At 37.4% G+C, this 55,225-nt stretch carries 33 protein-coding genes (1 of these 33 cut by a window edge); 19 read left to right on the plus strand and 14 right to left on the minus strand.

The window, feature by feature from the left end:
- Together FN817_RS15415 and FN817_RS15420 are read right to left on the minus strand one after the other, a co-directional pair.
- Positions 1 to 987, minus strand: partial view of a hypothetical protein gene (locus FN817_RS15415; RefSeq protein WP_142718724.1) — the beginning only. It extends 2,439 nt beyond the left edge of the window; the window shows 987 of its 3,426 coding nt (coding positions 1–987); the start codon lies at positions 985 to 987; its stop codon lies off the left edge, out of view.
- Between the two features lie 6 nt (positions 988 to 993).
- Positions 994 to 1,887, minus strand: a complete 894-nt coding sequence (locus tag FN817_RS15420) for a T9SS type A sorting domain-containing protein (RefSeq protein WP_228451576.1) — start codon at positions 1,885 to 1,887, stop codon at positions 994 to 996.
- A gap of 15 nt (positions 1,888 to 1,902) precedes the next feature.
- On the opposite strand from FN817_RS15420, the gene FN817_RS15425 reads away from it, so the two are divergent.
- Genes FN817_RS15425 through FN817_RS15440 form a run of 4 tightly spaced genes read left to right on the plus strand, consistent with a single transcriptional unit; the run spans position 1,903 to position 7,570 of the window.
- The gene (locus tag FN817_RS15425) at positions 1,903 to 3,558 is read left to right on the plus strand and encodes an HsdM family class I SAM-dependent methyltransferase (protein ID WP_228451577.1); all 1,656 of its coding nucleotides are present in this window, start codon (positions 1,903 to 1,905) and stop codon (positions 3,556 to 3,558) included.
- Positions 3,555 to 5,126 (plus strand): TIR domain-containing protein, encoded by a 1,572-nt coding sequence (locus tag FN817_RS15430; protein WP_142718726.1) that lies wholly within the window; start codon positions 3,555 to 3,557, stop codon positions 5,124 to 5,126. Before FN817_RS15425 ends, FN817_RS15430 begins: the two co-directional genes overlap by 4 nt.
- Positions 5,127 to 6,629 (plus strand): restriction endonuclease subunit S, encoded by a 1,503-nt coding sequence (locus FN817_RS15435; protein ID WP_142718727.1) that lies wholly within the window; start codon positions 5,127 to 5,129, stop codon positions 6,627 to 6,629. It begins immediately after the preceding gene.
- Between the two features lie 32 nt (positions 6,630 to 6,661).
- Positions 6,662 to 7,570 (plus strand): DUF5655 domain-containing protein, encoded by a 909-nt coding sequence (locus tag FN817_RS15440; RefSeq protein ID WP_142718728.1) that lies wholly within the window; start codon positions 6,662 to 6,664, stop codon positions 7,568 to 7,570.
- 72 nt (positions 7,571 to 7,642) lie between these two features.
- Here the strand turns inward: FN817_RS15440 and FN817_RS15445 are convergent, their stop codons facing one another.
- The 9 genes from FN817_RS15445 to glsA all read right to left on the minus strand — a co-directional run bounded on the left by FN817_RS15445 (position 7,643) and on the right by glsA (position 27,499).
- Positions 7,643 to 8,185 carry a hypothetical protein gene (locus tag FN817_RS15445; protein ID WP_142718729.1) on the minus strand — a complete coding sequence of 181 codons (543 nt, stop codon included), beginning with the start codon at positions 8,183 to 8,185 and terminating at the stop codon, positions 7,643 to 7,645.
- On the minus strand, positions 8,182 to 9,435 hold the full coding sequence (locus FN817_RS15450; RefSeq protein ID WP_142718730.1) for a phthiocerol/phthiodiolone dimycocerosyl transferase family protein: 1,254 nt from the start codon (positions 9,433 to 9,435) through the stop codon (positions 8,182 to 8,184). Before FN817_RS15450 ends, FN817_RS15445 begins: the two co-directional genes overlap by 4 nt.
- On the minus strand, positions 9,432 to 10,703 hold the full coding sequence (locus FN817_RS15455) for a condensation domain-containing protein (protein WP_142718731.1): 1,272 nt from the start codon (positions 10,701 to 10,703) through the stop codon (positions 9,432 to 9,434). The genes FN817_RS15450 and FN817_RS15455 overlap by 4 nt, the downstream gene beginning before the upstream one ends.
- Positions 10,704 to 10,788: 85 nt before the next feature.
- Entirely contained in the window at positions 10,789 to 13,191 is a 2,403-nt protein-coding gene (locus tag FN817_RS15460; protein ID WP_142718732.1) for a glycosyltransferase, read from the minus strand.
- A complete protein-coding gene (locus FN817_RS15465; protein ID WP_047421343.1) occupies positions 13,184 to 13,966 on the minus strand; it encodes an alpha/beta fold hydrolase in 783 nt (260 codons plus the stop codon). The genes FN817_RS15460 and FN817_RS15465 overlap by 8 nt, the downstream gene beginning before the upstream one ends.
- Positions 13,957 to 14,256 (minus strand): acyl carrier protein, encoded by a 300-nt coding sequence (locus FN817_RS15470; protein ID WP_002977699.1) that lies wholly within the window; start codon positions 14,254 to 14,256, stop codon positions 13,957 to 13,959. The genes FN817_RS15465 and FN817_RS15470 overlap by 10 nt, the downstream gene beginning before the upstream one ends.
- Entirely contained in the window at positions 14,244 to 18,509 is a 4,266-nt protein-coding gene (locus tag FN817_RS15475) for a type I polyketide synthase (RefSeq protein WP_142718733.1), read from the minus strand. Before FN817_RS15475 ends, FN817_RS15470 begins: the two co-directional genes overlap by 13 nt.
- Before the next feature lie 19 nt (positions 18,510 to 18,528).
- Positions 18,529 to 25,560 (minus strand): type I polyketide synthase, encoded by a 7,032-nt coding sequence (locus FN817_RS15480; RefSeq protein ID WP_142718734.1) that lies wholly within the window; start codon positions 25,558 to 25,560, stop codon positions 18,529 to 18,531.
- 925 nt (positions 25,561 to 26,485) lie between these two features.
- Complete coding sequence (gene glsA / locus FN817_RS15485; protein WP_142718735.1) at positions 26,486 to 27,499, minus strand: glutaminase A; 1,014 nt, start codon at positions 27,497 to 27,499, stop codon at positions 26,486 to 26,488.
- 476 nt (positions 27,500 to 27,975) lie between these two features.
- Between glsA and FN817_RS15490 the strand changes: the two genes are divergently transcribed.
- The 3 genes from FN817_RS15490 to FN817_RS15500 all read left to right on the plus strand — a co-directional run bounded on the left by FN817_RS15490 (position 27,976) and on the right by FN817_RS15500 (position 35,403).
- The gene (locus tag FN817_RS15490; protein ID WP_142718736.1) at positions 27,976 to 32,865 is read left to right on the plus strand and encodes a PKD domain-containing protein; all 4,890 of its coding nucleotides are present in this window, start codon (positions 27,976 to 27,978) and stop codon (positions 32,863 to 32,865) included.
- Between the two features lie 71 nt (positions 32,866 to 32,936).
- A complete protein-coding gene (locus FN817_RS15495) occupies positions 32,937 to 34,802 on the plus strand; it encodes a T9SS type A sorting domain-containing protein (protein WP_142718737.1) in 1,866 nt (621 codons plus the stop codon).
- Between the two features lie 157 nt (positions 34,803 to 34,959).
- The gene (locus tag FN817_RS15500; RefSeq protein WP_142718738.1) at positions 34,960 to 35,403 is read left to right on the plus strand and encodes a YybH family protein; all 444 of its coding nucleotides are present in this window, start codon (positions 34,960 to 34,962) and stop codon (positions 35,401 to 35,403) included.
- Between the two features lie 2 nt (positions 35,404 to 35,405).
- On the opposite strand, the gene FN817_RS15505 is transcribed toward FN817_RS15500, so the two are convergent.
- On the minus strand, positions 35,406 to 36,224 hold the full coding sequence (locus FN817_RS15505; RefSeq protein ID WP_142718739.1) for a helix-turn-helix transcriptional regulator: 819 nt from the start codon (positions 36,222 to 36,224) through the stop codon (positions 35,406 to 35,408).
- A 187-nt stretch (positions 36,225 to 36,411) separates the two neighbouring features.
- On the opposite strand from FN817_RS15505, the gene FN817_RS15510 reads away from it, so the two are divergent.
- The 3 genes from FN817_RS15510 to FN817_RS15520 all read left to right on the plus strand — a co-directional run bounded on the left by FN817_RS15510 (position 36,412) and on the right by FN817_RS15520 (position 38,439).
- On the plus strand, positions 36,412 to 37,110 hold the full coding sequence (locus tag FN817_RS15510; RefSeq protein WP_142718740.1) for a DUF1826 domain-containing protein: 699 nt from the start codon (positions 36,412 to 36,414) through the stop codon (positions 37,108 to 37,110).
- 212 nt (positions 37,111 to 37,322) lie between these two features.
- A complete protein-coding gene (locus FN817_RS15515) occupies positions 37,323 to 37,907 on the plus strand; it encodes a Crp/Fnr family transcriptional regulator (RefSeq protein WP_142718741.1) in 585 nt (194 codons plus the stop codon).
- Between the two features lie 139 nt (positions 37,908 to 38,046).
- The gene (locus FN817_RS15520; RefSeq protein ID WP_142718742.1) at positions 38,047 to 38,439 is read left to right on the plus strand and encodes a Rid family hydrolase; all 393 of its coding nucleotides are present in this window, start codon (positions 38,047 to 38,049) and stop codon (positions 38,437 to 38,439) included.
- Positions 38,440 to 38,710: 271 nt separating this feature from the next.
- On the opposite strand, the gene FN817_RS15525 is transcribed toward FN817_RS15520, so the two are convergent.
- On the minus strand, positions 38,711 to 39,580 hold the full coding sequence (locus FN817_RS15525; protein ID WP_142718743.1) for a T9SS type A sorting domain-containing protein: 870 nt from the start codon (positions 39,578 to 39,580) through the stop codon (positions 38,711 to 38,713).
- Between the two features lie 274 nt (positions 39,581 to 39,854).
- Here FN817_RS15525 and FN817_RS15530 point away from each other — a divergent pair, with 274 nt between their 5' ends.
- From FN817_RS15530 to FN817_RS15560, 7 genes are all read left to right on the plus strand, one after another.
- Positions 39,855 to 42,686: a sensor histidine kinase gene (locus tag FN817_RS15530; RefSeq protein WP_167498880.1), complete on the plus strand. Its 2,832-nt coding sequence runs from the start codon at positions 39,855 to 39,857 to the stop codon at positions 42,684 to 42,686.
- Entirely contained in the window at positions 42,683 to 43,438 is a 756-nt protein-coding gene (locus FN817_RS15535) for a LytR/AlgR family response regulator transcription factor (protein ID WP_142718745.1), read from the plus strand. The genes FN817_RS15530 and FN817_RS15535 overlap by 4 nt, the downstream gene beginning before the upstream one ends.
- 11 nt (positions 43,439 to 43,449) lie before the next feature.
- Complete coding sequence (locus FN817_RS15540) at positions 43,450 to 44,397, plus strand: terpene synthase family protein (protein ID WP_142718746.1); 948 nt, start codon at positions 43,450 to 43,452, stop codon at positions 44,395 to 44,397.
- Positions 44,398 to 44,667: 270 nt separating this feature from the next.
- Positions 44,668 to 46,245 carry a Na+/H+ antiporter gene (locus FN817_RS15545; protein ID WP_142718747.1) on the plus strand — a complete coding sequence of 526 codons (1,578 nt, stop codon included), beginning with the start codon at positions 44,668 to 44,670 and terminating at the stop codon, positions 46,243 to 46,245.
- Between the two features lie 236 nt (positions 46,246 to 46,481).
- Positions 46,482 to 47,156, plus strand: coding sequence for a hypothetical protein (locus FN817_RS15550; protein WP_142718748.1), 675 nt, complete (start codon positions 46,482 to 46,484; stop codon positions 47,154 to 47,156).
- Positions 47,157 to 47,284: 128 nt separating this feature from the next.
- Positions 47,285 to 48,049, plus strand: a complete 765-nt coding sequence (locus FN817_RS15555) for a hypothetical protein (RefSeq protein ID WP_142718749.1) — start codon at positions 47,285 to 47,287, stop codon at positions 48,047 to 48,049.
- A gap of 155 nt (positions 48,050 to 48,204) precedes the next feature.
- Entirely contained in the window at positions 48,205 to 48,696 is a 492-nt protein-coding gene (locus FN817_RS15560) for a hypothetical protein (protein ID WP_142718750.1), read from the plus strand.
- Positions 48,697 to 48,962: 266 nt separating this feature from the next.
- Here FN817_RS15560 and FN817_RS15565 read toward each other — a convergent pair whose 3' ends face one another.
- Complete coding sequence (locus FN817_RS15565; protein WP_228451578.1) at positions 48,963 to 51,065, minus strand: M13 family metallopeptidase; 2,103 nt, start codon at positions 51,063 to 51,065, stop codon at positions 48,963 to 48,965.
- Between the two features lie 1,103 nt (positions 51,066 to 52,168).
- Here FN817_RS15565 and FN817_RS15570 point away from each other — a divergent pair.
- Together FN817_RS15570 and FN817_RS15575 are read left to right on the plus strand one after the other, a co-directional pair.
- Positions 52,169 to 52,840: a porin family protein gene (locus tag FN817_RS15570; RefSeq protein WP_142718751.1), complete on the plus strand. Its 672-nt coding sequence runs from the start codon at positions 52,169 to 52,171 to the stop codon at positions 52,838 to 52,840.
- A gap of 922 nt (positions 52,841 to 53,762) precedes the next feature.
- A partial coding sequence (locus tag FN817_RS15575) for a condensation domain-containing protein (protein ID WP_142718752.1) occupies positions 53,763 to 55,225 on the plus strand: 1,463 nt, incomplete at its 3' end.

Raw genomic sequence — 55,225 nt, forward strand, 5'->3', positions numbered from 1 at the left:
ATCACCGCTACCTCCCGATTGTAGATAATCAAAAATAATTTCTCCATAAGATGGATTGTTACTGTATATTCTTTTAATCTGTTTTCCAGCTACAGTCTGGTTATGGCTGATCAGTTCACTTACCTGAGGGTACCTTATAAATGCGGAATTCCCACAGCTTGATGTCATTGGACCCGCATTAGGTGATGTATAGGATAATGTTTGTGACTGACTCATAGTCGCAGTATATCCGCCATCCACATTCTCAAAAAATACAACTTCTCCGCTGGATATGTCTTCAATTTTTGTCAGATACCACGCTGTGGTAGAAATTGATATCAGAGAATGTCCGGCTCCAGCAGTACGGTTGGAAGTCGTCTCTTTGTCTGTAAAGTAATATTTGATTCCATTATCTACCGTTATGATAAAAGAATTCCCTCCACTTGTCCCCTCAATAACAACATCCTTTTGGGAATAAATCACAGAAATTCCTTTTTTGTCAAAAACAAATTTAATCTGCATTCCCCCAAAGCTGGCCATATACAAATCCTGCTCTGTATCTATATCATCAAAGGAGGCATCCTGGAAAAATTGCATAGCAGCGGTTGTATTAGCACCCAAATCTCCAATATTGGTTGGAATGTTAATATTGGATTGATTGTCCTCATCAGGAAGATCTCTTATTACCCTTGTAATAACACCACCTGAAACAATATTCCAGCCCAATCCGGTAGAACCGTTCATATCATCTACTTTGACTCCATTAGAGAAGTAATTGAGTCTGATTGGAATATTAATATTTCCGGCTGCAAAAGATGTTACGGGAATATCAACATTAGCATTCCCTGTAAAAAGGCTTACCGGAAGATTTCCAAAAGCGCCTAGTTTGTAAGACTCCGCTGATGGTGGGATGATATTTGGAAGGGTGGATTGTTTGCTGCCAGTAGTTTGCGCGAGAGCTACACTCATAGACAAGCAAAAGAATAAGCTTGTAATATTTCTTTTCATTTGTATTTATTTCTTAATTAATTTAGCATTCGCCGTTTTATTAGTATCAGTTTTTACCGTCACCAGGTAAGCTCCCTGTACCAAAGCCTGCGTATTAATTTTAGTTACTCTGTTTTTAGTTTTCAAACTCTGAAGCTGTCTTCCGCTCATATCATACAATAGAATATCTGCTTCCTTAAAGCCCTGTCCTGAGCCTGTCGAAGAATCAAAACCGATTTCTACGTAAGCATAATCAGATACCGGGTTCGGATAGATTTTGATGTCATATTTTTCAATCAGCTGATCAACCTGTTTGTCTCCAAGCTTTACGATCTTCCAGTTTTCTTTACCCAATTCTTCTGCGCTGGTTCCGGCCAGAACAATAGAGCCATCCCTGTTCAGTTTTACATCAGAAAGTCTTTCTTCCTTCTTTCTGGATTCTCCTTTTACATGTTTTCTCCACTGTTCATTTCCATTCTGATCCAAATACAGCATCCAAAAGGTTTCATCATCGGTTTGTATTCTTCCTTCTGCCTGAGTGTAGCCTCCCAGCAGAATGCCTTTAGACTTCCCGCTTCCATCTTCCTGCTTCCCGCTTATTACACTCATACTCATCAGGATATCACGGTTTTTGAAATTATAGGATTTCTGCCACTGTTCATCACCTCTTTCATTTAAAGAAATCAGCCATAGGTCTGTTCCTTCTTCAATTCCAACAGTTTTGTTTCCTGATCTTTCCGATCTGGATTCTCCACCAATAACAAAGCCTGTTGAAGTTAGTGCCAGGGTTCTGATATGATCATCTCCCTTTCCTCCAAAATTCTTTTCCCATTCTACTTTTCCGTTTTTATCGAGTTTTACGATCCAGTAATCACCTTCTCCGAAGTTATCCGTGGATTTTGCGATACGGGATACGGCCAACAACGTTTTTTTAACTTGGAAGTAATACCAGAAGCAGATTTAACACGTAGGTTTAAACAAGCGCATGATGCTCTATGGGGAGGAGGGCAGTTAAATCCTTCAGAAGCATTTGATGAGTTAGACAAATTGATATTCTGTAAGATTTGGGATGAAAAAAAAGATAGAATAGCAGGAACTCCATATGACTTTCAAATTATTACTGTTGATGCTACAGAAATAAAAAATTATAAAAAATTAGGAGAAGAAGAGTTAAGTACTGCTATTAGAAACGAAGAAAATAAAAGACTTACAGAACGTATAAAAAAACTTTACGAACAAGGAAGAAAAAAAGACCCTGAAGTCTTTAAAGATAATATTAGACTTTCTTCTGAAAAAATAAGAACGGTAGTAGGATACTTACAAGATGTCAATATCGGTGAAACAGACCTAGATGCAAAAGGAAGAGCTTTCGAAACCTTTATGGGAGCTTTTTTCAGAGGAAATTTTGGACAATATTTTACACCTAGACCAATTGTAGAATTTGCAGTTAGTGTATTGCCTATTAAAAATGATTCTTATGTGCTAGATACTTCTTGCGGAAGTGGAGGATTTCTACTATATGCCTTGAATAAAGTTAGAAAACAAGCCGATGAATTATATGTTAATTATAAAACAGATGTAAAGCAAAATCAAAAGCATTATAAATATTGGCACGATTTCGCTGAAAAAAACCTTTATGGTATTGAGATTAATGAGCAAATTTCTCGTGCTGCCAAAATGAATATGATAATCCATGATGATGGCCATACAAATGTAATTACTTCAGATGGTTTATTAAGCCCACAGGATATCGAAAAAAATACTACTAATAAAGGATTTAAATACAATCACTTCGATTTTATTGTTACTAACCCTCCGTTTGGAAGTATTGTAAGACAGACAGAGAAAGCTTATTTAAAAACATATAATCTTGGAAAGAAAGAAGAAGATTGGTTAGCTGTTTCTGCGAGACCTGAAACAAGCAGAGAAAATCAAAGCACAGAAGTATTATTTATAGAACAATGCTATAATTTTCTTAAAGAGGGAGGATATTTAGCTATTGTAATACCTGATGGTATTTTGACTAATAGTAGTTTGCAATACGTAAGAGATCACATAGAAGAAATGTTTAGAATAATTGCAGTAGTTTCAATGCCACAAACTGCTTTTTCAGCTACAGGAGCAGGAGTTAAAAGTTCCGTTTTATTCTTAAAAAAGCATGATTTCAATACAACAAATCGTATTAAAGAATTAAAACAAACATCAAAGGCTGATTTGCTTTCGGAGAGCAATTATACAGAAAAAATAAAGCAATACGATAAAGAGAAGAAAGAAGCTATTAATGCCCTTGAAAAAAAATGTAAAGAAAGCAATCCAACATTAGATAAAAAGGCTTTAAATGAATTAATAGCAGATGATAAAAAGGAAATTCAGGACATTTTTAATGATAAAGTCAATGACCTGAAAGAAGAGTTACAGGAAGCTTTTTTACAACAAAAGCAAAAAAAGATTCCTGACTATCCAATTTTTATGGCAATTGCTGATGATATAGGGTACGATGCAACAGGAAAGAAAACGACCGTGAATGAATTGGAGTTTATTAGCGAAGAACTCACAAAATTTATTAATGACATCGAAAGCCATTTATTATGATAATCAGAGGGATATTAGATAAATCATTAAGTAAACAAACTTGTATAAGAGGTTTTGCAAGAATTAAAGAGCTGGCAAGGATTTCTAAAGCTAATCCTGAATATCAGAGAGAGCTTATTGATAAACAAAAAAAAGTAATTTCTAATTTTCTTACCGAAGAAACGTATTTGTTTTTTCCTGAAGTGATTTTGAGCTTGAAGTTGAAATATGACTTTACTAGTACTGGAGCTAAAAAAGATGCTCCATTAACGCTTATTGAAGCAAATAAGAGTTTTAAATCAAATGTAAATAGTCTCAATATTAGAGTTGTAGAAAGAAAGAATTCTAAAGTTTTTGATGTAGGAGGAAGAGATGAAGTAAAGATCGTTGAACTAGAGATTGAAGATGGTGAATTACTAAAACTGATTAAAGAAAATAAACACCCTTTTCATCGTATAGATGGGAATCACCGATTAAGTGCTGCGGAGCAAATTGACGATGATAGAATTCAAACAATGGATGTACCGTTTTGCATTGTATTGTTTGAAGAAACTACTACTAATGAATTTAATCCCATTACTGAATTACTCGAGAAGAAAACCAGTAATACTTATGAGAAATTTGAGCGTGTTGTTTTCTATAATATCAATTCTAAAACAATTCCTTTGACACTTGAGCAGAATTTAAAGGGAATTATTGGAGAAACTGAATATTTTGGAGATGATGAAATAGCAAAAATATTTCAATATGATGGTAAAGATGTTGGGGTTAATGCTAGGAAATTGGGGCTAAAAATAAGAAGTGAAGATTTCCAATCTATTAAAACTAATCTTGAAAGTTACAAATGGTCCCTATCCCTAAACATTTTTAGGCTTTATAATAAGTTTAAAAAGGTGAGAAAATCCAAAGATATTATAGATATTGTATATGAAGCCTTGCAGGCTGTAAATACGCTATATCGTGATGATGAATTACTTAAAGCAAATAAAAATATTGATATACTTTTAGCCTTTCTATTTTATAAAGCTTTTGAGGATAAAACAACATTTAACATTTTCTATCATTGGATAATTAATAATCACTTATTTGAGGCAGAGGAAACAAAAGCTGAGAGTATCATAAGAATTTTCAATCAAATAAAGGAAAAAGAAATAAAAGTATTTGTTGCAATGCCATATTTTTCTTCTGCGATTGTAAAATCTCACAATGAAATTTATAAAAGTGTTATTGACGAAATTAAAGACAAATATGGTATAAATATAACTTTACATCCAATTATGACTTATAAGGGAGAGTCTGTTAATATTGTAAATGATATTTTTGAGAAAATCAAAGGATGCCATATTTTTATTGCCAACATAACAGGTAACAATGCCAATGTTACCTATGAGATGGGATGGGCAAGGGCTTTAAATATACCGGTGATTATTACTAAAGAAGAAAAAGCAGAGGAGCCCAAATCGGATTATAAACTAGATTTTTATTTCACCTATCAAAAAGATGCTCATACAACTTTAAAAGAAGAAATAGGTAGGCACATTAAAACTATTTTAATAGAAAGATATAAATTCAAAATACCTAGCCAATAAATGCACACTTTATCTCAACATATAAATTCTAATAAAATAACTATCATTAACCGCTCTAATTTAGAAGGGCGCTTAGATCCTCTATACTATAATTCTGACTTAACAAAATTTAATTCAGGAATATATAAAAGTATTCCTTTACGATCAGTTGTTCTTTCTTTTAAATCTGGTATTGGTGCTGGAAAACAAGATCAAGCGATTGATGAAAATGGTATTATTCAAATAAGGCCTACTAATATTGATGAAAATGGATTTTTGAAATTTGATAAAAATGTCTATTTGCCTATTGAAAAAAAAATTGATAGGCTAGAAGTAGGTGATGTATTATTTAATAATACTAACAGCCAAGAGTTAGTAGGAAAAACAGCAATATTAAAAGAAGAAAAAGAATTAAGTTATTCTAATCATATAACCGTTCTTAAACCTAAGAGAGATGTTTTGTTGTCCGAATATTTATGGATAATATTAAATTTATATCAAAAAAATAAAATATTCTATGCTGTTTGTACAAATTGGAATAATCAATCTGGAGTGGGTATTGAATTACTCAAATCATTAAGAATTCCACTTCCACCATTAGAGTCTCAAAAACAAATTGTTGAAGTTTATCAATCTGCTTATGAGCAACAAAAAAAAATAGAAGAAGAGTCTGAAGCTTTGTTAACTAGTATAGATGGTTATTTATTAGATAAATTAGGAATTTCTCTACCTGAAAAAGATAATTCTTTAAAAAATAGAATTTTCATAACACAATTAAGGCAGGTAACTGGTGGAAGATTTGATCCTAAATTATATGATAAAACTACAACAAGCTTAAAGCAAGCAATTAAGGAAACAGATTTAAAGCAATTCAAAGTTGAAAAACTTAGGACTTTCATAGTTCAAAGTCTTGCAGGTGATTGGGGAATTGAACATAACGAAGAAAATTATTCCCAAGAATATGAAAAGTGCTTAGTTATCAGAGCCACAGAATTTGATAATGACTTTAATCTTAAGCTTGATAATTCGAGAGTTAAATTCAGGCTTATTAAAAAAGATAAAATATCAAAAATTGATATTCAAGAAAATGATCTGTTGATTGAGAAGTCAGGAGGTAGCCCGGATCAACCTGTAGGTAGAATTGCTATTTTGACAAAAGATATATTACATAATAACAAGATTAGTTATAGTAATTTTATACATAAGATTAGAATCAATACTAGTATTTTAAATCCAGAATATTTATTTTGTTATTTAAAAACGATACATAACATAAAGCTTACTGAATCAATGCAAAGTCAGACAAATGGAATTAGAAATTTGATTATGCAAAATTATTTCAATCAAGATATTGTAGTACCTATTTTACCGAATGGAGATTTTGATTTAGAAAAACAATATGAAATTGCTAATCATATTCAAAGCTTAAGAGCAAAAGCAATGTTGTTACAACAAGAAGCCAAAAATATTCTAGACAATGTTAAGCAGCAAGTTGAACAAATGATACTGGGAAATGCCTATTAATATACTAAATTAATAACTTTAATTGAATTTTCATGCAACTCTTTAAAAATAATAAACAAATTTTTTCAATTCTTAAAGAAATTCCTTTTAGGCTGGAAAAAGATATTCAAAATATTTTTGAATCTAATTTACAAACCTTAACCAATTGGAAATTCATAAAGTCTGAATTTACTATAAAAGCAAATAGAATTGATACTTTGGCTTATGATAGTGAAAACAATTCTTTTGTTATTATCGAATATAAAAAAGACAGACACTTTTCAGTAGTTGACCAGGGAGTTTCGTATTTAAATTTAATGTTGGAATACAAAGCAGATTTCATTGTTGAATATAATGAAAGTCAGAATGAAACTATTAAACGTGCAGATATCGATTGGTCGCAATCTAAAGTTGTTTTTGTATCTCCAGCTTTTACCGATTTTCAAAAGCAGGCTTCCAATTTCAAAGATTTACCAATAGAACTTTGGGAAATTAAACAGTATGAAAATGATATTATACTGATTAATCCTATAAAAAAATCTAAAGCAGCTCCTAATATCAAAGAAGTTAAATCTGAACAAAACTCTGTTATAAGTAAAGTAACTAAAGAAGTAACTGTATATACTGAAGATTTATATCTTTTGGGTAAAAATGATTCTGTAATTGAACTTTACGAAAGTTATAAGCAAGCAATTTTAAACTTATCTTCCGAGTTAGAAGTACATCCAAAAAAATGGTATATCGCATTTAAAGCAAAAACAAATGTTATTGATATAGAAGTTCAAGCCAATTCATTAAAAATGTGGATCAACCTCAAAAAAGGAAATCTTGATGATCCTAAAAATATTATGAGAGATGTTTCTGATCTTAAAGGTCATAATGGAAATGGAGACTATGAAATAACTGTTAAGGATACAGAAAATCTAGAATATATTATGAGTCTTGTAAAGCAAGCTCTTTAAATTTATTAATTAAAAAGGATCTGACATTTTAATATTTCAGATCCTTTTTAAAACTAGAATTCATATTATAATTTAAGATATTGATTCAATTGATATCCTCCTACACATCCACCTCCTCAATCTCCACACCGGCAAATACACAAACACCACAGATAAAATCCCAGCCAATATCCCCACAACAAAAGCCATTGCTGTAGCATCCAGCTTATAATCCTTTGAAAAATTATACTGTCCTATAAAGAGTAGGGAGAGTACCAATGAACCTGTAATCAGGCCGTGTAAGATGCTTAGTTTGGTCATTAACTTTTTAATATTCAGCTGTTCGTCTACGGTGAACTCTATAGCTTCCTGGCTGGCGGCATCGGTTACTCTTTTGATGATATCAATGGTAAGGACTACCGGAAGGAAGATGGCCATCGGCAGGGTAAGGCGGGCCAGGTTTTGGGTTCCTGAGAAAAAATGGGTGTAACCTAACTCTTTGAAGCTGGCATAGGCGATGATGAAATTAAAAAATACATTCGGAAGGACATAGTAAATTGTACGCTTGATGAGAAAGCGTTTCAGGGTGGTTTTTTTGATGGGTTTTGGCTTCGGAGGCTTTATTTTCAATTTCATAGGGAGGTGGTCAATAGCTCAATGGCTTTATCTTTTATCAGATGGGCTTCTTCTTTCGGGAGAAAATTTTCATTGGACATGAAGGTGAAGTCCATCTGCTGGTTGTATGTACTGGCAACTAAAGTGTTTGAGTTCAGCCATGGGAAAGCCACGGTAGGACTAAAAACCGTTTCCAGACTGAAATTGGTGTAATCATTCGGGATATTCACCTTTCCCATATTGGATAAGGTCACATCATGTCCGCCTTCGCTGGATTTGAGCATTCTGATCATGCGGCTTACAACAGGGTGCATACGTTCTCCCATCCAAAGAAGTTCACGGGCTTCCAGCTTACTGATTTTCTCAATAAGGTCTTTTTTGATCTGTTTGGCATTGCCCATCACATCCTTGCTGTCTTTTTTGATAGAAAGCTCTACCGTTGGGGCGAAAGCAAATAAATGATCTTCCTTGATTTCGGGAATGAAATGGCGTACATCTACCGGACTGATCACCTTACCCTTGGCACGGTCTCCCTGAATATCACGGAAGGCCTGCATCACGGAAGAACACAGTAAAGCGTGGACGGAAATTCCGTTGGCTTTACATTTTTCAGTAATCAGTTTGGTATCCTCAGGAGTCATTTTCCAGTGAATGGCATAGCTTTTTCCAAGATTTCTCTTTTTGCTTTTTCGCTGGATAGAAAAGAATATTCTGGCGAACAGCAGGTAAAGACCGGCCTTGTATTTTTTAATTCCCGTATTAAAATCCGAAGGCAGAAAATCATCTACCGATTCAAAAGCAACATAAGGAATTAACGGCGAATAAGGATTGTCCAGCAAACTCAGAAGTTCACGCATCAAGGTTACTCCGGTGGTTCCGTCTGAAATACAGTGAGGCATGATCCAGAGGATTTCGGAAGTATCCTGTCCTTTCACCCATACTACTTCGGCCAGAGGCTTTTTGGGTTGGTTAAAGAGCTGGAACCATCCTTTTTCGGATTCTTTAAACCAATCATCATCTGTTTTTCGTTCCACAATACGGAGTGGAATAGGTTCAATATCTTTCTGTCCCATAAAATAAGGATACCGCCCGACCTTATGATCAACGATAGCCCTCAGCATGGGATGTTTCTGCTGGATTTTGATCAGAGCTGTTTTAAAAGTTTCCTCAGAAACCTGGCCTTTGATCTTTGCGGTATAAATACAGTTTAAAGGCGTTTCAGGATCTACATACATAATCCTTTCCACCATCATTAAAGGTCTTTTGATCATGATACTGCCATTTGGTTTAGTTGTGAATGAATGGTCTGCATAACTTCGTCACGTACTGCCATGGCATCGGTATACGGTAAATAGCCTTCGCTTCCCATGAATGAAAAATCCATTTTTCCACGGTAGGTAGAAACCACCAGGGTAGTGGTATTTCCTAAAGGACCAATCACTGATGGGCTGAAGATCGTCTCAACCGTAAATTCTTTATACTCATGAGGAATCTGAATACGTCCCAGATTGGAAAACATACAGTCGTTGGAGGATTTTCCGTTCTTTAAAAGCTTTGTAAAATTCTTAAGCGCATCATGCCCGGATTCCATGACCATCATCGTAATGTAAGGGTTCAGTTTTGAGGTCTTCTGTTCTACAGATTTCTGCATCACACGCAGATTGTCTGTAAAGCTTAGCTTTTCATCAGCAGACACCACAATCATCAGCCCGAAAGCGAATATGTGGTCTTCTTTGATCTGTTGGGCAAAACGCCTGATATCAACAGGGCAGGAAACCTTATTGAAGGATTTTTCAGCTCTTACTTTTTTAAATGCCTGCAATACGGCCGCGCTTAAAAATGTATTCACAGTCACTTTCTGAGATTTGCAATAAGCGATAAGTTCATTGCTTACCGTTTCATCCAGTTTCCAGTTGATCAGGTAATCATTCTGTCTTTCCACAGCTTTTTTTCCTACCGGAATCCATTTGATGGCAGTAGCGGCCAGCCTTCCGATAAATTTAGCTTTCAGTTTCTGTCTTCTGCTGTTCAGAATATGGGCCGGAACTACATCTTCGATTCCTAAGATCGGGTTTTCTGTCCCGATATCGACAGCCGGGTTGTCCAGTGCTATCAGGAACTCTTTTAAGAAAGCCATTGCAGAACCGCCATCGCATAAACAATGGTGAAATGCAAACAGCATATCAGAAACATCTTCCCCTTTGATCCAGATAAACCGGATCAGGGGTAATTTTTCGTAATTAAAGGTGGTGTTCCATTCTCTCCTGGATTCTTCCTGCCACTGCTCTTCACTTTGTCTGGTGATGATTCTTACAGGAATGGAAACCGGTTGCTCCGGAACATTGAACCACGGAATATTTTTTTCATCATGACTGATCAATGCTCTCAGCCAGGGGTGTTTATTTTGAATTTTGGCTAAAGCCTGCTGGATCTCTTTTAAGGTAAAAGTCCCTCTCAGTCTGAACGGAATGACCGCGTTAAAGGGTTCTGTTCCGTCTCCCAGTAACATGCGCTCACCAAATAGCAATCTTCTTTTCATATGCTGATCTCTGTCTTTTGTAAGGCCTTATGAATCCCTGTGTTTTCATCTGCCTTTGTGTTTATAAATCATTGTGATTTCATCATTATACGGAAGCTAATGTTGAATGTTCCTGTACAAAATTTTCTAATAATTCTACTGCTTTATCATTACCGCCGGCAAGGGTAAATGTATTTCTGACTTCCTGAGCAGCAGTTCTGTATTTTGGATTTTCCAGCAATTCAAAAACGGTTTCACGAAGGGCATCTACACGCAGTCTTTTGTACCGGATGCTGATTCCGCAGCCTGCCTGCTCAATCAGTTTTGCAATATGGAAATGATCGTAAGCAATAGGTGTGATCAGCATCGGTAATCCGTTACGGAAAGTATCATTTACCGTATTGAAGCCCCCGTGGCAGATCACCATGTCCATTTGCTGCATCACTGCAGATTGAGGAACAAAGCTGTTCACGATAAAATTATCCGGCCATTCTTCAAAGATTTCCGGTGGAGTAGCGGCAATCACGGTAACCGGCTGGTCTTTGAATGCAGCAATGATCTTTTCAAAGAAAGCTTTTCTGATATCCACGAGCAGCGTTCCCAATGATACGAAAATCTTTGGAGTGGTAGAAGCGTTTAATTTATCCCAATCAAATGGAGCATCGTTAGGACGGCCTTTCACCGGGCCTACAAATTTCATATGAGAAGGAACGGTTTCAAAACCAGCGAAAGCCTGTGAGGTAAACACCATGTTCAGCTTGTGAGAATGGATGTAAATTCCTTCCTCATGAATTCCCACTTCTTTTTGCAGGTCTTTGATCAGGTTTTGCTGCCATTCCCAGATTTTTGGAGCACTTTTTTCTGTGTCTCCCATCACATCCGGCGGAACCGGAGTTGTCGTTACGCAAGGAATATTGTGTTTGTGAGCGAAAAGAGCCCCTCCGAAAGTGATACAGTCGTTCACAATCACATCCGGCATCCAGCTTTCTGTCAGTCTCGTTAATCCCGGCATCATCATTTTAGCGAAAGGAACATAGGTTTCTTCCAGTGCCAGTTTCATCACTTCAGGTCCGGAACAGGCCGGGCCGTCATCCTGTCTTTTTAAAATGCGGGCAATTTCATTCTGATAGGGAACAAGATCTTCTTCGGGATAGAAATAAGAGCCTCCTTCGGGAATATGTTTGCTGTCTAAAGGGGTAATTCCGAACCATTTTACTTCGTGTCCACGGGCAATTAAACTCGCTCCTACACTTAAAGTAGGGCTCACATGTCCGAAAAACGGGGGAACTACGAATAAAAACTTAGACGGTTTTTCAGGTTTTGAAGCCTTTGATATGGCTTGTTCCAACAGGCTGGCTGCTGTAGGTGCACCTCCGGCTTCCACAAAAGATTGTCCTACCTTCTGAGCCGCTTCACGATAGCCTGGATTATTTAAAATCTGGTGTACAGCTTCTCTCAGGTGATTGGCTTTAAACCGGTTAAAATTAAGACGCTCACCCGCTTCTGTACGCACCACACGTCCTGCAACATGCGACTGATCATACGCAATCGGGATCACTACCAAAGGAATTCCGTTGGATAAGGTTTCAGATACGGTATTGTGACCGCCATGGCATACCACACCGTCAAGATGAGGTAACAGATCCAATTGCGGAACCTGCTGATAGACCATAAAGTTTTCCGGCCACTGCTCAAAAAGCTGAGGATCAGAAACCACTACAACGGTTAAATCTTCGTCTTTAAAGGCATCAATGACCTTCTGGAAGAATGCTTTTTTATGATCATGATCGAAGGTAGTCCCAATGCTTACCAGGATCTTTTTGTTGGTAGCATTTTTCAATCTATCCCAATCGAACTCACAAGAAATACGACGCTCTGTAAGAACTGGGCCTGTGAATTTATATTGAGGTGCCAGATCTTCCATGTCACCAAAGAAATAATTCGAGGTTAAAACAAGGGTCAAGAGTTCTGAAGTTGCCAGAGAACGTTCTTCCTGGAAACCAAGTTCTTTCTGTAGTGCTACGATCTGATTCACTTCCCATTCGTGTACCTTTGGAAGCTCATTCATGATTTTGATGGCAGCCGGAGCGGTAACGGAAGTGGCATAAGGAATTCCCAGCATTTTCGCAGCAACAGGAGCAGCAAATAACTGATGATCCCCGATAACCAAATCAGGCTGATATGTTTTCAGTAAAGCAATAATTCCGTTATAGCAATGTCTGTTCAGCGGGATAAGCACCTCTTCGTAAAGGAACTTCACGCTGTCTATACCGTACACTACTTTTTTTGAAATAATATCGAGATATTGTTCGCTTTCTTTCTTTTCTTCGTCGGTCTGATCATATTGGATCAGTAATAATTTTCCTCCCTCGGGAAGTTTAGCCTCTAAAGTCGGGTCAAGGCTGATCCAGGCTACTTCATGTCCTCTTTCCAACAGCGTAGCACCGATGCTTAAGGTAGGGTTGACATGTCCTGTCAATGGTGGAACTATAAATGCAAATTTAGCCATGGTTTTGTGTTAAAATTTTAGATAAAAATTGAGCGATCGTTTCTGCAATCAGATTCGGTTCCTGGATAGGAATATTGTGGTCGCCCGGGATTAATTCAAGTTCAGACTGGCTGATTTGAGATTGCAGCCATTCACCCGTTGGTCTGCAATTGGAATCAGCGCCATAAAGCAATAGAGTGGGAGCTGTCAGTTCATTGAAACGGGCTTCACCAAGGAAATGTTTTTCCCTGATCATATCTGCTTTAATGGTGGTTTGATTAAACAGAAATTCATACATACGGTGGTTCTTTTCCATTTGTCTTTTTCCCATCTGTACTTTGGTGGTATCTGTAAAGTTGGCTACATAATGCTCAAGAAATTCTTTGCTGTATTCATCAATGATGTTACGGGCTTTTTCGTCCTGAGGATCCGGAGCTTCCATCACCACGAGCTGATTCACGCGGTCCGGGTATTCTAAAGCTGTTTTTAAAGCAATAAGACCTCCGAAGCTGTAGCCGACAAGGTGTACTTTTTCCAGTTGAAGGTGATCTATTAAACCTATTAAATCGGATGACATGTTGTCAAGGTCGTACCCATCCAAAAAGCGTTCACTCATACCGTGGCTTTTCAGATCGTACATCACCACATGGAAATGCTTTGCCAGCACCGGGGCAATATTAAAATAATAAATGGACAGGTTACTGAACATACCGTGGATGAGTACCACGGTTTGTTCGGCTCCTTTGTTGAGTTCCTGTATATGAACTTGTCTGTTATTGACAGTGATTATTGGCATTCGTAGATATAATTGATGATCATACTAAGGTCAAGATTAATAAGCTGGTCAAGATCCATAGAAGATAACCAACCTGTAAAGTCGATCTGATCGCCAAAATGCGCTTTGATCTTTTCAGAGAAAGAAACAATCTCAATACTGTCCATTTCAAGATCTTTGGTGAATGAACTTTCAGGAGTAATGTCCATCTCTTCTACAAATTCAGCACCTATCACTTCAGTAATAAAACCTTTTAATAAAGTAAAAAGTTCTTCGTGGTTCATTTTTAATGTTGCGTTTACAGTGTCCATCCGATAATATAATTTTTATGTTTAATAGTTTTGATTTCAATGTTGTTGATCCACAGGTGATCATCTTTTATTTCTTTGACTTCGAAGGCTTTAGGATTTCCTTTGAGTCCTGTTCCCAGGAACTTTCCGTAAGCTTCCTTGGCGACCCAGAAACGGGTGGTCCATTCTGCCTGATCTCTGTCTTTTAATAAGGCTAATTCGTTGTCGGTAAATACCATGTCGTAGAATCCGGCGCTGCGTTCTTCCATCAGTTCCATATCGATTCCTACAGATTTTCCATACCTCGCGATTCCCACGGCTTCTTTGCCTTTATGAGCCAATGAAATATGAATATCTTCTGTAAAATCACTGATGAGGTAAGGTTTTCCCACTTCATCGGAACGGATTTCAAACGTAATCGGGAAGCAGGCAAGATTTTTTTCCTGGCGGAGAAGATTTCTTACGGCATCTTTCACGGCTACACGGCTTACCATCCAGTTTTTCTTCTTGTTGGGTAATAACTGCTGGTGATGCTGTTTTTCCGTCTGGTTGAAGTATCTTTTCAGGATAAAATCCCATGAAGCCACTCTGGTATACGCCTGGTGGAAGAAGAATACTTCAGGAGCAATCTCTTCCGAAAGTCTGTTGTGAAGCGGTGACATGGAAACATTCCATAAAGCGGCATCAATTTCCAGTCTTCTGTTCTGCCAGCCCGTAATGGCGCACCATACTTTCCCATCTCTTTTCAGGATGATATCTGCGATGGCAAATTCATCATTCAGTTCGGTCAGCATACAGGTGCATTCAAAAATACCTTCCTGATCATGCATATTTCCGAAGAATTCAATATCTCTGATTTTTACAGGGAATGCAATGCGGTCTTTCACCAAAGTAAGCTGCAGCCAAAGCCCGAATAGTTGTCCTGCATTGTCCAGTAATGATCCCTTACCGCCGTTTCCTTTGATTTTTCCTACGATTCCTTTGTCTCCAACAGCTGAAATTTCAGTAATTCCCTGGTATTTTTTTCCATGGAACATGTGCATGTCATAGATTTCTTCAGGGGTTCTTTCAATGGGCAAAAGATTACCGATGGAAAGATTGAATGCAGGTGTTGGGACAGAAGCAGATTTTAAAACTACTTCTGCGTTGGCAAAGTTTTCAATATCGAGATAAGCATGGTTGGCTCCGCGCCATTCTCCTTTTACTGTTTTCTCAAAAGGTTTGGCCACGTTCATCCATTGGAATACGCTTACATTCATAATTTTATGAACCTGTGTTCCCGGAATTTCCGCTTCTGCAATTTCTGCCAGCTGCTCAAAAATCATCGTCATCGGGATTACCGGTTCCATATCCGCTACATGAGCCCAACCTTTTGGCTGTCTCAATAAGCTGTGGTCGATCAGGTAAGGATGACTTTCCAGGGTTACATACAAGTCTTTTGAGAAGGTTGTACTTCTCGGTGCTTTTGGAGCAGCCTGTTGTACTACAGAATTAACCTGAGCAGGACGTGGAATTGTGATTTCCGGACGGTTCTGGAATAAGGTCAATACTTCTTCCTGCATACGGATCATATCGGCAACATTGTCCTGGAATGCCTGTACCAGCGGATGACCGCTTTTTGTGGCAATAGCTGAAGCAGTTGCTATATATTGTTTTGGTGCCTCAAATGATTGAGCCAACGCTTTCACTTCTTTAAAATTACGGATAATAGGAGAACCTAATTCCAGCTTAATGCCTTTTCCTGATACTCTTTTCGAGTGATTCTGAATCTCCAGAAAGTCAAGCGCGATCGTTTTACCTTCCACAAACAATGAAGCCACTACACGTTGTAACTGCGCCAATGCAGAACGGGTAGGAACGCTGGAAGCAATCGTACTGAAAGCTTTCCCTTTCAAAGTATCATCTATAAATCCGATAAGACCTCCAGTACCCACCTGAATGAATACTTTTGCCCCTTCTTCGTATAATCTATCGGTCAGTTCACGGAAACGGACAGGCTGTACCAAATGCTCGGCACTCAGTTTTCTGATCGCTGCCTGATCTGAAGGATAAGGTTTTAATGTGGTGGCAGACCATAATGGAATTTTTGTCTGCTGGAATTGTGCTTTTTCCATTCCTGCAAGGATCACATCCAGCTTATCGGCGATAAAAGGAGAGTGGAATCCTGACTGGAACGGCAGTACCTGATGGAAAATCTGTTTTGCTTTTAACAAAGGAACCAACTCGTCCAAGGCAGCATTGCTTCCGCAAAGAATCACCTGATTAGGGCAGTTGTCATTAGAAACATAAAGGTTTGAAATTTCATCAATAAATGGTTTTATAGCATCGATACCAGCTCCTATAGCAATGAATTTGGAATCTTTTAATTCAAAAGTTTCAGGATTCAGCACATCGATTAAGGCTTTTACAGAATTGGCTTCGGCTAATTCGGACGAATATCCTGCCAGCCATTCTCCTAAACTGTGTCCGGCATTCATATCCGGAATAATTCCCAGTTTTTTCAGTGAATTATCAAGGATACTGCAGTTGTTGAAGATGTTTAAAGCATCGGTTAAAAGACCTTCACCTTCTGTTTTAATAGGGGCTGTTAATCCAAAATAACGGCTAACGGTATCCACTTCACCTTTTGCCAGACCGTCTAAGCCCGGAAATACAAAGGCTACCTTCCCTCCATCCTTTAATAATGGAGTAGAGGTGTACCAGATATCCTGTTTGTTTTTCCAGATGATGTTTTTGGAAACAATTTTACTCGCTTTTTCTATTCTTGCAGGCGTTGGATCGAAGATCGCTACTCTGAAATCTCCTTCACCAATGGCTGTTTCATTATTTTGTAATGCTGAAAGCAGTTCTTCATGCGTTGGTCTGGCCAATATCAGCACCTGATCTTTTTTCGGCATGTCATAGCCTTCCAGAACAACGTGTGCATTGATTCCTCCAAATCCGAAGGCATTTACAGCGGCTACTTTTGGCAGTCCTGTTTTTGACCAGTTTTTGGCTTCCTGTACAGGTTCAAACCTTGTGTTCTGCATCTCTGCAGTTGGATTCTCACAATATAATGTTGGTGGTAAAGTATCGTGGTGTAATGCCAGACAGGTTTTAATCAGTCCTGCGATTCCCGCTGCCGGCATAGCATGCCCGATATTGGATTTCACAGATCCGATGCCCGCTGCCGGGGCAGCTTCTTCTTTGCCGAAGAACTGCGCTAAGGTCTGAAGTTCTGTTTTATCTCCAAGCGGTGTTCCTGTGCCGTGAGCTTCAAGATATCCCACTTTATTTTTATCTAAATCAGCGTTGATCCAGGCTTGTTCCAACGCTTTCAGCTGACCTTTTACGGACGGGCTCATCACACTGGTTCCGGTACCATCACTGCTTACTCCTACGCCCTTGATCACTGCATAGATTTTGTCCTGATCACGAACGGCATCTTCCAATCGCTTTAACACAACGAAACCACAACCTTCACCAATCAGCAATCCATCAGCATCCATACTGAAGGGTTTGATCTGCTGCTGGCGTGACATGGCTCCCAGCTGGGCAAAAATACTCCAGAAAGCAGCATTCTGTCCTGTGTGTACCCCTCCTGCGATCATGATGTCAGAACGACCTCTCTGAAGTTCCTGTACAGCATGGTCTACTGCAATTAAAGCGGATGCACAAGCAGCATCTACTGTAAATGCAGCACTTCCCAGATTGAATCGGTTGGCAACAAGAGAAGCAACAAGATTGGGAATTAATCCCATCGCAGTATCTGCCGCAAAACGCCCTTTGCGTTCCTGAAAAGCATGTTTTACTTTTTCAATATCGGAGGAAGAAACGTGAGGCAGCAGTTCCTGCAGTAACGAGGAAATCTGTTCTCCGGTTCTTACAATTTCGATAGCACGGGTAGCTCCCGGACCGGTATAGTTTCCTTTACCGATGATGATTCCCGTTTTTTCAAGAGAAATATTCTTTTGAAATATTCCTGCGTCTTCCAGTGCTTTCTGTACCAGATCAAGGGTAAGTAAATGGTCAGGTTCTGTTCCTTCAACAGCGAGTGGTAAAATACCGAATGCTGTAGGATCGAATGTATAATCAGGGATAAACCCTCCACGCTGACAGTAAAAACGGTCAACGGGGCTTGTCGCATCGCTGAAATGAACCGGATCTATCCGATCAGCCGGAGCCAGCTCGGTAGAATCGACTTTATTGACAATATTCTGCCAAAAAGTGTTGGCATCCTGTGCCCCGGGAAAGACACAGGATAAACCAATTACAGCAACATCTGTTTTTTTCATATTGAGTTTCTGCAGTGTTTTACCAATTATTTCCTGACATGATCAGCACCTGGCTCTCCGTTCCGTATTTGATCTCATTAAGGAATATTTCTTTCCCTTCATCCAAAGGAATCATAGAGATACCTCTGCGTTCATATTCTGATTCCAGGGTGGAAGAAACCATTCCGGCTCCCTTCCATGGGCCCCAGTTGATGGAGATTACTTTTCCTTTTAATCTTTTATTTAAAGCATTCGCGTAATCATCCAGTACACTGTTGGCTGCCGCATAATCTGTCTGACCTTTGTTACCGTATACGGAAGCAATACTTGAGAACAATACGACGAACTGGCAGTCTGTACGAAGCTGCTCCGCTAATACACGAAGTGGTTTTACTTTGGTATCAAATACGCGCCCGAAAGAGCTTGTCGTCTTTTGCTTGAATAGTTTATCTTCTAAAAGCCCTGCCCCGTGGATTACTCCATCAAGACGGTCATATTTTTCATAGATATCGCTGATCAGGTTACTTAAACCTTCTTCGTCACAAAGATCCAATGACTGGTAAACAATCGTATTTCCAAGTTCTTCCATATCACGGATGGTACGAAGAATCTGATTGTTTTTGAAGATCTTCGTCGTTTCTTTTTCTATTTCTGCAGGAGAAGTGAATTGTCCGGATCTGATCAGGAAACCTCTGATTTCTTCTTTTGTTTTCATGCCTTGGAAGTCTTTTGCAGAAACTTCATTTCTTGGGTCTGCGGATCTTCCTACCAGAATATAGGTACAAGGATAGGCCTGAGACATATGTTTAACCAATTCGGCAGTGATTCCCTGTGCACCTCCCAATACCAATACCACAGATTTTTGATCTAGCTGAATGTGGGCTTCATTTAAACTTGTTGACAATGGGGAAGGGATGATGTCTACTCTGTGTCGTTGGTCATTTTTGTAAATGATCTCAGCAGGTTTATCATTCGTAAGAATTTCCTTTAAGGTAATTTCAGCAATCTGATCTACTTCCTGAGGAGTACTCAGGCTGATCAGTCTGCAAGCTGTATTGTCAAATTCTCTTGCTAAACTCTTGAAAAGTCCCGGATATCCCTGGTGATGACGCAATATGCTTACGTCAGTAATTTCCTGAATATGTGCCGGAATATCTGAGATCAGGTATACCCATTTTGCTTTATCAAAATCCAGTTTTTTAATCAGATCTACGTGATCGATAATACTTGGTTTATCGGTTGCTGAGAATAGATCCAGCATAATTAATCCGTCAATGTCTGAAAGATCTTTTTCTGTATCTACGATTTCTACAATGGCACCATGTTTTTCCAGGGCTTCTTTGATCGCGGAGGTTTGTTTGTTGTCATCCTGAGTAATTGCAAAATGTTTTCCCTGCAATACTTCTGTATTTTGCACTAAAGAAGCGTCAGTAGGTGTGATATCAAAACGAAGACGTGAAAGTACATTCTGAGTTGGCTCTACCTTGTTTGTTTCTTTTGTTTCCTGAGTAGCTTCGCTGGTTTCGTTCGCTTCACCATTCATTTCGCTGATCCAGCTTGCCAGACCACGAAGCGTTTTAATGGCAGCCAGTTTTTCCATGATATCATCAGCCTGTTCAAGGTTTTGACCAAACCCGATCTTGGTTTTAAGATCACCGATGATTTCCATTCGTTTGATGGAGTCGATGCTCAAATCTGCTTCCAGATCAAGGTCAAGACCTAGCATTTCTTTCGGATATCCTGTTTTTTCACTTACGATATTCAAAATAGCATTTTGAAGATCTTCAAGAGAGAATGCCGGTTGAGCTTGTGGTGTTGAAGCTGTTGATTCAGCTGCAGATCCGTTTTTTTCAGCAGCAGTTGTTTCAGCTCCTGAGAATTCAGTAAGCCATGAAACAAGACCGCTTAAGGTTTTTATTCCTGCCAATTGCTCCATAACGGTGTCTTCACTGGTGTTTCCGTTACCTAAGGTTCCCAGTTCGTTACGAAGTGTTCCGATGATTTCAACTCTTTTAATAGAATCAATACTTAAATCAGCTTCCAGGTCCATTTCCATGCCCAGCATTTCCTGAGGATATCCTGTTTTGTCACTTACCACCTGCAGTAATAAGGATTTGATATCTTTTGAAGGAGCTTGCTTCACAGCTGCAACGGCTACCGGTCTTTCCTGTTGAACAGGCTGAACCGGAATAGTAGATATTGGCTGATGAGCCGGAGCTGGTATTGGTGAATTGTATACAGGAGCAGGGAACGCCTGAGGATTCTGTCCCATAAAGGAAAGCATCACATCGCGTTGTGCCTGTATCATTAATTTCATGCTGTTTAAATATTCCTGCAGCATGCGTTCAGCAGTAGACTGAGCTTCAGTTGCAGGGGCCTGTGGTTGATTAGTAAAATTGTTCATGGGAATAGGGTTTATGAGTGGTAAAGCACCATTAGATGGAAGATTACCATGAGTTGGGTGGGCAGTCTGCCCGTTAACACGCCAGATGGCAGGGCTTTTCTTGTAAAGCTCAGGTTGGTTAAGGTCAATAACCTTAACGCTGCGGCCATCGAAAAGCTTATCAATACTGAAGCTTCGGCCAGTTCCTAAATATTGTGCCAGCATGCAAAGCAGGTGGCTGAATTTATTACGGCTGTTGTCTTCAACATATAAGGTCAGCTGATCTTTTTCAAGGCAGGATTTGGTCAATCCGGTAAGAACTTTTCCTGGTCCTACTTCGATGAATATTCTTGCGCCGTCATTATACATTGCCTGAAGCTGTTCTACAAATCTTACAGGCTGTACCAGATGGTCAGTAAGTCTTTCTTTTATTTCAGATGGATTCGACGGATATACCTCAGCTGTGGTATTGGACCAAACAGGAATCTGCATTTCCCCGAAAGGAACATTTTTCAATACCTCAGCATATAAATCCCTGGATTTTGCTAATAACGGACTGTGGAAAGCACAGGCAACTTCAAGCTTTTTAGCAGAAATACCTTCCTGCTTAAGAACTTCCAGTAATTTATTGATCGCTTTTGTACTTCCGGCAATGACACATTGTGTAGGAGCGTTAAAGTTCACCGGATAGCATCCTTCTGCTTTAGCAATAATCGGTTGTAAACGTTCTGCAGTAGCACTTGCTGCCAGCATTGATCCCGGATCTCCACCTTCCACAGAATCTAAGATAGACTGCGCTCTCTGAACACTTAAGTCTACCAGCTGATCTTCTCCAAATACACCTGCAAAACATAATGCCGGAATTTCACCGTAGCTATGACCTGCCAGCATATCAGGAATAATACCTAATGACTCTAAGAATTTAGCCAATGCAAGGTCTACAATCCCTAAAAGCGGTTGTGCTAAACGGGTATCTTTAATAGTTTCTTTTTGTCGTTTTAAATCAGCTTCGTTAAAAGTCTTAGATGGGAAAACTACTTTTTCAAGTTCCGGATACTCATCAATAATCTTACGCATAGCCGGGAAAACTACAAATAAGTCACGAGCCATATTGATTCTCTGACTGCCTTGTCCAGGGAAAGTGAAGGCTACTTTACCTTCTTTTTTATTCACGGTAAACGTATCTTTTGTCTCAATCCCCAGCAATACCAGCTCAAGCTTCATCATCAGGTCTTCAGCGGTGTCTGCAACAATACTGTACTGGATTGGCTTTTCTGAACTGATACTTAAACTGTAAGCGATATCTTTTAATGGAATCCCATCGTTAATTTCTAATAAAGCTTTTACCTGGCTTGATTGTCCTTTTGCTTCTTCATAAGTGTCTCCACGGAAAACAAATAGTTCTGAAGGCCATGACTGCATTGCAATTGAGTTATCTTCCTTAGGATGGTTGGCAATTACCGTATGGAAGTTTGTTCCTCCAAATCCGAAAGCACTGATCCCAGCATAACGGTTTTTCTCCGCCCATAATCCACTTTCTGCATGGAAGGCAAATGGACTGGTTTCTGCGTTATAATAAGCATTAGGCTGCTGAAGGTGAAGAGTAGGTGGCTTTACGCCATGATAGACCGCAAGGGAAGCCTTGATCAATCCTGCTAATCCTGCCGCACATTTTGTATGTCCGATCTGGGTTTTCACAGAACCTAAATGAGTCTGCCCAGGCAATGCCCCTGAACGGCTGAATAAATTAGTTAATGCACTTAGTTCGGTTTTGTCACCTACTACCGTTCCTGTACCGTGAGCTTCCACTAAACCTACAGAAGCAGCACTGATACCAGCTTGGGAATAAGCACGTTCTAATGCTCTTACCTGGCCTATCTGTCTTGGAGCAGTTAATCCCAGTGCTTTACCGTCACTGGATCCGCCAACGCCTTTGATTACTGAATAAATACGGTCACCATCACGTACAGCGTCCTCATATCTTTTTAAAACAAGGATCGCAATACCTTCTCCAAGAGCAATACCGTCTGCTTCACCGTCAAAAGTAGCACATCTTCCTTTTCTGGAAAGGGCGTGAGTACTGGAGAACATCAGGTAATCATTGATTCCGTTGTGTAAATCTGCTCCTCCTGCAAGAACCATATCAGATTTTCCTAACACAAGTTCCTGGCAAGCAAGATCAATAGCAGCTAATGAAGAAGCACAAGCTGCATCTACGGTAAAGTTTCTGCCGCCAAGATCCAGTCGGTTTGTAATCCTGCCTGCTATAACATTGGCAAGAATACCCGGGAATGAGTCTTCTGTAGTATGTGGGAAGGCTTCTTTTACTTCTTCATGAAGTTCTCCGAAAACCTGCTTATAATATCCTCTGAAACTATAACTGTTGGCAAGGTCATTACCTCCTTCAGCACCTATAATGACAGAAATGTTTTCTCTGTTGATATGTTTTTCACCATATCCTGCATCTTCCATTGCACGCTTGGCAACCAATAAAGTTAACAGCTGTGTAGGTTCAATGGCTGCAAGAGATTGTGGCGGAATTCCGAATGCCAGCGGATCGAAATCAATTTTAGGAATAAATCCTCCCCATTTGGAATGTGAGACATCCGATTCGTTGGAATCTGGTTTATAATAAAGGTCTTTATTCCATCTTTCGTCCGGTACTTCGGTAACGCTGTCTTTTCCTAAAATGATATTTCTCCAGTATTCATCCAGGTTTTTAGCCCCCGGGAAAATACATTCCATTCCTACGATAGCAATATCCAATGGCTTTTCTGTAGAAACCGGTTCTTCCGGTAACGCTGCATCCTGAATATGCCCGTAGTTGTCTACAACACTTTGATGCAGAGCCGCTAATGAGATCACACGATTGTGCATCGTAGCTACCTGTCCTATCATATACATTCCTAAGTCTAGTTGGTCATCTTTAGGAATGCTGACAAGTTTATCACCCTGACGTTCTATGCCTTTAGCCGCAATTCTTAAACGGCCTACATTTAATTTTTCAAGCTGTTCCCACACCTGTTTTTTATCCATTCCTGCAGCAAGAAGCTTTGCTTTTTCTGTATTGAAATGGTGGGCAAACGCTGTATTGAGACAACGGGTTTCATGTCCCGGAGCTGTTTCCAATAAGACGGTATCTTTTGCCTGCATAGCCTGCGACTGGAATTCTTCCTGAATAGCTCCCGTCTGTACTGCCTCATGAGTATAAAGGTAAGCGGTTCCCATCAATACCCCAATTTTTACTCCTCTTGCAGCTAATGGAGCGGCCATGATGGATACAAACGCCGTTGAAAATGCGTTATGGATTCCTCCTGCAAAAAAGACACTGATGTTTTCAGGGTTTTCTTCTTTTAAGATACGTTCAATTTGTTTTTCCCAAAGAACCATACTTGAAAGGGGACCTACGTGGCCTCCGCACTCACGTCCTTCAAAAATGAAGTTTCTGGCACCTTCTTTCAGGAAAATATCCAGAAGGGCAGGGGAAGGAACATGTAAGAATGATTTTATTCCGGCTTTTTCAAATACTTTAGCCTGAGCTGGTCTTCCGCCTGCAATCAAAACTACCGGAGGTTTAGCTTCTAATATATAAGAGGTCTGTTCTTCTCTTAATTTCTGCGGAGCAAATCCAAGAATACCTACACCCCATGTTTTTTCACCAGCCAGCTTTTTGGTATCCATTACCAGAGATTTTGCAGATTCTCCTTTCAATAGGGATAAGGCAACAAAAGGTAAAGCTCCGGCGTCTGCTACCGCATTTGCAAATAACGGAACGTCGCTTACACGGGTCATTGGACCTTGAGCGATAGGGTAACGAAGACCCAGTTCCTGAGCTAAAGGGTTGTTTTTATCAATTACTTTAAGTGCTTTTGCCTGTTTCAGGTGCCCATACATGGCCTCTTTGAATCCGAAAACCAGTTTTTTCAGGGTTTTGAAATCTTCATACAGGTCTGTTGCCAGCGAAATGTCCTGTCCCATAGGGATATAACATGTGCTGAGGTCCAGACCATTGAAGTACTGTTTCAGATCTTCAGCAGTTGTGTTTTCTGGTAATACCGGTGAATTGGGTCTTACCAATACACGATGGTTAGCAATCACCTTAGTTTCTGTACCATTCAGTTTTGAGCATACTTCTTTCAGATCTTTTGGAACTGAACTTTCTGGGAACAGGGCCAGCTGGCTGTCCAGTACAATTCCTGTTGCTCCCAATGCTTTTGATGCCGCTGCAGTATGGAGACCTATTCCTCCCTGTACCCACACCGGAATACTCTGAATTTCTTTGATCACACGCTGAAATAATACAAACGTGGATTCATAGCCTACCCATCCACCTGCTTCATTTCCTTTGATAATGATTCCTTCTGCTCCCGATTGTTCAGCCTGTCTGGCTTCTTCCAAACTGCTTACCTGATAAACTGCAGGCAGATTGAAGGGCTTTGGCATTCCGAACGGAAGGATAGCGAACCTTACTTTTTCAGGAATTTGAATTGTGGTGAAATTGTCATTAGAAAAATAAATACCATACGATGGTACGTCTATCTTGTCAAGTTGATGTAACGCTTCCTGTGCAGCCGTTATTTCATTTCCTAAACTTAAAACGGGAAATGCACCCGCCTGGTGTAGTTTAGGGATAAGGTTAACGTCTGGTTTTTCAAAAGGCGTCAGTCCAATAATGGTTAAGTTTTTCATGGCGTGATAATTATTGAATGATAGCAAGAGATTCATAACAAAATGCAGGGCCTTTCGGTATTAAGGCGATCGCTTTTTGTTACGATATAATAAAATTGGTTTTTGTTAAATCTTTAATGATGGATGTGTTTTTATAGTAATTATTCAAGAATCTATTGTTTGTTGATAGATTGCATGAGGTAAGGTTGGTGTCCGGTTTTTCAAAAGGCATTAGCCTGATTTTAGTCAAGTTTTTCATAGCATTTACGGTATAGGAATAGTTAATGATATCTCATACCAGAACACGGATGCCATTAGTATTGATGGTGTTTTTCTGTTATGAGTGAATAAAAATAATAAAAATGTAAATATTTTTTAATCATAAAGACAATTTGATAATTATTTATTAATATAAAAATATCAATTGTTCATATGTTATTAAAATATATTTATTGTTTATTTATTCTTAGAAACATGCCGGTACAATCTTCTCTACTTTAATTATAAATAATTATAGTTAAAGAAATGTTAAGCAAATATAGGAATAAAAAATAAAATATTTCAAAAACAAGAGATTTGTTTTTGCATATATTACAAAAAGATAATATAGAATGAATAAGGTTCCGAAATGTAAAAATTGCCTTTATCAATCTGATAAAACGGCAAAGCGAATTTAAATAAAATTAATCAATATATTGTGATTTAATTTAAATTATTTATGAACTTTCCCTATCTTTTTGATAAATAAAGAGATAGATAATTTTAAGAATAATTAATATATCTTTCCGAAATTCATAAAAAAACAGTAAGTATCTGATATACTTACTGTTTTTTTTAATTAGGTTGACCGTTAAGATTTTCTGATAAATATCCCCCTTAAAGGGTGTAGGCTCATATAATTTTTATTATCTGGTGAGCGATCTGTAAATTAATGAGCTTTTACAATTTAAAATATACTTAATCCGTATTGTTTTGCAAGGTCTAAAATCATGTGATATCCTGCCAGTGAATTGCCGTGCTGATCCAGTGATGGACTGAATACGCCAATTCCCATTTTTCCCGGAACACTTACGGTAATTCCGCCTCCTACACCGGATTTGCTTGGAAGACCTACGGTTCTGGAGTATTCACCACTGAATTCGTACATTCCGGCAGTCAGCATTTGTGACTCCACCAGTTTTGCCATATCTGCATTCTTGTAAGTAGCATCCCCATCAAACCTTACGCATTGGTTAGCAAAGAAATAACCGATTTTTGCAAGATCTTCAGCGGTAAGCTCAATAGAACATTGTTTGAAATAATTATCCAGCTGGTCTTCATTTCCGGAAATCAGTCCGCTGTTTTTCATGATGTAAAACATTCCCCGGTTACGGTGTCCTGTTGCTTTTTCAGATTCGTAAACAGATTTGTTATACTCAATTGCTTGATTTTTGGTAATATATCTTACCATATCCAGAATTTTAAGGAAAGGTTTCTCGCCTTCTCCTGAAATTAACGAAGTAGTAAGGATAGCTCCTGCATTCATCATAGGATTGAGCGGTTTGCCTGTGGTTTCAAGGTTTGAAAAATGGTTGAAAGGTTTATCAGAACCGAAATATCCCATCTTATCAAAAATATGGGCTTCACCTTTTTCGTTGACGGCTACCATTAATGATATGATCTTGGAAATACTCTGCATTGTAAATTTTTTACTCACATCACCTGTGTTGAATACTTTTCCGTTTTTATCTACTACTGAAAAAGCAATTGCTTTAGCGTCCATTTTTCCCAGTTCGGGAATATAATCAGCCACTTTACCCTGTGTATAATAAGCCCTGTTTTTTTCCAGAATTGTATTGAGCGTTTTTTCTGAAATTGTTGAAATATCTGCAGTTTTCTGAGCGTAAATTATTGTGTTTAAGGAAAGAAAAGCTGCAGTGCAAATTCCTTTTGCAGAAAATAAAAAGCTGTTGTTTTTCATAGAGAAGATCTTCTAATAAAATGTTTATGGTAAACCTCAAAAAACAAAGATAAAGTATTTTGATCTTGTCAGCAATGCCCATTTATTATACCCTGTAATGTTTGTGTCAACCATGAGGAATTTAATCTAAAAATCAGAGCCTATTTTGATAGCTTTAAATGTGATTAATTTTAATATAAAATCGATTTATTTAGAAAAATATAAACAATTTATGTTTTTGGTTATTGATTTGGTTATTGAGATGTTGGAAATTATGTATTTTTTTTCGTTAAAAGTATTATGCAACCTCAGATAATAAGAAAGGATGTTTTTTTTTTAATATAACTAATATGTCTGTGAAATAACATATAATCATGAATTTGTCTATATGGTTGGGGTTCAATAGTGAAATAATGTTATTTTTTCACTATTAAATGATTTTTGTATTATTATTTTTATTAATTTGACAAAAAATTAATAACTTTTTTTTAATAACTATGAAAAACAACACCTATTTTGGTAGGGAGCACATCTTTAGATGGCTGCTACTATGTTGGCTTTTGGTACCGTGGGTACTACAAGCACAAGCTCGAATTACATGGACTGAACAGGTTGGATGCCAGGAATTCCGTGGCGAAAAAGAAGACCAGATTCCTGACAACGGAGTCGCTGTTTCCTACATCAACTCTTCCCAATGTTTACGTGTATGTGAGAAATCAATAGATCCTGTCAAATATCTTGTTCAGGGAGCGAACGTCTCTAATGTACAATGGACTATTTCAGGAGGAACTTTAACGCCTTCAGGACCAGGAAATACGGCAGCGTATGTGACCTGGGGAGCTGCAGGCAATGGCTCTTTACAGGCTGTTATTACCTATAATGACGGAACTGTTGAAACCCAGACGATCTGTATTGAAAAAATCAACAGACCGATTGCTAAATTTGAATTGTTAAACCTGGATTATACCGTATGTAAAAATACGACGGTGTATTTTGATAACCTTTCTGAACAAAACGGAGGATCGGATATTATCAATTATTTCTGGGAATTTGGAGATGGAGTAACCTCTACTTCCACAGCTTTTGAACCTTCTCATGTGTATACTACTCCTGGTACCTTTACGGTCCGTCTGACTGTAACGAATAAGTGCGGCTGTAAGAATACCTACAAAAAGGAAATCAAGGTATTGAAATCAGATCCTGTACAGATCAACTGTGCATCTGTAGTATGTGAAGGCAGTATTGAAAAATACAGCGCACAGGACGGATGTAATAAAGGACAATGGAAAGTCATTGGAGGATCTATTGTAAATAATTACGGAAGCGAAATCGAAGTGAAGTGGGATCAGGTAGATCCGCTTGATGGTTTCGGGTATGTAATGTACTTATCTGAATGTGCTTGTCCTGAGTGGACTACTATCAAAATTCCTGTAGTTTTAGCGAATGCAAAAGTAAAAGGACAGGCGGTAGTATGTGCAGGTAAACAATATACGTATTCAATTCCTCAATGGCCTACAACCAGCGTTCAATGGAACGTAAGCGGGCCTGCAGGAGGACAGTTGTATTATACTCAACAGAGAAACGAAGCTATTTTCTCTGCTACCCAGCCGGGTACTTATCACCTTGTAGCCAATTATCACAATACCTTATTACCATGTGAAGGTCAGGCTTCTATTGACATTGTAGTGGAAGCTCCGGTAGAAGTAAGTGGTGGTACGGATGAGATCTGTGCAGGAACAAGCCAGGTGTTTACAACTAACCCTAACGTTCCTGTTACCTGGAAAGTTACCACAGGCGGATCTTCTTTTGTATCTGGAGTAACTACAGGGCCATTTAGCTACACTTTTACAGCAGCTGGTACTTATACTATTACTGCTACTAAACAAGGTGGAGGGTGTGAAAGTAATGCAAGAATCATTAAGGTGTTACCAATTCCGCAGGCCCCTACGGGTACTATTTCCGGAGAGACAAGAGTATGTTCCGGAAGACCTTATGTATATACGATCAGCCCTGTTGATCCTGGAATGGTTCCGGTTTGGAGTGTTACCAATGGAACAATTCAGGGAAGTAATGCGGGTTCTTCTGTAACGGTGATCTTTAACGCCGGAGCTTCATCATATACGGTGTCTGCACAGAATAAATCAATCAGCAGTGCAGGGTGTCTTTCGGCTCCAACTACGTTCAATGTAGCGCCTTTAGATCTTAACTCTATTACGATTAATCCTAATCCAGGACCTTTCTGTCCGAGTAGTACTCAGACTTTCAGTGCTAATCTGAACGGAATTGTTCCTGAATTTATGGAATGGACATTTGGAAGTTCCAATTTCGGAAGTGTGATAGGAGGGCAGGGTACAGCTAATATTACTGTAAACTTCAATGAGATCTCTTCTACAAGCAGCACAACTCTGAATCTGAGAATTGTAAAATGCGGGGTAACAAAAATTATCAGCATACCGGTATCTTTAATACCGCTTCCGGTAGTAAACTTTACAAGTGTGGGTGGGGTTTGTTTAGGTTCAAACCTTTCTTTCACGGTAAATCAGGGGACAATTACTACGGCTACAAATGTTACTTTCACATTTGCTAACGGAACAACTTATACTACAGCTTTCAACCCGTCAGGAAATTATAGCTTCCCCAATAATGGGTATATCTCGAATAATACAGGAGGTAATATTTCTCAGGTGGTTACTGTAACATATACAGGGACTAACGGATGTAGTTATAACCCAACAGCAAGTGCAAACTTTACTATTTATCCAGAGACTATTATTACCATTTCTCCGGTATATAATATCCTGGTATGTGATCCTACCACAATGACACCGTATACTCTTACGGCGAACAGTTCTACAGGGCTTACGAATATTAGTTCATGGCAATGGTATAAAAATAATTCACTTATACCAGGTGCTAATACAAACTCATATACCATATCAGGTGCAGGGGCTTTCGGAACATATAAAGTACGTGCGGTGGATATTAATAACTGTGTGGTTTTTTCTCAGAATGTTAATGTCACTCAGCTATGTCCGAGCAGTGCAGGTTGTACAACAGACCCTCAGATCAGTTTTGTTCCACAATGGTCAGGTTGTAATACAATTTCTGTTACCGGTTTATCTTACATTGGAACTCCTGACGAGATTCAGTGGTTATCAGATAGTGTACTTACTTTGTCTTCAGGACAGGGAACAGCTACACCGGTATATCAGACGAATCTTCCTGCTGCGCATATTGTTTTTGTACGTTTAAGATACGGTGCGTGCTGGTACAGCAAAGGAGTAGAAGTAAGAAAGAACTACGAACCTAAATTCAATGTAAGTACAGTATGTAATGGAGGAGGTTATAATGTAACTCTTTTCAATACATCAACTATATTTGAAATCAATCCGGCATCTATCACTTACACATTCTCCAGCCCGGGTCAGCCAAATCAAACAGGACAGACGGCTACTTATAACAATCTGGCGCCAGGTACTTATACCTTTACAATGACAATGTCTGCACCTGGAAAACCAACGTGTACTACCACGCAGACCATTACATTGGCTCCGGTTCCTAGCACCAGCTTCCTGGTTCCGGCATGGATATGTGTGCGTGAGGCGATTACATTCTCTCCTATATCATATGTTCCCGGAAATACTTATACCTGGATCTTTGATGGTACATCTTATGTAACCGGAGGACCGGATGCTACCATAACGTACAATACGGCCGGAACAAAAACAATACAGCTGAAAATTAAAACTCCTAATGGATGTGAATATACTTCTGCTGTCATTAATATTAGTGTGAAAGAAGCTACTCTTGATGGTAATATGGCGCCTCCGGCTCTTGTTGCCTGTATAGGAAGTGCTCCTAATATCATATTTACAAGTACTCTTGGATCTCCAAGTCATTACATCTGGATGAATGGTTCTCAGCCTGTGGCTGGAGCACCAGATTCTCCGGTTTTCACTCCAACTCAATCAGGAAGCTACTGGCCGGTGCTGGTATCTTCAGATGGATGTAGAACAAGTATCATGAGTACGAAAGCAATCCCTGTGACACTTAAAAATCCTCCATATGTTAACATATCCGGAAAAGCTAACATCTGTGAAGGATCTTCTACAACGCTTAGCGGCCTTGTAACGGATACAACATTGGAATACCAATGGAAGAAAAACGGAGGATTGGTATCAGCTCCATGGAGTCCTGGTCCATATCCGATTATTTTCGATACAGGATCATTACCTGCAGGTACCTATGTTTATACTCTGGAAGTAAGAACTCCGGGTGCATCAGGATGTACAAGTTCTAAAAACTTTACTGTTACGGTAAGTCCTCCACCATCACCGGTTACGGTAACCTATAGTTTGGTGAACTGCCAGCCTTATAAAATTAAGTTAACAGCATCAGGACCATCTGCAGGAGATTACAACTGGAGTAATGGAATGACGGGTCAGTCTATTACAGTAAATGAAGGAGGTGCTTATCAGGTTATTTATACTGCGCCAAGCGGATGTAAAGTAAGTAACTACACAGAAGTTCCATTAAGTATTGAGAGTCTGATGTGGGTATTCCCTACAGGATGTTATGATGAATGTCTTAGAGACAAATATATTTTAGGACCAAAAGGAATCTTTGACCATCATGAGTGGCAGCTGTTCGCAAACAGTATTCAGAGCGGAAACAATGCTTTTATTAATCCGTTGTATATTGGTGCTCCGGGAACCTATCAGCTACAGATCTCCCAGTTAGGATGTATATTTACTTCCGGAACGATGAATTACTATCCGGGTAAAGAATGTGGATTTGAATCAGATTGTAAGCTTGAGACAAATATCAAAGCCATGAAGTGGGTTGGAGATCATTATCAAGTAACTGGTATTATCCAGAATATGGGAAGCCAGCCGATAAGCCTTACTGTTTCGAGTCTTAATGGATATGGAAGTTATATTCCGTCTATCATCACTATTCCGGCAGGAGGAGTGTATGATATGAACGCTAATCCGTTGGCATTCTATCCAAACTCAAACTTCCAGGGTACAGATGAGATCTTATTCTCAAATGAAACATGTAAGTTTACGACCAAAGCAACAGATCCGGACTGGATGGGGATGAGAAGTGCAGGAAGAAGCGTAATTGCGGCTTCAGTTTCTTCTTTGAAAATGATACCAAATCCTGCAAAGGAAAAAGTGAAAATCTCGTATAATACGGGCAGTGAAAAATTACTTGCAAAACAGATTACAGTTTTTGATGCCATGGGCAATGTCAAATTCCGTAAAGAACTGAAAGCGGCTTCCGGAGAGGTAGACGTAGAAGTTAACAGCTGGCTGCAAGGTGTTTACATTGTCATTGTACAAACGGGAGACACTTCATTACAAGGAAAACTAATTAAAAATTAGTAGCTTATAAAACAGTGTTCTCTTCGGAGAGCACTGCTTTTTTATAGTATGTGAAAACTAAAAGAATTTTTATGATACAATTAAAAAACAAACTGTGGGGACTGCTTATGATACTGCCAGCATTATCTTTTAGCCAGACTTATCAGTGGCAATGGGGAAAACAGGCCGGAGGAATAACAGGCTCGGCTGATCCCGGGTTTCATTATGTATTTGATGAATCCATAAGGGATATTGTAGTGGATAACAACAACAATACCTATTATCTTGCAACGATGCGTGAGCAGGGACAAAACCTGAATGGAATTTCTGTAAACAATTATGGGCTTAGTGACCTTTTTCTTTTTTCTGCCGATTGTGAAGGGAATATACGATGGTCCAGACCAATAGGAGGTTCGGGAGACGGAGAAAATGCCTGGCATATTAAAGTGGATAATAACGGAGGGTTATATATAATGGCTACCATTTATAATAATTCATATATAGGAGATCCTACTGCCGTTCCGGTACATTTTGATGACACCCATACATTACCTTTGTATACTCATTATGATCAAACGATAGATCCTGCCCATAAAGCAGCTTTTCTGTTGAAATATAATACTTCAGACGGCACCTTGGCATGGAGCAAGCCTTTGCAGGGAGATGTTAACTACTCCTCCCGTATGTGTGACGTCCAGATGATGTATATGGATTCTTCCAAAAATATCCATGCTGTTATGGGATTCCGGGCGGGAACCCATCTGAATGGTTTGATTACAGTGCCTTCAACATTTACTTCAGCCTATCAGTATTATGCGGTTAAGTTCAATTATGATAATGGTAATATGACACCTGCAGCACCTGTACTTCTTCCTATCACAGGAGATGCAATATATGCAGTAGGAAGAGAAGGGAAAGTAAACCTGGTGTATGATGAAAGTTTGAACCGTTATTATCTTGCGGGGAAAAGAATGGATGCAGGGTTTAGTACGCTGCTTGATCTTTCCTATAATAATGTACCCTTTACGAAAGCTGCTTATTTATTGGCTTTTGACGGAACTACCGGAGCGGAGGTATGGAGAAAAGAACTTAATAATGGTTCTACAAGTACGGATGATGAAATTCATTCTATTATAAAAGATCCGGCGACTTCAGATATTTACATTTCAGGGCGTTATTTCAATGGGATAACAGTGCCGGCAACTTTTGGAAGTTATACTTTTCCTTTAAGAAGCTATGTTGAAGCCGTTCCGTTTGTGATGAAGCTTAACGCCGCTGGCTCGGTACAGTGGGCAAGAACTCCTGAGGGAATGTCCGGCCTTCAGTTTGGGTATCGTTTTACCAAGGGAACCCTTGCTATCAATGGAAACGAAGTTGCTTTTGCCAAAGGAAGCTGGTCTGATATCTGGGGAAGTTACACCATGACACGACCTGATGGGGATAGATCAGATCCTTTATTGGTTAGGCTCAACAAAGATACAGGAGCTGTTTTGGGAGCGGGAGAAATCCACAGTAATTTCAATGTGATAGATGAATTTACGGCAGTTGCTGCAGATAAAGATGGCAACTATATTGTGGGAGGTTTTTTCCATGACCAATTATTTACAGATTCTAATGATAATGTCAATACAATGGCTGTCAATGTAGCAGGAGGGAAATCACAATCATTTTTTACAAAATATGCTAAATCGGCATGCAGTCAGATGTCGGTAGAAGAAACAGCCGTTCAGGCAGGAATACAGCTATATCCGAATCCTGTTCAGGATATACTTACGATCAGAAGCAAAGAATCTTTGGTTTCCTATGAAATCTTTGGTGCTGCAGGACAGCTGGTAAAACAGGGAACTTTGAATTTGATGCAGGAGCAAATAGTATTATCTTCTCTTCAGACAGGAGTGTATTACATTAAACTTAAAACAAAATCTTCTACAGTAACAGAAAAGATATTGAAGAAGTAAAAAACAAAACTGAAAATTAATAACCTTATATATAAAACAGTGTTCTCCAAAGAGGATGCTGTTTTTTATAGATGATTTTGATTTAAAAAAATAAACTTGTTCGTTATTTTACAATTTTTTGCCCGCAGGAAGTAGTTGCTTTGTATAAAAAATTAAAATGAAAAAGTTACTTATTTTATGTGTGCTATTACTTCTTACCTCATGGTGTAATGCCCAGACTAAAGATCTTATGGAAACAGTAAGAAAAACTATTGAAGCCAGTAACGCCATCTATGCTGATCTGGCGAATAAAAATGACGGATCAATTCTAACAAGGTATACAGATGATGCCTGTCTGTTTCCTCCCAATGCGGCACCGGTTTGCGGAAGAGAGCAGATATTGAATTTCTTTAAGGGAGGTCCTAAGGTGCATGTTAAATTTACGATTCAAAACCTGTACGGAGATGGTAAAACATCGGTTACTGAAGAAAGTTATTACGAAATGAAAGATTTAGAAGGTAAAAAACTGGACGATGGAAAAGTAATCGTGATATGGAAAAATACAAAAGAAGGCTGGAAGATGCACCGTGATATGTTCAGCAGCAATCATCCTGCAAAATAGAATCAAAAACCAATATTGACGGCCTGTTGAAGGTCTACATCATTTTTAATCAGTGAATGCCTGGATGCAGAAGGGGTAATGCCTGTAAATTTTTTAAACTCTTTGATAAAATGGGCCTGATCGTAATACCCGCAGTCATAAGCTATAGTTGTAAGTGATTCCGGAGTGTTGAGAACCATTTGAAGACTTTTGTTAAATCTCATGACAGCCGCAAAAGCAGAAGGACTGATGCCCATATTCATCAGGTAAAGCTTTTGAATATATCTTTCCGATAATCCTGAATCCTTAGCCAAAACTGAAAGATCCAATGGGTGATGATTCATCAAAAACTGCTGGCTGAGTTCCTGGAGTATTGCGGCTTTCTTTATTCGGTTTTCATTTTTTTTCAGCTGTTGGAGAAAGTATGTTTCCAAAACATTGATTTTTGCATGAAGACTATCAGCCTGCATGATGCGGTCATACAAATCTCTGTTTTCACCTTTTGCCACATCATACATATCTGTAGCATAGTTCGTGAACTCTGACAAAGGATCCGAAAAGAATAAAGTAGCGGCATATGGATAGATCCGCGCTATCAATACAGAAGTTCCCTGTGCAACGGTAAGCCGGGTGGGAAGAGTGAGGTGCCCCAGAAGCTCTATATCCGGAGTATCCTTTCTTTTTCCATTGATAATAGTTGCAGCAGCACCACCGGAAATATTGATGATCAGATCTACATATCCGCTGGGATAAAACACTTCATCCCTGAGATCATTGTCGATGGTCACAACGGTATAACTCTTTATGTAAGGGACTAAGCTGGCGGAAGGTGAAATTTGCATAGCTTTTGGAGGTGTTAATTCGTTGAGGGATAGTTTCTTCGAAGTTAGGAATAAATATCATATGAAGAGAAAAGAAGAGTATCAAATAAAAACGCTTATATTAAAAGTACATCTGATTTTTTTGTAATGACAATTTGAACAACCTATTCCGTATTTTTGCAGACAATTAAACTGTTTATTGTAAAACATGAGCAATATATTTTCTGACAATCAGCAAATAGGTCTGGTATCTTCTTTCTCAGAACTTGTCAATACCAATTTTCAAGGAGCAATGAATGCAATTTGCTGGTATCGGAATTTAGCTGGGAATTTTAAAGAAATCATTTCTCAACTTCAGTTGAAAGACGATATCACTGTAGTTTCCGCTCAAGATCTTTTAGCATTGCAATTATCAGAAGAAGGAGATAAGGCAAGAAAAATAATCTTAAATGATTTACAGTTATTAACTGACTTTGGAGCATCTCCGGTTCTTAATTTGCTTAAATGTTATGAAAGGGATGACGAATTTGATTTCATTTCAACAGATGTATATTCATATCATGTAGACCGTTCACCTATCGGAACAGATACTTTTTTATGTACCTATCATGGAACTGCAAGTGATATCATTCCCAATGACCAGGTGGAACAGAAAATTTTGATTCCTGAGATCAGGGAACAGCTCAAAAAACTGCATGATGGTCCGGAAGAAGAATTTGAAGACTTCCTCAAAGAATATTTCTTTGATCTTCACTATCAGCCTAAACCCAATGCAGAACCCGTGAATCTAGGAGTAGGCCATCTATGGAGAATTGCTGTAGATCATCCGGAGCAGCAGGCGTTGCCATGTGTTCATAGAGCTCCCATAGAAAACGATGGTGAATATCGGTTGCTGTTGATTTGCTGATAAATTACATTCTGAAACAGTAAGCAGGATGCTTTTACTCCGGTGGATAAATAATCTTCCAATGATCATTTGGATAAAGAACTTGAAAATGAAAATAAAGTTTTGTAAACCAAAAAAATACGAAAGTAAATGACAATTACGGTCGGAGAAACGGACCTCTGAAGGCCGATGTTTACAGACTTTTTCCTAATTTGCAGCCGTAAAATAAATTTATGTTTCAAAATATCATTAAAAACATTTCGCGGTTCGTGAGCTTAACCCCTGAAGAGGAAAAAATTTATGAGGATTTGCTGACACTTCAGAAGTTTCCAAAGAAAACACATCTTTTGCGTGAAGGAGAAATTTGCCAGTTCGAGGGTTTTATCAAAGAGGGTTGTGTGCGAACTTATTATCTTGATGAAAACGGTTTTGAAGTAACGCTTCTGTTCGCCGTTGAAGATTGGTGGATTACCGATATTGATTCGTTTAACAATAAAACGCCATCAAAGATTTTTATCGAAACTTTGGAAGATACCGAAATTTATATGCTGAATCCGGAAACGAAGGAAGAGCTATTACAAAAAATTCCAAAGTTTGAAAGAGCCTTTAGGCTGATGATGCAGCGGTATGTGGTGACACTTCAAAACCGCTTGGTTAATACTATTTCTCAGCCTGCGACAGACCGTTATCTGGAATTTATCAGAGTTTATCCAACGATTCCGCAGCGTGTGGCGCAGTATTATATTGCATCGTATCTTGGCGTTTCAAAAGAGTTTGTAAGTACCATCAGGAAACGTTTAGCGAATAAACAGAAATAAATCAATACATTTAAAATTATAGATGTCGGGTATGAAAATATCCGGCATTTTTTTGTCGTAAGTGTTTTTATTAAACCAGTTAAATTTCTAAGATTTCTTTCTGTTCTACATTTGCCTTATTAATTTAAAATATAAAAAAATGTCACAGGAAAATAAAACAGCAGAAGGCTTTGGAATGCCTTGGGAAGATATCTACGGATACGCACAAGCGGTAAAAAAAGGGAATACAGTATGGATCTCCGGTCAATTGGGTCACAATGAAAAAGGCGAATTGGCAGAAGGGATGGAAGCGCAGATGAAGCACACCTATGCGAATATCAAAGAACTATTGTCAAGATATGATATGACAATGGAAAATGTAGTAGAAGAAGTGATTTATGCAATGGATATGGCGGCTGCTTTTGAGGTAAGGAAAAATTTCAAAACAGAATTTTACAATAATCCTAAAACTGTAGCCAGTACAATGGTGGGAGTAAGCGGACTCGCATTGCCAGGACAGCTTGTCGAAATTAAAATTATTGCAACAGCATAAATTTACCATTGAATTTTCCAAAAATCATTGATTAAGGGAGTTCAATGCATTTAAAATATTAGGCTTAGATCATGAAATCTAAGTATGTACTCATTGTAAATTTAGACGGTGTAACATCTGCTCTAATATTTAGATGGGCATTAGCAAATTAAAATCTGAATTGCTGGAAAATGATTTTGTTGGAAACAAGACTTTACTGAATAATATCCTTTATCATAAAAGCGCACCAAGGTGCGCTCTTTCATCAATATTAGTTTTTACCGGTATGTATTTATTTTTTTATCAACTGTAGTGATCCCGCTTTTCCGTTACTGGAGTGCCAGTTGACATAGTAGGTTCCTGAAACGGTATTTTGAATATCTATTGGCATTTTATTGAGTCCGGAAGCAATATCTGTCTTATATCCGTATACTGTTTTGCCAGCTATATCAGTAACCATGACAGTAATCGTCTCGTTTCCTGAAGCATTATATTCAAGCTCAGAAAATCCACTGCTCGGGTTAGGATAGAGTTTAGCTTTATTCTGCTCGGTTGTTTTCGATGTACTAGAGGTTGGAATCACAGGAGGGCAAGGCTGACATATATGGCATAAAAATTTGGTACATTGAAGAAGATATTCTGTAGAAGCGGTACGGGTAAGAGTTACTCCATAGCTATAGCTGTTAGTGGGGCCAATATCATAGAATAGCCCACGATCCATCTCAGGTGACCAGCATCCGGGAATAATAGTTGTAGAACCTCCAATTGCCGTAGGAATCGGATAATACCTGCTTGTCAGTCCTGGGTAGGGAAAATAAACTTTAAAAGTATGTACTATTGGTGGCTGCCCAACAGGAGTAAAAATGTATGGAAGTGTATAATTTCGGTTACTTATCTGCCCTTCAGGGAAGCTTCGAGTTTCGCTTATAGAACCTGTCTTAAACTCCAATGATACTGAAGAAGGAACATTTCCTGGAGTATTGGATGATAGGAATGAATCTTCTCTCTTTACATTTACTTTTGTACCGGAAGGATCAACGGGAACAAACTGCGCACTTAAAACTGTACTGCAAAATACAGCAGATGCAAGAAGAAAACCTGCTGTTCTTGCTCTTAAAAATGATTCTGATGATCTAAAGATCTCTGTTAAAATTTTTTTCATAAGCTAATATTTTTGTGATGGCGTTCTTTTACTATCACGGGACGCCGTTACCGATAAGCAGACACAAGTTGTCTCTTTTTTCAGGAAAAAAAAAGAACGAATGAGCAAGTGAGCAGGAAAAAAGCCTATGTGAGTATCCCGATACTCTAAAAGAGCAAAAAAGCTGTAAATAAGACTTTTGAAGCATTTCTCATTCTGGGGAATTTTCTATATTAGCCTGAAAACTATGTATCATTACCGCTTCATATTATTTCTTTTGCTTCAAACTCTGCTAATGCATGGTCAGCAGCCACAGCTCTGGCATTACAGCCTAAGTGACGGACTGCCCAGTAATACAGTTTATTCTGTATATCAGGACAGCAAAGGATTTATGTGGTTCTGTACCAGTTGGGGAATTTCAAGATTTGACGGGCATCATTTTGAGACAATTACCAGTAATCATGGGCTTCCTGATAATGAAACATTTCAGGCATGGGAAGATTCCTGGCAGCGATTATGGGTAAGTACCTATAACGGCAGCCCTACTTACATCTATAACGGGAAAGTATATTCTGTACATAATGATAATCTTTGCCATCTTATGGAGAAAAAAAAGATCGGCTTTTATGATATTGCTCCAAGATGGGATCTTTATTCTGACCGGCATAAAAAATATGTAATAGGAAAAGAAAGCATTTCTAATCCAAAAGACAGCACAGCACAATCTTCCCACATGCATTTCTCTGATCAGGGCAGTGATTATTACATTTCCTTAAAGAAGATTATAAAGAAAAATTACCCGGGATCAACAACGGTTTATACATTTAAAGAAAAAGCGGTAAGACCCTGTTTCTATTTGAATGGCCATCTTTATGTAAGATATATCAATTTTATATATGATATTATATTTAAAGAAGGCCAGCCTGTGATCAAAAAAATTAAGGTACCCGGCAATATTCTGGATCTTACGGTAGGCAAAAATGGTAAAATATGGTGTTGTACCATAAGCGGGATTCTGGAATATGATCCTGAAGGGACTGCAGATCAAATACCACATTATGTTGCGATGAAGGGGATTGTAAGCTATAGCTGTTTTATAGATAAACAAAATAATAGTTGGTATGCTACCAATGAAGGTGTATACATGCAGCCTGCCAATAAAACACTGGTATATACTACGGATGACGGGCTTACAGATAATAATGTTTTAACTGTAAAATATTTACCGGGAGGAAAGCTCGTAGCAGGCTACAGTAACAGTGAAGTTATGATCAGAGAAAAGAATCGGTTCAAACCATTATATACGCTGGGCGACGGACAATGGAACAGACTAAAATATATTTTATCTATTGATAATGATACTTTTTTTGCAGGAACAGACAGAGGATTATTCAAATGCAGTATGGCCGGAAATGGAAACACAAAGCTTCTGGAATTTTCCCAAAAATCGGCATCTATCAAAAATAATATTGTTCTGTTAAGTCAAACCAGTACAGAAAAGGAAAATCATCTTATCTATGATCTCAGAAAAGGAACGTTCAGCCAACTCCCTGAATTGAGTACTTCCATTGCAGCTCCTGCAACGGCAATTGATGCAACGGGAGTCTACTGGCTTGGTACAATACAGGGATTATTTTATTTTAATGCTACTTTAAAAAAATTCATTCAGGACGCTTCTCTAGGTAAAAATCGTATCACCTCACTTAATTTTCTAAAAGGCAGACTAGTCATCAGTACTCACTCTGATGGTGTTTTTATCCGTGATGGGCAAAGAATCATTAAACTTAATAAAACCAATGGCTTAATTAGTAATATTTGTGAGAAAGCTTATGTGGACGAGAAAGAAAGATTATGGATAAATACAGATAAAGGATTGTCCAGAATAAGCTTTGATGATGATATGCATCCTTCTATTTATCATTTCTCAGCTGTTGACGGTGTGCCCAGTCATATGATTAACAATATTACATTCGGTGAAGGAAAAGCTTTTTTGGCAACCTCAAAAGGAATTATTGTCATAGATCAGGATCAGGTCAGCAAAAACCAACCTTACAAAGTGTATTTTCTAAAGGCTTCTTTTAAAGACAGCACCGTTTATTATCCGCAGAAAATAAGTTTGAATTATAATCAGAACAATGCTCAGATCAACTATACAGCTATTTCTTATCTGGATCAAAAAGATATTAAGTATAAGTATCTTTTGTCCGGAGCAGAAAATGATACGGTAATTACAGAAGAAAGCACTTTAAATCTGGGAGCTTTGAAACCTGGTAATTATCTTCTCAATGTATGGGCATCCGGAAAAAATAACAGTTGGAATAAAACACCTGCCGTGCTGGCCATTGTTGTGAAACCTCCTTTCTGGGAAGAGCTTTGGTTTATGGGGGGAATGTTTCTTTTATTGCTTGTTTTTATCACTATTATATACAGGCATCGCATCAATATTATCCGTAAAAAAGAAGCAGAGAAAACAGAAAGAAAAAAAATGATAGCAGAGTTGGAAATGCAGGCTCTCCGTGCCCAGATCAACCCTCATTTCATCTTTAATGTTCTTAATGCTATTCAGAATTATTACGGCAAAGAAGATGAACTGAATGCCAATTATTATATGGCCGCCTTTTCAGACCTGATACGAAAAACCCTCACACATTCCAAGAAGCATTGGAATACAATTGATAAAGAAATGTCTATGCTGAAAACTTATATCGAGCTGGAACAGATGCGTTTCAAAAATCATTTCGGTTATGAGATTTTTGTAGAGCCGGGACTGGAGCAAATAAAAATCCCGACTATGCTTCTTCAAACTTACACTGAAAATTCTATCAGCCATGGATTAAGGTATCTGAAAACAGGAGGAATTCTCAGAATATCCTGCAGCCGCAGCACAGACTCCATCATATGTATTGTGGAGGACAATGGTGTAGGATTTGAAAAAGCCCGTGAGTTTGACAGCAGACCGAATGATTATAAGTCTATGGGCCTTAAAATTACCGCCGGCAGAATCTCAGCCATCAATGAATTGTATGGGACGTCTATTTCTACCGAGATTACTCATAAAAAAAGTATAAATCCGGATTTACAGGGAACTATTGTCAGAATAACCATAAAAAATACCCCTTTCCTATGAGCAGAATAAAATCTATTGTTGTGGATGACGAACAGGAGTCTCGTGAAACTCTTCTTCGCTTTTTATCCAAATATTGTCCGGATGTTGAAATTGTCGGGCAGGCTGATTCTGTAAATGAAGCTGTAGAAGTTATCAGAGGGATATCTCCGGAACTGGTATTTCTAGACGTAAATATGCCCATCGAGAATGGTTTTAAACTATTTGAAAAGATATCTGATATTAATTTTTACACAGTATTTGTTACAGCCTATGATCAGTATGCCGTAGAGGCATTCAAACATCACGCAGTGGATTATCTTCTCAAGCCCATTGTCATCCATGAGTTAATGATCACTGTAAACAGAGTTTCCAAACTTTTGGAAGACAAAAATAAAATACAGCAGTTATCAGCTTTGCTTCAGTATATTAAAACTCCGGTTGAACAGACTAAAATTGCCCTTCCTACCCTAGAAGGTCTTATATATGTTCATACCATGGATATTGTACGTCTTCAGGCTGATGACAATTATACTTCTCTCTATTTCAAAGGAGGAAAGAAAATGTTGGTTTCCCATACCCTTGCCTATTTTGAAGATGCATTGAAGGAGCAAGGTTTTGTGCGCATTCATCACCAGCACTTAATCAACCTTCAGCATGTTGAAAAATACATCCGTGGCCGTGGCGGCTATATCATCATGAGTGACGACACTTCTTTACAGGTCTCTCAGAGAAAAAAAGATGAATTTCTCCGAATAATAAAAAAGATAAAATAGAAATTTATTAAATGAATATACCATTATTTGAATCAAATCTTCCAACTAAGGTACATCCGGAACTAGATGTGCTGGTAGAGGATATGAAAGCCTTTATTAAGACCCCGGCTTTCAATGTAATGAATGAAAACACTGCGTTGTATGGTGACTATATTGCAGTGGGAGCCCAATATACAGCCTACATTTTTCCTTTTGGGCGTATAGAAAAGCTTAAATCTATCAGTAGGTATTACAGCATGTGGGCTTTAATAGATGATCAATTCTTTGACAATTCCGTAGACATGGACCACATTGTTAAGACCATTGAAGGGTTTAAAACAGCATTGAATGATCACCCGGATGTTGATAAGTTATTTTACCCAATTGTGAATTTTTGTTCAGAAAATGGCTGGACAAAGGATGCAAAAGATATTTTCAAAATTGAATCTGTGAAATATCTGGATAATGTTCTGATGCAGCGTACTATTGAAGTGCAAAAGTTGGAGCCTTCTCTTGAAGAATATCTTGATTGCAGGGCTTATGATGTTGCGATGCCCGTAATGTTTTCTTTATTGTGGTATCTTCATGATGATCTGCTTGCGTCATCATATTATAGTAATTCATTTGAAAAAGCTTTTAAAATATCAGGTTATACAATAGGCTTACTTCTTGATTTGTACTCCTATAAGGCTAAAAAGAAGGAAATTAAAGATTACGCTCATGCGGTAAAAATTATTCAAAGAATTGAAAATTGTGATGAGCAGATAGCGATCGATAGAGTTGTCTCTTTATTCTACCAATACTCAGCTGATTTGGAAGAGGAGTTCGACCGGTTGGAAGTACAGTATCCTGTTGAAGTTCGTTATTTTAGGTATATTCAATCTGGTTCCATCAGATATTGTAATGAAAATAGGAAAATCCGCTACTTGAAAGAATCTGAGACAGATGAAAATTTATCTAAAGGGCGGCCAATACTTTAATTACAGACTGAAAAGTTGACAGGAGTTTCATGTTTTTTAATTAAAATCTTCCAAAATAATGGTTTACTGAAATGGCAGAAACGAGAAGGTGGCAATTGTAAACCCTCAATAATATAACAGACACTACTTTTGCGATTACAGAGAAATTGAAACAGAATTAATATTGATGAAGTATGAATATAGAAAGTTACCATTTCTATGAGGTAAATTTCTGTAAAAGAGTAAAGTTTTTAAGAATTTAATATATATTTAAGTATCTAAAATTTCCATATGCTTAAAGACTTTGAATTTTATCTTTTCTTGGTTTTCTTAATTACCATGCTTATCATGCTGGCCAATAAAATTAAAGTTGCATATCCTGTTCTACTGGTGTTAGCAGGACTTCTAATAAGTTTTATTCCAGGTGTGCCAGCCATTAAAGTAGAACCCGAATTACTATTTGTCATTTTTTTACCTCCCTTACTGTATGAAGCGGCATGGTCAACTTCATGGAAAGAGCTATGGCGATGGCGCAGGATTATTTTCAGCTTTGCTTTCATCGTTGTTTTCTTTACTGCGCTTTCAGTGGCTGTTTTCGCCAATTATTTTATTCCCGGGTTTTCTCTGGCTCTTGGTTTTTTACTGGGAGGTATCGTTTCGCCGCCGGATGCAGTGAGCGCCGGAGCAATCTTAAAGTTTGTAAAAGTTCCGAAAAGGCTGGCCTCCATATTGGAGGGTGAAAGTTTGCTGAATGATGCCTCTTCTCTGATTATTTTCAGATTTGCGATGATTGCTGCTGCCACCGGACAGTTTGTGTGGCATGAAGCAGCCGGAAGCTTTGTATGGATGTGCTTCGGAGGCCTGGGAATAGGACTGGCGATTGCATACGTCTTTCTGAAATTGCACAAAATGTTGCCGACTGATTCAAATATAGATATTCTGCTGACCTTTATTGCACCGTTTTCCATGTATCTTATGGCAGAACAGGTTCATGCTTCCGGAGTTCTGGCAGTAGTAACAGGTGGACTATTTCTTTCCTATCGAAGTCATGATTTCTTAAGCAGTGCATCAAGGATACGTACGGTAACAGTTTGGGAAAGTTTTTGTTTTCTCTTAAATGGAGTAGTGTTTATGCTTATTGGTTTAGATTTGCCGGAAATTGTTTCAGGCTTAGGCGACACAGATATTTATACAGCCATCGGTTACGGAATTGCAGTCACGGCAGTGCTTATTATTGTCAGGATTTTAGCAGGGTACGGAGCACTGGTGACGACTTTAATTATGAGAAATTTTATCACCGTTGCCGATCCGCAGTCACCTGGGTGGCAGACGCCATTAATTATTGGGTGGACCGGAATGAGAGGGGTGGTTTCTTTGGCAGCGGCACTTTCCATACCCTTAACTTTAGATGATGGGTCTCCGTTCCCACAAAGAAATATGATCCTGTTCATTACATTCATTGTGATTCTGGTAACGCTGCTTTTACAAGGGCTTACCCTTCCTTTTTTGCTTAATAAATTTCCTCCGGTAGACCGGGATTTTGTAAGAAGTACGAAAGAGATAGATTACGACATTCAGAACAGTCTGGCAAAAGTAGCGATTGATAAAATCAGCAGCGAGTATGCTGATAAAATAGATAGTTTTCCGGCGTTGAAAGATCAATTACAGAAATATGAAAATCTGTTGAACAGTTCTGAAATTATTCTAAACTATGATGAATACAGACGTATTTATATTGACATTCTCGACACTCAAAGAAGCTGGCTTATTAACAAAAATCGTGAAGAACTGCTACTGGATGAAAACATCATCAGAAAACACCTCAGAATATTGGATTTGCAGGAGGAAAGACTGAATATGAAAGGCTGATACAGCTTAGATCGTAATTTCAGTTTTGGATAGTTTTCAGATAAACTGTATCATTTGGTTGTACTGAATTTCCACTAACAATATCGAAATTAATTTTTAAGGTAATGATATACTTAAATGCACCAAATATTTATACTCAGGTACATTGTCACCTTATTTTATTAAAAATGAGGCAAATATAAATTTTATATATTAGAGGTGACTTCATTAGCAATAAACTTTAGCCAATAATATCAATGGAAAAAATCATATTTGTTGTAATCTGTTTACTCTTTCTGACCAGTTGTAAAAAGGAAAAGGCCATAGAATTGCAGGATTTCAACTTTAATAACAAGACATCAACATATTTTTCAGATAAAGATAAGTACAAAACGTATGACAACTATTATCAAATAAAGTCTGAGGTTATAGGCGTTGATACTATTTTTGACGGAGAGTTTATCGGAAGCGAAAAACCAATACGGATTGAATACAGACAGGAAATTTTTTCTCATCAAGATGTTCTGGCGAGATTTGACGATTTTGATTTTAATGCCATTAATTTCGCAACTACTCTTAATGGCAAGATGATGGTTTTTAATGCGGTTGCAGGAGATATTTCTTTAAAAGAAACTAAAAAATTTGTAGAGTTTTTAGATCAAAAATATGGGAAGTCAAAAGTTAGCAAAGAGACTTTTATTAAACCTTATGATATTTATACCTGGCGTTTAAAAGACCGGATGATTAAATATTGTGTAGTTGCTGACGATGGAAGCAATACAATGAACATTGAAGTCAAGCAGGCAAATAAGGGTATTGATAACAGAAAAAATAAATCTGATGTAAGAGCTTTCCTTTATATTATAAAAAATGAATATGCCGACCAGGTTATAGGTAAGATGAGTTCCGGTGATCTTTTGTATTGCAGGTGATCCTGGATAAGTTGATTGATGACAGAAAACTTTAGTACCTAACAATCACTTATCAGTTAAAAATATCATTAATGGAAAAACTTCTTATTCAATTATAAGTATTAAAAAAATAAAAAAACTAATGATCTATGCAAAATAAAATTTACATGCTTTTCGTATTATTTCTCTTGTCATTTTGTCATTCACAGGATAACAAAATTGTTGATCTGGCAAAAATATCCAATGATTTTGATGTTTCGGAATTTTACAGCAATAAGATCAAAAAGACCAACGAGATTATTTCGAAAGACCCTAAAAGTCTGGATAAAAAAGAAGCTCTTAATCTTTTAAATAATGCTTTTTTTGTAAAAGATACTTTAGGTTATTTTAAAACGGATGGGAGATTTCCTACAGAGCTTTCTTTAGAATCAACCAATGACTGGATGGTGAGAAATAAGAAACCAACCGAAATATTTGGCTATGGATACAAAACAGTCGCGTACGATCCGGAAAAAGACAGGATAGCTGTTTTGAATACAGTAACTTTCCCCAAAATGGATATGGTAGAAGACCGGAAAGGCAAATTAATGTATCTTAAAGTAGAAAAGACCTCAAAAACTTCGGCTGACTATAGTAAAATCAAAGACTACCTCAGTAAAAACTGCAAGAAAATTGCTGTTGATGACGATGATCCAAATGCTTCTTACTGGAAAGATGAATCTTTCTACTATTATCTTTTTAAAGATGATCATCAGGAAGAGGAGATCTCTTTCGATTCACAGGGAAACAAAATATCCAGATCGGTAGATGCAACAGAAATCAGATTGATGATGTTTGAAATGTCTTATATTAAGAAGATGGAAGAGCTGGGTATCTATTCAGCAGGATATAAATTTTGGAAAAAATCTTTTTAATGCAGATGGTTTTATCTTTAAAAAATTCAGTAATCATTTTTATATTTATTTTATTTTCGTTTCCACTGAACTTATCGGCTCAAAATAGCAGTGTTAAAGAGCACTATACGTACCAGGTCAGAGAAGAACATGGAGACTTAAATGGCGATGGGAAGATGGATAGAATAATTGTGGAAATGGATACATTAGACGAAACAAGACCGTTAAGATTACAGATTTTCCTGTCCCAACCGAATGGGAAATTAGCATTGGCCGTGTCTTCAACCAAGATCATCGAACCCCAATATCCGGTTGGAAATCAAGGGAAATTTAATGGATATCAAATTCCGGATTTCTTTATTGAAAAAGGGATCTTAAAAATGTGGAGTGAAATTAAAGGCGGGAATATTACATACGACTTCAAATATAATAATGGCAGTTTTGAATTAATTTATGTCAATAAGCTCACCAATAACGCAACTAAAGGTTATATTGATGAAAAGACAATATTTACAGAAACTAAATTTGATCTGGTAACCGGGATCAGAACCGAAATTGATGAAATATCGGGTTCAGACAAAGCATTAAAAGTCAGGAAGAAAAGAGTTTTAATAAGGCCTTTGCCCAAAATACAGGATTTTAAATTTTCCGATAAAGAATTATATTAATAATAGATAGCTGCATATTGAGTTTGCTAAATCATTTTTAGATTCTGTCTTGCTGTTTTTCTAAAATTACTTTTCGTAATTCTTGGGGAAGCAATGTTTTAAATTCTGGTAAATCATTTTTTGTTTATTTTAAAAATTCCCATCATTTGTTATCCCCTATACGAAATAACAGGTTGTAAGCTTAAACGGAATGAGAGTTGAAACCATGACCAGAAATATGAAATGATGGCTAAAAAAGTTTAAATCTTCGTTGATACATTATAAGTTTACCAAATTTCTATACTTTTAATATTCAAATTGACTGAATCTCTTTTGTTGCATTTCCATGCTTGTCTAAATTCCCTTAATTGTTTCAGAGGGCCATTTATTCTAAACCTGAAAGGGACATGGGGGTTGGTTAATAATTCATTACGCAGTGCTTCAGGACTGATGTTGCCATGCCACATTTGTGCCCACCCTAAAAAGAAACGCTGCTGCCAGGTGAAACCATTAATAGATGCAGGCTGCTTTTTTTTATCATAACTTTTTTCAAGCGCATGATAGGCCAGAGTAAGTCCACCAAGATCTGCTATATTTTCGCTTATAGTGAGCTGTCCGTTAATGTGTAATCCCGGCTGGGCCTCTATCTGGTTAAAATATTCAATGTATTCTTTTGTGAGGTTTTCAAAATTATGCCTGTCTTTTGATGTCCACCAGTTATTTAAATTACCAGATGCATCGAATTTCGAACCTCTGTCATCAAAAGCATGGGTTATTTCGTGCCCTATCGCCGCGATTATGGCACCGTAATTTATAGCATCATCTGCTTTATGATTGTAAAAAGGTGGCTGCAGGATACCGGCAGGGAAACAAGCACTGTTAGTATATTGATCGTAAAAGGCATCAACGGTCTGCGGTGTTGAATGCCATTCGGTTTTATCTACGGGCTTATCAATTTTCCTGATGTTTTCATTATGATGAAAAACTGCAACAGCAATAACATTGTCTATCAAACGTAATGGCTGTATAGAGATACCGAAATAGTTGGGCCATTTTTCCGGATATCCGATCTTGAAAGTCATTGTGTTTAATTTTTTGTGTGCAGACGCTTTGGTGCTATTACTCATCCAGCGTAAGCTGTCTATACGCTGATGATAAACCCAGCGCACATTTTCAATCATTTCACTTATCTTTTGTTTATCTTGTTCAGGGAAATATCTTTGAACAAAAAGTTTACCTAAAGGCATACCCAATGCTTGCTCTAACTCTTGGATAGCCATGTCTATGCGGCTTTTTTGTTCTTTTTTTCCAGCCATTACTGTTCCGAAAAAAGCAAAGTGAGGATTGCTGTATTTCTGTGGCAGGTAAGGGGCAAAATGAGATAAAAGCTGCCATCGGGTATATAATTTCAATACAGTCAAAGGTGTTTTATACAGGAGAGATGTTAAATTGCTCATATAAGCCCGGTCTTCAATAACAACAGTCTGGGTATTAATTCCCTGCGCTTTTAAAAAACCGTTCCAATTAAATTGTGGTGCTATGCGGCTGAGTTCCGGAACAGACAACTTATTATAAGTTTTTATCTGATCGCGCAACATCAGACTGGTTAGCTGCAGATTGGCTACGTTCTGCTCCAATTCATAAATTTTGGAACCAGGGGAGACATCTTTAAGGCCTGCGCTTTTGTACATAATGTCGATATGCCGGATCATTCTGTCTTTTAAGTTGGCATTTTTAGATTCCTTTAGTGCATAATAGCTTTTATCACCCAAAGTTAGCCCGCCTTGTCCTAACGAAAGAATATTCATTTGATTGTTATGAGCATCGGCTTCTACCTTATAACTGATAAAAGTGGGTATGCCAAGCTTTTGAAGTTCCCCGGAGAAGTTTACCCAATCGGTATAATCTTTAATATGGTCAATTCGCTCAAAATACTTATCAAGCGATGAAAGTCCTAACTTTTCTATGGTTATAGTATCCATGTAAGATCTGTAAAAATCAGCTATCTGTTGAGATTCTGAACCTGATTTGAGATGAGGTAGTTTACTTATGCTATCTACAATATTTTTCAGTTTCACTTTGTTGTCCCGATCAAGAATTTCAAAAGCACCCCATCTGCTTTCAGTAGCAGGAAGAGGGTTTTTCTTCTTCCAGTTACCATTAGCAAAGCCATCAAAATCAATACATGGATTTTTAGTAGAATCTATGTTGCCATTATCAAAACCTGAATTATTGAAGACCGAACGAATATCCGGTTTTTTTTCACCTTTACAAGAAAATAGTATCGTTGTAATGATTAAAAGTGTTGTTAACGTATGATTTTTCATTCTAATAAATATAATTTTCAAACACTTAGTTAAACGGTTTAAGATAGTGAGAAATTTCATCATAGTATATTTTTTTTACTATTTGATGATATACTGTTTCACTGTTTTGCCCCAAAAGTGTAATTAAGAAAAGACCTGCGGACCTTTTAAATGAAACCAAATGGAAAATAGCTGCATTTTATCTCTTAATGCTAATGTACTTTCCTTTTTGAAAAATATAAGACAGGCCTAAAGGCTTTAATAGGAAAAGGGAATTAATTTTATTAAGCAGGTACAGAAATAAAGGCTCCACGGTACACGAAGCAAAACAAATGGAGGTACAATTAGGTACATTTGTGTGGTTAAAAATCATAAATCAAATATCCTAAAAACTATAATATTATCCAAAAGTCCATTTTCATCAGAATAATCAACTGCACTGCAATATTTATTATCTTATTACTTATTTTAATTTGATTTTGATGAATGGTGATAATTTTTTTATCTCATTACTTCCCGATACAGAAAATGAACCATATTGATACTCAATTAATTGATTAATTTGGGGGACATTTAAAGGGCAACTCCCTGACAAACTGATAATTATTGATTCAAAGATACTTTTTTTTTCAAAAACTAACAAAAAATATAAGGAAATTTATATAATTATTTTTTCATCGTTATAATTAATCATATTTATTTTAAGTGAGGTGATAGGGAATTATTGAAGACTTCTCGATTTTAATCCTATGTTATAAAATCGACCAGAGGGCTTAATTTGAAAGTTACAGCTGCATGGCTTGATTGATAGCTTTTAGTGATTTCAACTCTAGTTATAGGTATGCCAGGATAATAGCAAGACTATTGGACTGAGCTTGCTTAGTGATAGTTATAAAACTACACATAATTAGTGATAATATGATTAGTGTTCAGTGGAATAAGTAAAGATATCTGTTTACATTTGTCATGTCTCTTTAAAGAATTTTCTACATTATTGTTTTATACTGTAGATATTTATGTTTTTTAATGATCCGGCATGGCCACACAATTGCCGGATCTCTTTTATATTTATATCAGAACAATAGTGCTAATATTTAAGATTAAAGATATAGTCAATTATGTTGTTTATTATCTCTTAATATTGAAGTGACAGTGAAAATTATCAAAACAATATAAAACCACAGCACATGAAAAAACATTTATTATTCTCAACTTTAATTCTTTCCGGTTTATCTTTTGCCCAAGTACAATTGAAAAACACAAGGTTTGGTCTTACGGCAGGTGTAAACTATTCAAGAGTAGCAAATGCCCACAATCCCTCCGGTGCAAGGTATACTTTTCAAGGAGGTGTTTTGGCTACGATACCGATGGGAAAAACTAATCAATTCTTTATACAGCCGGAAGTATTATATTATGGGGCAGGAGAAACCGGGAAAGATAAAAATGCTAAAGGAAAAGATGGTTATGATGCAGTATATGCCAATAACTATCTGAGTGTACCTCTTTATTTTAAAGGGTACTTTTCAGAATCTGAATCTGAATTCTTTGGATTGATAGGTCCTAGATTTAATTTTTTAGTCAATCAAAATGTGAAAAATACTCCTGCTGGGAGACCTTACTACGATCCTAATGTTACTGATCCAAAACAGCCTTCAGGTGTAAATGGTAAAGCTAAGAGCTTCAACTGGGGGCTTGGATTAGGGGTAGGATATAGTTACAAGAGGCAAGTTGAATTGGTTTTAAGGTATGATTTAGGATTCTCAGATACATATCCGGGTCTTGTAAATGAAATCGGAGGTAATGATAGCAAAAAATCAGAACAGGTGATAGCCTTGACTTTAAATTATATATTTAAATAAGTATTTTTCAAATATAGAAAATACCGAAGAATGAGATTTTTCGGTATTTTTATGCAATATATTAAAAAAAATCTTGACATATTTGTTGCAAAAATTTTACAATTTATCTATATCAGATAAATTGTAAAACAGCTTTAAACATAAAATGGGCTGTCTCGAAAATGAGGCAGCTCCATCTGTAATTAAAATAAAACTTATGTATAAATACGTCAACTAATAAGAGTTAAAAATTGCGGCAATAGTAATTTGCATTGCCGCCACCGTGGTAAAAAAATAACTTAAAAAACACTTAAAAAAATATTAAATGGTACACCCCATTCTAAATATATATATGTTCATTAATTAATTTTATGATCATATCATTTGTGTTAATTAAACCGATTTTACCAAAATCCCTGTCTGTACTTTGTAAATACATCAAGCATATGTTTTAGACTATATACAGCAAACTGAATGCTGAGGTAGTTTTATCCAGGCTTCTATCAGTGTAATAATTAACTTACATTTCAATATTTTTTTGATCAGCTCTAATCAACTTCTTTGAAATTGATTATATACAAAATTACATTCTTATCATTTAGATAACTCTAAACTAGAGTCATATTATCACTAGTTGAATGTAGTTTTTTTACTAAATCGTACTGTTCCTTGGGATTATACGAAAGCTTCCAAGAATTAATTTTTATAGATATTTTTCTTGATGTATTGCAAGATAAAACTACACTTTGTTGGTTATCAGTATGATATGGGTGTGTTAATTTTACAATTGAAAAAAGAATTCTTTTTAGTATCATTTCTTATTATTAAAAAAATATAAAGATTCTTCTTTTCATTACGCTAATAATCATTAAGACATAGCTATCAAAAGATAATTAAAGTATCTGTTATTCAGGAGAGGTAATATGTAATTAATATTCTTATTATGATGAAGCAAGAATTTTTATTGAAACTGACTCCCTATCAGGAAGTTTTTTATGACAATTGGAAGTTAGATCCTTTGAAAAGTGATCTTCACATTATTTTAGATCAGACCTTCTCAGGAGTTATTGATATAGAAAGACTCAATAAAAGTCTGGTAAGATTTGTTAATCATAATTTATTGGTTAATAGTAATATAGTTAGTGTGGATGGAGAATTGTTTTGGAAAAGCAAGTTGCAGCTGTCTGATACGACTCCGCTGCTCGTATCTCTCCCTAATTATACTGATTATGAAGAGTTTTTAAAGCTTGTACTAAAGCCATTCGACCTTGAAAATGATCTACTATCAAGATTTTATATTATTAAACGGGATGATGGAAAATATAGAATAATCTATGTGTTTTCCAGCATCCTTATTGATCGGTTGACAGATAATTTTCTTCATAGTGAATTGAGTAAATATTATAATGATAGTAGTTATGACAATCCGGTAAGCCTATCCGAGCAGGCATATTTACTTAATGAAATGAATAAGGAGGTAAGAACTATATTGAATAATGGAAAGGACGTAATTGCTGATTTTTGGAAAAGACATTTAGCAAGCATTGAAAATCCGGGTTTCAAGTTTCTGGAAGTGTATAATAAGTCTGTAAGTGATTCTAGTTCATTCAATGAAATAAACTTTGAATTTTCCAAAGAAATACTTTCCAGAACAAATCTGTTAACGGAAACTTATAAACTGACTCCTTATGCCTATGGACAGCTAGTACTTGCTATTTTACTCCATCGAATATCAGAGGTTAATCATCTGATTGTTAATTACCCGGTAAGTATTAAGAAACAGCAAAACTATATTTTAGGCTCACATGTTAATACCACTGTTAAAGGATATTATTTTTCTTCTGATTGCAGACTTAAGGATCTGATTAATCAAAATATTGACTATCTCAAGAGTTTATGGAATACCAAAGCAGATTACTTGCCTGTATCAGATCTTATGAAGTACGCTCCAAGACCTGATATTCTGGAGTTTAATTTTTCTCAGACTAGTTTCAAGGATCTGTTTATTGATTATCATGGAATTGCTGATGTAACAGTTAATGATGAATTAAGTCTGAACACAGTTGACATGATTTCTATGGAACAGGAAGTTAAAAATGAGATACTTCGCTTTAAGATAATATATAATAGCTCTCAACTTAATCCCGAATTGATTACAAACTTTATAGAGCTTTATAAAAATCTGTTTATCTGTATCCTGGATGATTTGTTGAATAATAAAACCAATCGATTAATTTCTGGTTATCATTTATTGAATTATGAAATGCATCACCAAGTAATCTCTTCCCTGAATGATACGATTAAATATTATGACAGAGAGGCTACGCTTCATGGTTTATTTGAGGAACAGGCATTCTGGACCCCTGAACATACGGCATTGGTATCTGGCGATATACGTCTTTCTTA

The sequence above is a fragment of the Chryseobacterium rhizoplanae genome, assembly GCF_900182655.1.
In the GTDB taxonomy this organism is placed as follows: domain Bacteria; phylum Bacteroidota; class Bacteroidia; order Flavobacteriales; family Weeksellaceae; genus Chryseobacterium; species Chryseobacterium rhizoplanae.

Coding starts and splice junctions, on each gene's coding strand:
- FN817_RS15470 (WP_002977699.1), bottom strand. CDS start 14,256: ATGGACACTGTAAACGCAACATTAAAAATGAACCACGAAGAACTTTTT.
- FN817_RS15550 (WP_142718748.1), top strand. CDS start 46,482: ATGGAAAAAATCATATTTGTTGTAATCTGTTTACTCTTTCTGACCAGT.
- FN817_RS15560 (WP_142718750.1), top strand. CDS start 48,205: ATGGATAGAATAATTGTGGAAATGGATACATTAGACGAAACAAGACCG.
- FN817_RS15565 (WP_228451578.1), bottom strand. CDS start 51,065: ATGATGAAATTTCTCACTATCTTAAACCGTTTAACTAAGTGTTTGAAA.
- FN817_RS15520 (WP_142718742.1), top strand. CDS start 38,047: ATGTCACAGGAAAATAAAACAGCAGAAGGCTTTGGAATGCCTTGGGAA.
- FN817_RS15465 (WP_047421343.1), bottom strand. CDS start 13,966: ATGCCAATAATCACTGTCAATAACAGACAAGTTCATATACAGGAACTC.
- FN817_RS15490 (WP_142718736.1), top strand. CDS start 27,976: ATGAAAAACAACACCTATTTTGGTAGGGAGCACATCTTTAGATGGCTG.
- FN817_RS15510 (WP_142718740.1), top strand. CDS start 36,412: ATGAGCAATATATTTTCTGACAATCAGCAAATAGGTCTGGTATCTTCT.
- FN817_RS15440 (WP_142718728.1), top strand. CDS start 6,662: ATGCAACTCTTTAAAAATAATAAACAAATTTTTTCAATTCTTAAAGAA.
- FN817_RS15570 (WP_142718751.1), top strand. CDS start 52,169: ATGAAAAAACATTTATTATTCTCAACTTTAATTCTTTCCGGTTTATCT.
- FN817_RS15475 (WP_142718733.1), bottom strand. CDS start 18,509: ATGAAAAAAACAGATGTTGCTGTAATTGGTTTATCCTGTGTCTTTCCC.
- FN817_RS15500 (WP_142718738.1), top strand. CDS start 34,960: ATGAAAAAGTTACTTATTTTATGTGTGCTATTACTTCTTACCTCATGG.
- FN817_RS15540 (WP_142718746.1), top strand. CDS start 43,450: ATGAATATACCATTATTTGAATCAAATCTTCCAACTAAGGTACATCCG.
- FN817_RS15515 (WP_142718741.1), top strand. CDS start 37,323: ATGTTTCAAAATATCATTAAAAACATTTCGCGGTTCGTGAGCTTAACC.
- FN817_RS15450 (WP_142718730.1), bottom strand. CDS start 9,435: ATGATCAAAAGACCTTTAATGATGGTGGAAAGGATTATGTATGTAGAT.
- FN817_RS15430 (WP_142718726.1), top strand. CDS start 3,555: ATGATAATCAGAGGGATATTAGATAAATCATTAAGTAAACAAACTTGT.
- FN817_RS15555 (WP_142718749.1), top strand. CDS start 47,285: ATGCAAAATAAAATTTACATGCTTTTCGTATTATTTCTCTTGTCATTT.
- FN817_RS15530 (WP_167498880.1), top strand. CDS start 39,855: ATGCATGGTCAGCAGCCACAGCTCTGGCATTACAGCCTAAGTGACGGA.
- FN817_RS15435 (WP_142718727.1), top strand. CDS start 5,127: ATGCACACTTTATCTCAACATATAAATTCTAATAAAATAACTATCATT.
- FN817_RS15525 (WP_142718743.1), bottom strand. CDS start 39,580: ATGAAAAAAATTTTAACAGAGATCTTTAGATCATCAGAATCATTTTTA.
- FN817_RS15495 (WP_142718737.1), top strand. CDS start 32,937: ATGATACAATTAAAAAACAAACTGTGGGGACTGCTTATGATACTGCCA.
- FN817_RS15480 (WP_142718734.1), bottom strand. CDS start 25,560: ATGAAAAACTTAACCATTATTGGACTGACGCCTTTTGAAAAACCAGAC.
- FN817_RS15460 (WP_142718732.1), bottom strand. CDS start 13,191: ATGGCTAAATTTGCATTTATAGTTCCACCATTGACAGGACATGTCAAC.
- FN817_RS15535 (WP_142718745.1), top strand. CDS start 42,683: ATGAGCAGAATAAAATCTATTGTTGTGGATGACGAACAGGAGTCTCGT.
- FN817_RS15455 (WP_142718731.1), bottom strand. CDS start 10,703: ATGAAAAGAAGATTGCTATTTGGTGAGCGCATGTTACTGGGAGACGGA.
- glsA (WP_142718735.1), bottom strand. CDS start 27,499: ATGAAAAACAACAGCTTTTTATTTTCTGCAAAAGGAATTTGCACTGCA.
- FN817_RS15445 (WP_142718729.1), bottom strand. CDS start 8,185: ATGAAATTGAAAATAAAGCCTCCGAAGCCAAAACCCATCAAAAAAACC.
- FN817_RS15545 (WP_142718747.1), top strand. CDS start 44,668: ATGCTTAAAGACTTTGAATTTTATCTTTTCTTGGTTTTCTTAATTACC.
- FN817_RS15505 (WP_142718739.1), bottom strand. CDS start 36,224: ATGCAAATTTCACCTTCCGCCAGCTTAGTCCCTTACATAAAGAGTTAT.